This is a genomic window from Komagataeibacter europaeus (genome assembly GCF_002173515.1).
In the GTDB taxonomy this organism is placed as follows: Bacteria; Pseudomonadota; Alphaproteobacteria; order Acetobacterales; family Acetobacteraceae; genus Komagataeibacter; species Komagataeibacter europaeus.
Window position 1 is genome coordinate 699,387 of record NZ_CP021467.1, and the last position, 56,893, is coordinate 756,279.

Here is a 56,893-nt window from a genome sequence, read left to right on the forward strand (position 1 = left end):
GTGGACTGCCTGGTGCCCGTGCGCCTGCGCCATGAACATGACCGTTATATCGACCGCAACCGTGAAAGCGGGCACAACCGCATTGTCGGCACGTCGCGCGAAGTCGAATTCACGCGTGCGGACGGCGAATACATCTGTGGTGAACTGTCACTGTCGAAGGTGCAGATCACCAAGGACGGGCGGAAGCTGACCTACTACATGGGCGTGATGAAAAACGTCACGGAGGAAAGCCAGCGCCGCAAGATCCTGATCCTGCAGAACGACGTGCTGCAGGCCCTGGCCAGCGACATGCTGATACAGGATATCGGTGAACTGATCTGCCGCAAGGTCGAGGCCTTCGTGCCCAATTCCGTCGCCGCCCTGCTGGTGCTGGATGATGCGCAGCCGTGGCGGGTGATCTGCACGTCCGCCCTGCCGCCGCGTATCCGCAACGCGCTGGAAACCACCGTGCCATCGCCGTCCGACGTGGAGAAGCTGAAGGCCAACCCGTCCTATACCGGGCGGCTGGTATGGGACAATTACCAGTCCATGTGCCGATCGCTCGGGTTGCAGTCGTGCTATGCCGCCCCCGTCATGGCGGGCGACGGGCGGGTGACGGGCATCTTCGCGCTGTACCTGCGCGAACCCAACCAGCTGGGCGCATGGCCGCAGCGCCTGGTCGGGTCGTGCCTGCCGTTCTGCGCGCTGGCGCTGGAACAGCACGCCACCAAGACGCACCTGACCCAGCTTGCGCGTTATGATTCCCTGACCGGCCTGCTGAACCGTGGCGCGCTGCACCGGGTAATGGAAGACATCATTGCCCAGCCGGGCAACCGGACGCTGGCGATCTTCATGCTGGACATCGACCGCTTCCGCGATATCAACGACGCGCTGGGCCATGTCTATGCCGACCAGTTCCTGGTCGAGATCGCAGGGCGCATCCGTTCAATTTCCAGGGACGACTATGTCCTCAGCCGTTCGGGCGGGGATGAATTCGTGGTGGTCGTGCCTGACTGCGAGGGCAAGCGGATCGAGGAAATCGCCCGGCAGCTTCTGGACACCATCGGCCGCCCGCTGCAGATCGGGCAGAACACGCTGTCCATTTCATGCTCGATCGGCATAAGCACGTTCCCCGCCAACGGGCCGGACAGTGAATCGCTGCTCAGCCATGCCGACACGGCCATGCGCCAGGCCAAGGAAGACGGGCGCGGCATCTTCCGCTTCGCCAACCTGGAAAAGAACCAGGTGGCGCAGGACCGGCTGGTGCTGGGTTCCGCGCTGCGGGATTCACTGGCGCAGGGCATGCTGCAGCTGCATTACCAGCCGCAGGTGCGCACGCATACGCTCGAACTCAGCGGGGTGGAAGCCCTGTCGCGTTGGCATCATCCGCATCTGGGCAACATCTTCCCCTCCCGCTTCATCGCGGTGGCGGAGGAAACCGGCCAGATCGAGGCCATCGGCCGGTGGTCGCTGCAGGAAGCATGCCGCCAGATCGTGAAATGGGATCGCGACGGCATCCATGTCCCCACCGTGGCCGTGAACCTGTCGGCGGTGCATTTCCGCAACCGCGCGCTGCCCGAACACATCGCGACCCTGCTGAAGGACCATGACCTCAAGCCCGCGCGCCTGACGGTGGAAATCACCGAAAGCGTAATGATGGACAACAGCCGCGATACCGAGGAAGTGCTGCAGTCCATCCGCAACCTTGGCTGTGGCCTGTCGATGGATGATTTCGGCACGGGGTATTCATCGCTGTCGCGTCTGACGCGCCTGCCGCTGACGGAAATCAAGATCGACCGCAGCTTCATCAACGATTTCGAATACGACACCAACGCGCAGGCGGTGACCATGGCGGTGATCGGCATCGGGTCGCGCCTGGGCATGACCGTCGTGACCGAAGGGGTCGAGACGGAACAGCAGCGCGAACTGCTGGAAAAACTGAACTGTGACGTCATGCAGGGCTACCTGTTCGCCAAGCCACTGGCCCCGCAGGACCTGGAACAGTGGGTCCGCAAGGGGGGCGCGCCTGCCGTCATTCGTGAAATCGAAGCCGCCCGCGCCGGGGCGGCCGATGCCGCGACGCCACCCGCGCAGCCCGTGGACAATACGGAAAAACAGCCGGCCCCCACCGCAAAGGCGACGACCACCACGCTGTTCCCCACAGCAAAAGCCAAGTCCTGATCCATTCAAGACGAAAGATGGAGCAACGCCATGTCACTCAAACACGATGATCGCCTGCGCGCGCTAACCCACAAGGATTCCGATTTCTGGGCCGACGTGGTGGACAATGTCCTGATCGTCGCCATTACGGATGTGCGTGGCGTGATTACCTACGTCAACGACCGCTTTTGCGAGATCAGCCGATACCCGCGTGAGGAACTGCTTGGCTCCACGCACCGGATCGTCAATTCGGGGTATCATGACGCCAGCTTCTTCAGGCAGATGTACCGCACCATCCGGTCGGGGGAAATCTGGCGTGGCAATATCTGCAACCGCGCCAAGGACGGGACGCTGTACTGGGTGGCGACGACCATAATGCCCAAGCACAACTCGCTTGGCGCGGTGGAGGGATATGTTGCGACCCGCTTCGAGATCACGGAACTTATGAACACCCGTGACCGGCTGAAGTCGCTGGCGGCGACCGACCCGCTGACGGGCCTGTTCAACCGTGGCGGCTTCAACACCGTGCTGCAGGCGTCGGTGGAGGAAAAAGCCCGCAATATCACCCGTGAAATCATGCTGGTCATGTTCGACCTTGATGGTTTCAAGCAGATCAACGACATCCACGGCCACCATGCCGGTGACGTGGTGCTGAAGACGATTTCGCACCGGCTGCTTGAACTGGTCAGCCCGCAGGACGCGGTGTGTCGGCTGGGTGGGGATGAATTCGCGCTTGTCCTCAACCACACGCTGCTGACCACGCCGCTGAACACCATGCTGGAACGGCTGCTGGCGGCACTTGAAGCCCCGATCGAGGTCGGCAATACCATGGTCAACGTGTCGGGCAGCATTGGCGTAAGCCCGGTCGCCAGCCAGGAAAGTGCCGAATCCCTGCAGAAGAACGCGGATATCGCGCTGTATGCGGCCAAGCGCGCGGGCGGGCACCAGGCACGGATGTTCGATATCACCCTGCACCAGCACGCACTTGAACGCGCGCAGATCCTGACTGATGCGCGCGATGGCGTGGAAAAGGACCAGTTCGAGCTGTATTACCAGCCGATCCTGAATGTTGCGACCGGCAGGTGCGACCAGATCGAGGCCCTGCTGCGCTGGCACCATCCGCTGCGCGGGCTGCTGGCGGCGGACAGCTTCCGTGACGTGTTCCTTGACGCCACGCTGGCGCAGGCCATGAGCCCGCGACTGGTGAAGTCGTTTCAGAACGACATGCGGCTGTGGAACAGCAGCCTGACGACCTATCCCAACCTGACCATCAACCTGTCGCGGCTCGACCTGCTCAATGTCGGGTTCCAGAATGACCTCGAAGCCGAGATCAGGCGGCAGGGCGGCAATGCCAGCGACTATGTGCTGGAAATATCCGAAAGCGTGCTGGCGGGCCGCCGGTCGGACCGGGTGCTGATGCGGTTGCAGGAACTGGCCAGCCTGGGTTTCCAGCTGACGCTGGATGATTTCGGGCAGGCGACCCTGCCGATCGCGGTCCTGCGTGACATCCGCTTCACGCAGGCCAAGATTTCCCGCCGCCTGGTGACCGATATCGCACACAACCCGGCCGCGCGTGACGTGATTGCCCACCTGACGGGACTTGCCCATGCCTTTGGCCTGAGCGTGACCGTGGGCGGGGTGGAAACCAGGGAGCAGATGGATATCCTGATCGAACTGAAAGTCGACCGGATTCAGGGTTTTTACATTTCCCCGCCCATTTCGGCCGCAAATCTGGTTCTTGCGGAGCACATCCTTGCGCCAGATCATTCCGAAGTCGCATTACAGGCGTCATGAGGTGCCATGCGCCTGACACTTTATACGGATTATTCCATTCGCGCCCTCGTCTACCTTGGACAGAATCCGGGCAGACGGGTTGCGATCCAGGAAATTGCCGACACCCATGGAATTTCACAAAGCCATCTGGTCAAGGTGGTCAACCGCCTGTCCAACAATGGCATCATCCTTGCGCGGCGGGGCCGTAGCGGGGGGGTGGAACTTGCGGTCACGGCGCATGAAATCTTCGTTGGCGACATTGTCCGGCTGATGGAAACCGACCTGCATGCGATCGTGGCCTGCGTGCCCGCCAGGGGGCAGCCATGCGTGCTGGCGGATGCCTGTCGGCTGCGTGGCCTGTTTTCCAAATCGCTGAACGCCTTCATGGCCGTGCTGGACCGTGTGACGCTGCATGACCTGATACTGGACCATAAAAAATATTAGTCGGTGGCAGATGGATCATTCTGGCTTTTTATTTATGGGGCGTATAAGCATCCACCCAAGGAACGATACAGAATTGGCAGTTTTCCGCCGGTTTAATTATAAGTTTTGTTTATGATTTGATAAAAATATATTATGCGAAACGCAACGGGATACTTCCCTATTGCAGTGCGGACCGATACAGTCTTTTTTCATAATATATTAACGTCGTCACCCTATCTGACCACAGGATACCGATGCCGCGCATGCTACAGTACCGGGTCATACCCGCCACCCGGGCCGGGAACCGCCACCCTGCCGTGTCAGGTCCATGCGACAGCCGGGGTGGGGAGGCCGTGAACACCATACCATGCGCCTGACCCTTCATACCGACTACGCCATTCGCGTGCTCGTTTATCTGGCGTGCAATGCGGACAGGCGGGTTTCCGTGCACGAGATTTCCAGCCACCACAGCATTTCCCACAATCATCTGGTCAAGGTGGTCAACCGCCTGTCCAACGAGGGGATCGTGCTGACGCGTCGTGGCCGGTCGGGTGGGCTTGTGCTGCCCTGCCAGCCGCAGGAAATCATCATCGGCGATATCGTACGCCTGATGGAAGCGGACATGCAGCCTGTCGTGGCGTGCCAGCCGCAGAACGGGCAGCCCTGCGTGCTGGCTGACATGTGCCGCCTGCGGCGCCTGCTGTCGCAATCGCTGGATGCCTTCCTGCAGGTGCTCGACCGCACCACGCTGCGAGATATCATGTCAGACCGGGTATAATCCGGCCGGGATGGCCCGATGGATATTGCCGCCACTGTCTATATATGATGACATATAATCAATGCGGCCCATAGGGTTGCGCCCGTTGATAGACGGGGCTTATCAACAGATAAATCTCTGTTATACGTGGTAAAATCTGCCTTTGCGCAGTTGCAATAATGCCAGACCGGCGGTTTCCTGCGTGCGAACACGGGAGAGCGCCATGTCAGAAAAACCGGAATTCAAGCCCTATACCCATCCCGCCGGTGGGTGGGGGGCGGCCAACGCCACCGCGCGCGTGCTGATGGAACAGAGCGTACTGGCCAAGGGATCACGCGCGCTTCTGGCCATGAACCATCCCGATGGCTTCAAGTGCCCAAGCTGCGCATGGCCGGATCCCGACCGTGAAAAGACATTGGAATTCTGTGAAAACGGGGCCAAGGCGCTGGCGTTCGAGGCCACGAAGCGCAGGATCGGCGCGGATTTCTTTGCCGCCCACACCGTAACCGAACTCATGTCCCGCAGCGACCACTGGCTGGAGGAACAGGGCCGCCTGACCCGGCCCATGCGCTATGACGCGGCCAGTGACCACTACGTGCCATGCACGTGGGATGAAGCCTATGACATGATCGGCCGGCACCTGCGCGCGCTCGATCATCCCGACCAGGCCGAGTTCTATACATCGGGCCGCACGTCAAACGAGGCCGCGTTCCTGTATTCCGTGTTCGTGCGCGCGTTCGGCACCAACAACTTCCCCGACTGTTCCAACATGTGCCACGAACCGACCAGCCGTGGGCTGCCCATGTCCATCGGCATTGGCAAGGGCACGGTGCGGATGACGGATTTCGCCCATGCGGAGGCCATTTTCATCATCGGCCAGAACACCGGCACCAACAGCCCGCGCATGATGACCGAACTGGTGCATGCGCGTAAGCGCGGCGCGCCGATCGTGGCCGTCAACCCCATGCCCGAACGCGCGCTGATCCGCTTTACCGAACCGCAGGACCCCATCAAGATGGCGACCTTCGGTTCCACGCCCATCGCCAGCGAATTCTGTCACGTGCGCATTGGCGGTGATGTCGCGTTCCTCAAGGGGGTGATGAAGGCCCTGTTCCAGATGGATGCGGACGCTGCGGCCAGGGGGGAGCCGGCGGTCCTGGACCATGCCTTCATTACCGAGCACACCGACGGGTTCGATGCCCTGAAGGCCGATATCGAGGCGACGCGGTGGCCTGATATCGTCGCCACCTCCGGCCTGAGCGAGGAACAGATCCGCCGGGTGGCCGGGATCTATGCCGCGTCCAACGCCACCATCATCTGCTTCGGCATGGGGGTGACGCAGCACCAGCAGGGATCGCGCGTGATCCACCAGATCGCCAACCTGCTGATGCTGCGTGGCAATTTTGGCAAGGAAGGGGCGGGGATCTGCCCCGTGCGCGGCCATTCCAACGTGCAGGGCGACCGCACGGTGGGCATTGATGAAAAGCCGACCACCCTTTACCTCGACCGGCTTCAGGCGGCATTCGGCTTCAGCCCGCCGCGCGAACACGGCCACCATGTGATTGAATCCGTGCAGGCCATGATTGACGGCACGGCGAAGGTGTTCATCGGCATGGGGGGCAACTTCATCCATGCCATTCCCGACACGCCGGTGGCGTATGAGGCGATGTCGCGGCTGGACCTGACCGTGGGCATTGCCACCAAGCTCAATCGCGGGCATCTGGTGCATGGGCGTGACGCGCTGATCCTGCCGGTCATTGCGCGGTCCGAAATCGACATGCAGAAAACCGGGCCGCAGTTCATCACCATCGAGGATGCGATGTCCGGCGTCACGCGGTCCCACGGCGTGCTGCACCCCGCCAGCGCCGACCTGCGTTCGGAAATCGAGATCGTGTGCCGCATGGCGCGCGCCACCCTGCCGGACAGCACGATTGAATGGGAAGCCTTCATTGACGATTACGACCTGATCCGCGACAGGATCGCGCAGGTCTATCCCGACCTGTATGCCGGTTTCAACACGCGCATCCGCCAGGGCAAGGGCTTTTCGCTGCCGGTGCCCCCGCGCCAGCGGATATGGAACACGCCCACGGGCAAGGCCAATTTCCTGCTTTTCGACGGGCTGGACGAGGACACGCCCATTGGCGGCCCGGACATGCTGCGCCTGTCCACCATCCGCTCGCACGATCAGTACAATACGACCGTCTATACCAATAACGACCGTTACCGGGGCGTGTACAACACCCGCATGGTGGTGTTCATGAACCGGGATGACATGGCGGCGCGGGGACTGGCGGATGGCGCGATGGCGGACCTGGAAACCATCAGCACCGACGGCACGCAGCGCCGGGTGGACGGGTTGATGGTGGTGCCATACCCCATGCCGCGCGGGTCGATTGCCGGATATTACCCCGAACTCAACCCGCTGCTGCCGCTTACGCATTTCGACCAGATCGCGGGCACCCCCGCCGCCAAGTCGATACCGGTGCGCGTCACGGCGGCAAACCCCGCAAGCCAGCCCGAACCGGCCTGAAACCCGGTCCTGTCATGAACAGCAACGCTTTCACGCGGCTGGTGGATTATCCCACCGCCCTGCGGCTGGTGCTGGCATGCGCGGCGGGCAGCGCGCGGCCCATGACCCGCGTGCCGCTGGCGCAGGCGACGGGGCGGGTGGCGGCGGCTGACATCCTTGCCACGACCTGCCGCCCGCCTGCCGATATTTCCGCCATGGACGGGTATGCCTTCGCCCATGACGCCATGGCGGCCCATGCGCCGCTGCCGGTCGCGGGCCGCACGGTAGCGGGCGACCGGCCCGAACCGCTGGCGCCGGGGCATGCGCGCGCCATCCTGACCGGGGCGCGCATCCCGGCGGGCGCCGACTGTGTCATGGCGGCCGAACGCATGGCGGTTGTGGGTCATGCCGTGGCCCCGGCCACGCCGCTTGCGGCACGGGGGGCGAATATCCGCAGGCAGGGGGAGGAATTCGCCACCGGCACGCGGCTTGTCGCGCGCGGGCAGGTGCTGGACTGGCGGCATGTGGCCCTGCTGGCGGCACAGGGGCTGCGCGATGTGCCGGTTACCCGCAGGCCGCGCGTATCCGTCCTGTCCAACGGCGCGGAACTGGCGGCGGGGGCGGCCAGCGCGTGCCCGGATTCAAACGCCCCGATGCTGGCGTCCATGCTGGGGGCCATCGGCGCGCGCGTCAGCACGCATGCCGCCCCGACCGATGACGTGGCCGCGCAGGCCGCCCACCTGCGCGCGGCCATCGGGGGTGCGGATATCGTGGTCACGACGGGCGGCATATCGGTGGGCGGCACGGACCATATGCTGGATATCCTGCGCGACATGGGGGCGGATGTGGTGTTCCGGGGCGTCGCGATCCGCCCCGGCCGGCCGCTGACGGTGCTGGAACTGGGGGGACGGACGATATTCTGCCTGCCCGGCAACCCGGGTGCCGCGGCCATCTGCGCGCTGATGTTCGTGCGGCCCTACCTGTGCGCGGTCATGGGCGCGGATACGCCACAGCCCGCCATTCCCGCCACGGCCGGTTTCACGGCGGATGCCCCCGCCGGTGTGACGCAGTTCATCCCCGTCACCCTGCACCACGGCCCCGATGGCGCGTGCTGCCGCCGCGTGCCCACGGTTGGCGCATCCGACATCATCGCCTTTTCCCGCGCGGATACGCTGCTGGCGGTCACGGCGGAAAACCCCATCCGGGTGGGGCAGGTGGTGTGGGGCATGCCGCTGTCTTAAAAAGCGGCGCCCAAACGTTTTTCTGGTCTGCATGATGGGTTGGTCAAGACAATGCGTCTTTCATTCAATGACAACACGACAGGCATGCCGCAGGGCGAAATCGGCAATTGCGTCCGTATCGTTCACATCCAGCACCGGCAGGTGCGCGGGCAGGGTGGGGTCATGGGGCGTGTCGGTTGCGATGGCGATGATGTTGTCCTGATGCCTGAACAGCGGGTCCTTGCCGATGCCGGGGCGATAGACCTCGATACTGGCGGGAACGGTGGCGTGGAAGCCTTCGACCACCACCAGGTCGGTGCGCCGCATGCGCGACAGCAGATCCCGCAGGGTCGGTGGCGCGTCGGGGCATTCGTGCTGCAGCACCCACCGGCCGGGGGCCGCCAGCATGACCTCGGTGGCACCCGCATTGCGATGGACCCAGGAATCCTTGCCCGGCCGGTCGATGTCGATATCATGATGCGTATGCTTGATGGTGGAAACCGCCTGCCCCCGCGCGCGCAATGCCGGCAGCAGGCGCGACAGCAGGTGCGTCTTGCCCGACCCGCTGCGCCCGGTCAGGCCGATCACCGCCTGTCGTGGTGGATGGGACATGGAACGCACCCCCTGAACACTACGTCATCCCGCCCGCCCATGCGGGGGATGGCGCAGGGTACGGCCTTGTCCCGCCGCGTGCAATGCGGGCGCTGATGGCGGGGGCGCGCGTGGCCGGACTGGTCATGGCCGGGGGCATGGCGCGGCGCATGGGGGGCGGTGACAAGCCGTTGCTGCGGTTGGGGGACATGACGTGCCTTGACCGCATCCTGACCCGGCTGCGTCCCTGCTGTGCCGCCCTTGCCATCAGCGCCAATGGCGACCCGGCGCGGTTCGCGGCCCACGGCCTGCCGGTGCTGGCCGACAGGGTTGCGGGCGTCGGGCCGCTGGCTGGCGTGCTGGCCGGTCTGGAATGGGCGGCGGGGCAGGGGTGCGACGTGCTGGTGACGGTGCCGGGCGATACGCCGTTCATTCCCGCTGGCCTTGTGCCCCGCCTGCTGCCCGCGCCGTCCTTTGCCATCAGTGGCGGGCAGCGCCACAGCCTGGTCGCGGCATGGCCGGTGGGCTGCCGCACCCTTCTGGGCCGCCAGCTGGGCAGCATCACGCCCGATACCCGGCGCGAGATGACCCGCGTGCGCACGCTGGCCGATGCATTGGCCGCGCGCGGGGTGGATTTTGCCGTGCCGCCCGATGGCCCGGACCCGTTCATGAACATCAACACCCCCGCCGATTACGCCTTGGCCCGGCGTCATGCGCGGGGCTGAATGACCGCAAAGCCGTGCCCGGTATCGCCCTTTCAACGGCCTGCCGCCCTTGCGCCCGGCACGGCCTCGGCCATTACGCCATGCCGCCGATGGGATTGGCATGTTCATGAACATGACCGGCCACGCCCTGTCCCGCACCCGAAGGACCGCATCATGACCCGATCCCTGCCGCCCGCCATCGTTCCCTGCGCCATGACGGTTCATGCGCCCGGCGCCACCGCCCACGCGCGCACGCTGGACATTGCGGAGGAAACGCCCGTCACCCTGTCGTTCAACGGCATGGCGCACGGGGTGATGATGGCGACGCCGCTGGACCTGCATGACTTCGCCGCCGGCTTTGCCCTGACCGAAGGGATCATCCCCGACCTTGCGGCGCTGAAGGATGTCGCGGTCCGGGCGGAAGCCGACCATGCCCGGGTGGACATGCGCATTGACGGTCCGTCCTTCCACCGCCTGCTGGCGCGCGGGCGACGGGCGATGGCGGGACGCACCAGTTGTGGCGTGTGCGGCACGGACGCGCGTGACGTGCTGGACCGCCCGCGCCGCCATGTGCCCGATGCGCCGCCCGACCTTGCGGCGGTGGGGCGGGCGCTGGCGGCGCTGCCGGGGCGGCAGGTGCTCAATGCCCGCGCGCGCATGCTGCATGCCGCCGCATGGTGCGCGCCGGATGGCACGATCATGCAGGTGCGCGAGGACGTGGGCCGCCACAACGCGCTGGACAAGCTGGTGGGGGCGGGGCTGCGGGACGGGCTGGATTTCGGGCGCGGGTTCTGCGTGATCACCAGCCGGTGTTCGTATGAAATGGCGCATAAGGCGATCATGGCGGGCATGCCGGGGCTGGTGGCGGTGTCAGCCCCCACGGCACGCGCGCTGCGGGTGGCGGGGCAGGCGGGGCTTTACCTGGTCGCACCGGCGCGCGCGACATCCGTAATGGTTCCCGATCTGGTTGTGGGTAAGTAAAAAAAACATTTCGTGTGCAGCCACAGCAGGTCTGGATTCTAAATACGTCATGATGAGAGCTGTTTTGTGGCGGAATACTTACAGCTCTGAAACAATCATAATAAAGTCGTGACCAACCTCGCGATTTCGTTTTTTCGCGTTTAACAGGCGCGGGACTAGCCTCCGCTTCATGATACTGGAGGAACATCCATTATGTCTGCTTTCATGAAACCACACAGCGCCGCGGGATGGGCGACGCTTTTACTTGCAGTCATCATTATCCTTCTGGGCCTGCCCCTTTTATACATGGGCGCGGAACTCGCGTTCCTTGGTGGCTCGCTTTACTACGTCGTCTGCGGCCTGGTGGTCACCGCCGCGGGCGTGCTGATGGCCATGGGCCGCCCGCTGGGTGGCCTGCTTTACCTTGGGGCCTGCGCCTTTACATGGCTGTGGGCGTTCTGGGAGGTCGGGCTTGACGGCTGGGGACTGCTGCCGCGCGTCTTTGGTCCCACCATCCTGGCCATTGGCGTGGCGCTGTGCCTGCCGGTGCTGCGCCGTGCGGAACACGCACGCACAACCAACGTGCGGGAGGTCGCATGATGTCCAATACAACAATGCTGCGCACCCTGCTGCTGGGTGCTACCATCATCGCCGGGACGGCCGGCGTCACCGCGCTGGCGCAGGTGCCGCCCGCCGACCAGCCGCCGGGCAACGGCAACGCCACCGTATCCCCCGGCACGCCCACCCCGCCGACGGATGCGTTTTCCCCGCCGTCGCCCAACGCGCCGCAGGCGCCGGGCGTGAACGCCGCCAACATTCCCGACGGGCCGCCCGCCGAACCCAGCGAGGCCACGCCAATGGTCGAGCAGGTCACGGCCAACCCCGCGCATGATGACTGGCCCGGCTATGGCCGTGATGACAAAGCGACCCGCTTCTCGCCGCTGGACCAGATCACGCCGTCCAATGTCAGCCACCTGAAGCGTGCGTTCATCTACCATACCGGCAGCAAGCCCGCGCCGGGGCAGGTGAACAAGTGGGCCGCCGAAACCACGCCGATCAAGGTGGGGGACGGGCTGTACATGTGTTCGGCCATGAACGACATGATGCGCATCGACCCGGCCACGGGCAAGGAAGTCTGGCACTTCCACGCCAATGAGAAATACGACAGCATTCCGTACACGGCGGCGTGCAAGGCGGTGGTGTACTACACGTCCTCCACCGTGCCCGAAGGCGAGCACTGCCACCACCGCATCCTTGAAGCCACGCTGGATGAACGCCTGATCGAGGTGGACAGCGAGGACGGCAAGGTGTGCGAAGGCTTTGGCTGGCACGGCATGGTCAACCTGATGAAGGGGATGGGTGAATCCGTGCCCGGCTTCGTGGCCGAAACCGCGCCGCCGCCGATCGTCAATGGCGCGATCATCACCAACCAGGAAATCCTGGACGGCCAGCGCCGCTGGGCGCCGTCGGGCGTGATCCGTGGCTACGACGCCGAAACCGGGCGCTTCCTGTGGGCATGGGACGTCAACCGCCCGCATGAACATGGCGAGCCGAAGGAAGGCGAGCACTACAGCCGTGGCACCCCCAATTCCTGGGCCGCGATGATTGGCGACAACGCGCTGGGGCTGGTTTACGTGCCGACCGGCAACTCCGCTGCCGATTACTACAGCGCCATGCGGTCGCCGGAAGAAAACAAGGTGTCCTCCGCCGTGGTCGCCATCGACGTGAAAACGGGCGAGCCGCGCTGGGTGTTCCAGACCGTGCACAAGGACGTGTGGGATTACGACATCGGGTCGCAGCCGACGCTCATGGATTTCACCAAGCCTGATGGCAGCAGCGTTCCCGCGCTGATCATGCCGACCAAGCGTGGCCAGACCTTCGTGCTGGACCGCCGCACGGGTGAGCCGGTGCTGCCGGTGGAAGAACGGCCCGCGCCATCGCCGGGCATGGTGCCGGGGGATACGCGCGCCCCGACGCAGCCCTGGTCGGTCGGCATGCCGCGCCTGGGCTTCGCCCCGCTGAAGGAAGCCGACATGTGGGGCATGTCCCCCATCGACCAGCTGTACTGCCGCCTGAAATACCGCCGCGCGCATTATGTGGGTGAGTTCACGCCGCCCAGCATTGACAAGCCGTGGCTGGAATATCCCGGCTATAACGGCGGGTCCGACTGGGGCAGCGTTGCCTATGATGAAAAGACCGGCATCCTGATCGCCAACTGGAACAACACGCCCATGTATGACCAGCTGGTCAGCCGCAAGAAGGCCGACAAGCTGGGGCTGATGCCGGTGGATGACCCCAACTACAAGCCCGGCGGCGGCGGCGCCGAAGGGGCGGGGGCCATGGCGGAAACGCCGTACGGTATCGTGGTCTCGCCGTTCTGGGATGAATACACGGGCATGATGTGCAACCGTCCGCCCTATGGCATGATCACCGCCATCGACATGCACACGCAGAAGGTGCTGTGGCAGCACCCGCTGGGCAGTGCGCGCGCCAACGGTCCGTTCGGCCTGCCGACCCACCTGCCGCTGACCATCGGCACGCCCAACAATGGCGGCCCGGTCATTACCGCCGGTGGCCTGATCTTTGTCGCGGCGACGACGGACAACATGATCCATGCCTTCGACATCCATACCGGCAGGGAAGTGTGGAACGATGTCCTGCCCGGTGGCGGACAGGCAACGCCCATGACGTATGAATACAAGGGCAAGCAGTACGTCGCCATCATGGCCGGTGGCCACCACTTCATGATGACGCCGGTTACCGATGACCTGGTAGTCTATGCCCTGGATAATGTGAACTGAGGGTCGCGATCATACCCTGACTGACCCGACCGGGGCCGTATCATGCGGCCCCGGTTTTTTTATGCGTGGCCGGGACAGGGCGGCAAACCATGGATTCAGTCCTTTCGGGACTGTCGGGATTATGGCGGATATTGCCACGGGCAGGCGCGTGGCGGACATCATCGCCCGCGCGGGACGAACGCACGCAGCGTTCAGGCAGGAACCCGCCCCGATGGACAGCCCCGCGCCCCATGCGCACGGGCGTGCCCTATGATAAACGGATGGACAGGACGACGGAGTACCACCATGCCATCCATGCCCGATCCACACAGGGGCGATGGGCCGCCAGACACGGCTGCCATGTCACCTGACCCCGGCCGCCCACGGTGCCGCTGGGCGCAGGCCGATGCCATGATGATGGCGTATCACGACGCGGAGTGGGGCCAGCCGGTGCATGACAGCCGGCAGTTATGGGAAATGCTGGTGCTGGAAAGTTTTCAGGCCGGGCTGTCATGGCGCACGATCCTGAAACGGCGCGCGGGGTTCCGCCGGGCCTTTGCCGGGTTTGACCCCGACCGCGTGGCCCGGTTCGGGGATGCCGACATCACGCGCCTGCTGGCCGATCCGGGCATCATCCGCGCACGCGCCAAGATTGTCGCCACCATTGGCAACGCCCGCGCCTATGTCGCCATGCGTGAACGCGGCGAGGACCTTGCCACCTTCGCATGGGGCATGGTGGGCCACGCACCGGTGCATAATCACGGGCCGGTGCAGGCGTCATCGCCCCTGTCGCACGCCATGTCCGCCGCGCTGCGCGCACGCGGCTTCCGCTTTGTCGGGCCGGTCACGGCCTATGCCTGGATGCAGGCGGCGGGGATGATCCATGACCATGAACCCGGCTGTTTCCGGCATGCGGGGGCAGGGGTTTCGTTGTTAAACAAAAATGAATTATAGGCGGTAGCAGCCGGTCGGGGCATGCCTTCCCGACTGCCCACACGGATGCTGAAAGGTTGTATGGACATGCCTGCACACACAAACACCGGCATGCCGGGTTTTCGTTCCCGGCCACCCATGCGCGGCAGTTGCGCGCGGGGTGGTGGCGTGATGCGGCCATCCGTCATGTTTTCGGCGCTGCTGCTTGCCTGCACGGCCCTGTTGCCGGGGCACGGCCATGCAGCATCTGTGACGCAGGCGAAGCAGGCTGCCGTGCCGTTCAATCCCCTGCGTGGGGACCGGGGCTATGGCTGGACGGGGCAGACACGGTCCGAAGTGCTGGGCACGCACGGCATGGTGGCGACCAGCCAGCCGCTGGCGGCGGATGTGGGGCTGGATATCCTTAAACGCGGGGGCAATGCCTTTGACGCCGTGATTGCAACCGCCGCCGCCATCAACGTGGTCGAACCGGAATCCGCCGGGATCGGGGGCGACCTGTTCATGATTGCATGGGTGGCAAAGGAACACCGGCTTGTCGCGCTGGATTCCGCCGGGCGCGCGCCATCCGGCGCCACGCCGGGGCGTTTTAGCGCCCGGGGGCTGAAGACGGTTCCGTACACGGGCATTGATTCGGCCGTCGTGCCCGGCACCGTGGCCGGGTGGGACGCCATTCGCGCCCGTTATGGCACCATGTCGTTCAAGGATACGCTGGAACCTGCCGCCCGCCTGGCGGAAGATGGCTTTGGCGTGAGCGAACGCGTGGAAGCCGAGTGGGAGGAATATGCCAGCCTGCTGGCCAAAGACCACGACACGGCCGCCACCTATCTGCCCCATGGCAGGCCGCCGGGCCTGTATGGCGTGTTCCGCAATCCCGATCTGGCCAGGGCATTCCGCCTGCTGGAAAACGGCGGTGCGGATGCTTTCTACAAGGGGCCGATCGCGGATGCCATCGTAAAGAAATCGCAGGCGCTGGGCGGGACAATCACGCCCGCGGATTTTGGCACGGTCAGGCCACAATGGGTCAGGCCGCTGACCACGTCCTATCGCGGCTACGACATTTATGAAATGCCACCCAGCACGCAGGGCGTCGCCGTGCTGGAGGCCCTGAATATCGTTGAACAGTGCGGGCCGAAACTGGGCATCAACCCGCGTGGGGAGGGGCCACGTTCCCCACTGTTCTGGCACCTGCTGATCGAGGCGAAGAAAGTCGCCTATGCCGACCTGCGGCAGTATGTGGGCGACCCGGACTTCGTTGCCGTGCCGACCGCGAAACTGACCGGCAAGGCCTATGCAAGGTCGCAGTGCCACCGCATCGACCCACGCCACGCCGCCGCCATTACGGCGGATCGCGACCCGGTGGGGGGCACCGTGTACCTGACCACGGCTGACCGCGAGGGGAATGTCGTCTCGCTGATATTCAGCGTGTATGACGAATTCGGTTCGGGCATAACCGTGCCCGGCTACGGCTTTTTGCTGAACAATCGCGGCGCGCAGTTCAGCCTTGATGAAAAAAGCCCCAACGTCATCGCGCCGGGCAAGCGGCCATTCTATACCATCATTCCCGGCTTCGTGCTGAAGGGGGGCAGGCCGTTCCTAAGCCTTGGCGTGATGTATGGCGACCAGCAGGCACAGGGACAGTTGCAGGTGCTGGAAAACATGCTCGACCTTGGGGCCAACCCGCAGGCCGCATCCGACGCGGCACGGTTTTCCCATTCACAGCAGAACAATCATGTCGTGCTGGAATCTGAACTGTATCAGGCCGTTGGCCCCGCGCTGCAGGCCATGGGGCATGATGTCAGCACGGGCAACGGGCTGGGTATGGGCGGTTACCAGGCAATCATGATCGACCCGCATTCGGGCGTGTATCGCGGCGCATCCGACCACCGCAAGGATGGCGCGGCCGTCGGTTATTAGGCGGCCCCGCACGCCCTGCCGCGTCCTGTCCCCTGCATGTCGGCAGGGGAGCATGGTGTCTGTCTGTGTGTCATGAATGGCCAGGACGGCGGCGGCTGGAAACAGTCATTCAACACACTGGTACCATTCACCCATTGACCGGTATGGTCAGCACGGCGCCCGGGTTCTTGGTGGTTTTTGAAAGCTCCATCAATATCTGCAACATTGTAAACCCGAGCTTGCTGGGAAAATCGGTATCCGAGATATAGTAGAATCTATTGTTGTATTTTATTGATACAAAAGAAAGGCGTGGTCGTTCATTACTGACGTGAACAAAAACCGTTGGCTTTGTATTGCGCCCGATCAGAATGATCTTGGGCAGGGTGCGCCCTGAATCAATATCTTCCTGCGGGACATCGATCTGGTAGGCAATCTGCCCCAATACGCCAAGCATCGTGCGGGTAAGCAGCCTGATCTGGCCATGTTGTGGCCTTCCGGCCCCATATATGACTTCCACGCGTTCATCCTTCGGGCCCATTTCAAAAAAACGTCGTGTTGACTTCACCACGTCGGCCAGAAGGGGGTCGGTCGTCGATGACACCGTAAGGAACACCCGGTCAAAAGCCGGGGTCTTGCCCGGTATTTCCTCGCTATGTTCAAGTTGTATGCCCAGAAGTCCTGCAATCTGCAACCGGCGCAGATCATAGATCAGTTCGAAGAATTCAGGCGACCCGCGCCCGACATCGCCCCCTATGGCGCCCGCATTATTGATAAGGTTGACCGACTGGACCGACAGGCGGAACAGGATATCAATGGGCAGTCCCCCCATGGCCAGCGGAAGCAGGCTGCCCGGGGGAAGCGGGCGCAGGAAACTTTGCGCATAGGCATCCCCCGTAACGGGCTGGAAGGTGAAGGTCGGGCTTTCCTGTATCTGCGCCCCGATCGCCCCGGCAGGCCGGACCGGAGTGGAATCCGAGCCAACGCCGATGGAAATATTGCGCTGCAACTGGTAGCCGGAAATCAGCTGGGTCGTGTCCAGAAAGCCCGGTGTGTCGGCATATCGCAGACGGACCACGTTAAGGAGTGTCTGTTGTTTGGAAGAGCCGATCAGCGCCTGGGAGTAGTCAAGTTGATCATGGTCCAGTCTTTGAGAGCCAACGCCATAACATCCGCCCAGCAGGAACATGAGCGGCACAACCGTAAATTTTTTCATAACAATAGAACTCTGCATTTCTTAATATGACGTATTATCTTGTATTCTTGACTACTTTCCGATGGTGGTCGGGCACATGACGTCATAAACTGACCTGATGGTATCGTGCCATGATAACATGCGGTTTTCTTAAATTGTAACGACACCGATTTTTATCTGGCAATGACGATCATCGTTATTTAATGTATGTTTCTCAGTGATATAGGGCGGATCGTGTAGCACAGCGCGCCGGTTGACGGCATGTGCGGCATTATTAAAATAACGTAAGTTATACCGGATCCGCATGCCGTCATGGCAGGCGGTCATGAACCCGTGGTCCCATGCCCGTCCTGTGCAGGGGCATGAATTTGGGGTATTGGACAGGATTGCAAGGTTTGCCTGAATTTCCCGTTAAGGTGTCTCGTACCATGAGTAAAAGCTTTTTTGTCCTTGTTCCGGCGCTCCTGCTGGCTGGACATGCGTATGCGGCAGACGTGAAGCTGCCGGATGGCACCCCGGCAAGCGTGACCGTCCAGACACCCTGCACGAGCGAAAGCTACAGGGAATACGAAACCTGCATTTCCGCCATCCTCAGCCTGCCCTCCAACCGTGGCGGCGACATCGATGTCAGGGCGATCGAGACGCTGCTGCCCAAGGACATTCAGAAAGCAGCCATCATAAGCGGAATCACGGCAGCGCCGGTCGTGCCGATGACCGTGTCGTTAAAACATTATGATGACAGGAATATCGTCTGGCCATCAACGGATACCCCGCTTGACCATATTATAATTCCCAATAACGGAACCTATCAGGTCGTGCTGACAACGGCTGATGGTGGGAAAACATGGGGCATGCGGATCATTATCGAACAGCCGGGATCGGCTGACCAATAAGGGGAAAACGATTTCCGATGAGCGATCATCTGATATTGTATTTATGATCAATACAGATGATGCGTCCTGTTTCCTGGCGCGCAGGATATGAACGGATCCGGTCCCCGCGGCGGGGCCTGCCCGGATGGTCGCGGGCACGGCGATTGCAGCCGGTCCGGCGACATTTTCATGCTATGCGATCAGGTGGGAGTTTCCGGGTCAGGCTGTAAAAAAACCCGCCGCGCCGGGGGGATGGACCCCATGGCGGGCGGGCAGTCTGGCGGGCGGCGCATGGGCCGCCGCCGTTATCGTGGTTTGCTTGTTATTCGCCAGCCACCTGCTGTCCGGTGGTGGCATCCGTGCGGGCCATCTGCTGCTGCTGCCAGCCCGCACGGGCATTGATGGCGCGGTGGCGGATGGCCGAAGGCAGGAGATCACGCAGGATATTCATCGCCGCGCGTTCCGACAGGCCGGTCTGGCTGGAAAAGCGTTGCAGTTCCGCCGGCTTGAACAGGGCATGGATGGTGCTTTCATCCGCGACCGACGTGTTGTCACGTTCCTGCCATGTGCGGATCAGCGGCAGCATGCCCTGTTCCTGCGCGCGATGTTCCAGCATGCTTGGCTCATCCGGGGCGGGCAGGGGACCAAGGATGTCATTCAGTACCGACAGCGCCCCCGAACGGTCGCCCTGCGCGCCGGTCAGGAAATCACCGATGGCGGTGGTCATGTCGGAAATGTTTCCGGTAAGGTTTCGTGCGATTTTCATGTGAGCCTCCGAACGTCGGCGGGGCGGCCGGGCCTGTGCCACGGCATGCCCCCGGAGTTTGCGGGACGGCGTCATTTACCCTGCACGGTGTCCCGGCATGCAGGTGAAAGATCGGCAATCCGGCGTTGCATGCAGGCTTCGACCAGTCTTGTATCCGGTATGTCCAGCGGACACAGCCGCAGGGCATCGACCTTGCACGCCGCGACCTGTTGCGGTGTGCCGGGATCGGCGGAATATGCATTCGCCGGTAGTGCCATTCCCAACCCTGTCACGATCGGGAGGGCGCAGAAAACGGATTGCCGCATTGTCTGTCCTCCTGTCTGTTTTCCAATGGGGTGGTATGGGGCAAACGTGGTCCGGCGATATGGGTTTGCCGCCGTCATGGTCGCCACGGACACATTGCCGTGACCCCGGCGGGCCGCCCCCCTGTGGGGAAGTGGACCATCCGCCCCACGCCATTACATGTGCGACGTGCCCGTGGCCGCCGGTCCCTGGCTGCGCGCCGCCTGCGCGGATGTGCCGGGGCCGCCCTTCCGGCCGCCTGTCGTATCCGTGGCGGGGGCGCCTGCGTCGGCATGGGCTTCACCCGCGCATGAAATGCAGAAATCTTCCCCGAATTTGCCATGGGTGCAGGCCGCCAGGGGCAGCGCAAGCCCCAGCATGAGGGGCAGCAGGCGGCAGGCAGCCCTGATACGGGGCAGGCGGGTCATGGGCACGGCTGGCACGTTATCCTCCATCTGTTCCGGGGGGAAAAACGGCGTACCCCCCGTGGAAGTTGCATCCTACCACATGGGTGGCGGCGGCATCATGGGGGGTGGGGGCGGCGGTGGCGGCCCGTAAAACCGGCCCATCCGCATGGGCGGGGGCGGTGGTGGCGGCGGCGGGGGTGGTGGATAACGGCGCATGTAGTGCCGGTGATGGGGCGGCCCCCATGCCGGTCCCCATGGCCGCGCCGACGCCACGGCGGGCAGGGTGACGGTCGCCACCACGCCTGCGATGATTGTCCCCTGCCGCAGCGCAATGCGCAGGACGGAAAGGACGGAGGAAAGATCAGACTGTCTCATAACGGCATGCAACGCGGCCAGTAGGGCATCAGTTTGGAAAGATCAGGGCACAAGATGACGGTTTAATGGCCGCGCGGCACAATCGTCCACCCCGCAACCTTCCCGCCGGGCGGCAGGCGGCACAGGCCGGCATGCCGGTCATCATTCACCTGCCATGTCCCGCCCCGGCGCGCGCAGTCCGTGGGCGGGGGCGTGCGCCGGGCCATGAGCGCATCGTCACACGCACAAAGACCCAGCAGCGCCGCCAGCACCATGTGGCGCAGGGCCGTCGTCCCGGTCATGCATGCGGGCCGCATGTCACGGCGCGGCGGTGGCATGGTCCCGGCGGAACAGCGCCCATTCCTCCATCACCGTGCCATCGGGCAGGTGGCACCAGCCGGTCACGCCCTGTGGCGAAGGGCGCATTTCCAGCGTCCCGCCGCGCTGCTGGCAGTAGACCGAGGCGGGATTGGCCATGCCGGCGCGCGATGCATGCGCCGGGGCATGATGACCCGCCGCGCACGCGCCCTGCAGCATGATGCCGCCAAGGACCACGCCCCGTGCCAGATGCCGCATGAAGGGGAAGCGATATGTCATGGAACCTGTCCGTCCTGCCTGCCGTGTTGCATGGGTAGCCATCGCCATCAGGTATCAGCAAACGCGCGCCGGGGCCAGCGCGGGCACGCCCGGCACGGGTCAGGACGCAGGCGGCGGGGGCAGGGCGTGCCCGTGGCCCAGCGCGCGCAGCATGATGCACAGGTTGGGATGATCCATCACCGCGCTGTATGTCACGCGCGGGCGGCCCGTGGCGTCGTACCACATCAGCCAGTACACCGTGCCCGGTCCGCCCGCCACGTATTCCAGCCACAGCGTATCGCCCGTATCATGCCGCGTCACCAGCGGCGCGGGCAGTACGCTGCCCCGTGCCTGCCCCGCGCCATGGGGGCAGCCCTGCCGGGTGTCGGTGCGGTAACGGTCATTGGCACAGGTGAAGGGCGTATCCACGCGCCCACGCTAACATGACCGCCATGGGGAGGCCATTGCCCGCCGTACAGCCGGGGTATTTCAGCGCAAGGCCGCGCAGGCCAGTTCATCCGGCGACACGCCCCCCGTCACGCCGGGGCGACGGCAGAAGCAGCCCGCTGATGCATGCCTGTCCGGCCAGAAGCCATGATTTTCTTATGTTTTGTCCTGGACTATCGTGAACGGTGACAGGGCCGTTTCAGGCTGCGATGCCTTCCCGGGGCGGCAACGTCGGGGGGTAGTGGATCATCAATAGCTGGCAGGGATAACGTGATGCGGTATGAGGTGCATGGCCCGTTCTGGTCGCCGCGGGTTCAGAGCGAGGCGAGTGCCGAGGCCCTGCGGGCGTTCTGGGACGAAATGCAGGACATGGTCCCGGGCCTTCCCCGCGCCATTGGCATATACGTGTTCTCCACCTGTCATGGTAACACGTTCACGCCTTGGTATGTCGGAAAGACAAATGCAAAAGCCGGTTTCCGGGGCGAGATCTTCCAGGACCACAAGCTTGGCCATTATGTCGATGCAAGCGCGCTCAAGCGCGGGCATCCGGCAATCCACCTGATCGCAAAGGTTGAACCCGTCAGGGGCAACTTTTGCAAGGCGTCCCAGCAGTCCGGCCGGGAGATCGACGAACTTGAGACCGTGATGATCGACATGGCGCTGCGGGCCAACCCTGATGTCCGTAATTCGAAAAAGACATGGTTCAACCGCACCTGCCAGGTTCCCGGCATAATCGGCGACACCCTGACCGGTCGCCCGTCGGAAGCGGTGGCGACGTTGCGGAACACGTTGAAACTGTAGGCGTAGAACCGCTGTCCCTGATCCTGTCACGGCATGGGGCGGTCAGGGATGATAGCAGGTCGCCTTTTCCAGATTTCCTGGGAGGCTGTTTGAAAACCAGTCATTGATAAAAAATAATAAAAGTTTTTGGGTGCCGCCTTTTTTCAAAAAGGTGGCGTTCTTTGAAGCTTTTTGAAAAAAGCTTCACCAAAAACTTTTATTATTTCAATCGGTTATAGGGGTTGCCTTTTCAGGCAATCTCTGCGGCTTTCCAAAAACAGGCTTCACCCGAAATCTTTCATGATCCTTGCGATGTCATCCTGTCCAGGGCGGCCGTGATGACCGACCCGTTCCCATTCCGCGCGACAGCGGCGACATAGCCATCGGGCCGCACCAGCCAGATGCCGTTTTCATCCGGCGGCGGGCATGCCGTGGCAGCAAGCAATGACGGATGATGCGCGATGATGGCCCGCGCTTCGGCGCTGTCCCGCGCCGCAAGGACAAGGCGGGGCGGGCCGCCCGCTGCGCGGCCCTGTCGTAAAACCAGTCTCTGCCCCGGTGCCGGGCCATGCAGCCCGCCGGCCGAACCAACATTGAGCGGGCTGTCAGGATAGCCGATCCTGATTCCCGACAGCCTGCCGGCCACGGCGCGGCGGATGGCCGGAATGCGGAAACCCTGCTGTACGACAAGGTTACGCGCCCGCTGCGCCAGATGGTTTTCCAGCAGGACAATCCGCGTCATGTGGCCGGAATCCGACAATATCCGCCGCGCCACGCCACTGCGTTCGATACCATAGCTGTCAGGCAGGGACGGCGCGGCTTCCCCCCGCATGACAAGGGCCAGTTTCCACGCCAGGTTGAAGGCATCCTGCATGCCGGTATTCATGCCCTGGCCACCGGCGGGACTATGGACATGCGCCGCATCACCGGCCAGGAACACGTGGCCCGTGCGGTAATGCCGGACCATGCGTTCATTCACCCCGAAATCCGACAGCCACGCCGGATCGGACAGGGTGACGCCGCCCGGTCCGCGCCGGTCGACAATCCGCTGCATTTCCCCCAGATCCGGCATATGCAACGGAACCGGACCCAGATCGGCTATGATGCGATGGCGGTCGCGCGATATCGGAAAGAACATGACAGCCCCGTCGGGGTGCCAGAAAATCGCCGGTTCATCGGGCGGGACGGGCAGGCCCGCCACATGCGCGTCGGCAATGACGAAACCCATGGGAAGCGTGTCCCCGGCAAAAACCTGGCCCAGCCTGCGGCGGACAAAGGAATGCGCGCCATCGCAACCGATCAGCCATGCCGCCTCCACCCGCTCTTTCCCGCCCCCGGCATGGGTCAGCGTGCAGGAAACGCCATCCGGGCCGTCAACAAAATCCGTCAGTTCCGTCCCGCGTTCGACAGTGCCGCCAGACGTGCCAAGATGCTCTTCCAGCAACCGCTCGGTTTCCGATTGCGGGATCATCAGCAGGTAATTGAAGGTGGAGGCGATCGTCCCGAACGGGATCCGGGCCAGCGTCCTGCGGCCTGCATGGATACTGACGGCCTGCGCATGCAGCCCGGTGGCCACGAACGCCCCCGCGCAACCCGCCGCGTCAAGCAGTTCAAGCGTCCGGGGCCAGATGGCCAGGGCGCGGGAGCGGGTGTTACGTGCCGGCAGCCTGTCAACAACCCTGACGGGCGCGCCATACCGGGCCAGTTCGGCGGCCATGGTCAGGCCGACAGGTCCCGCACCGACAACAAGAACGGGCTTCGACATGGTTTTCGTCCACACAAAAGCCAGTGCCCGGACCTATGGACAGCAGCCGCCACGTTAACGCCAGAGATGCGCGGAGTGTTCCAGACCGTTCCGTTTCTGTCAGGCCGGGAGGTGACTTTGTGGGGAGAGCGAACGGTCCGCTATCGAATTTTGATGCGAGCAAAGCGGACCAACGCTAAATATTCAATTAAGATAAAGTTATACCTGATAAATAATAAAATTTACGGACGAACCGTCTTTTCTTCCGGTTTCACGTTCTCCTTGATGACATTGCAGGCAGACTGAGGACGATGAGGATTTTCATATCCTCCAATGCATAGACTAAACGCGTAATCACGATCATCTGGTCTGCTGGCAAAAAAGGGCGTGATCTGCTGCGCGCAATGCCCCCCATCGCGAATATCCATATCGACCGCACTCAAGGCGATCTGTGCAGGAACAAAGCTGGCATATGCAGTCTCATTCGATCCTGTCTGCTTATTTATACCAGAAAGATAATTCACAATAAAAGCGCAAAAAGGGGCATAGAGTTCACGATGGTTGAGTAGTTTATTCTGAAGCCGCATATCCGCACGAATGGTACGTCCATGCGGTACCAGAACGCTGGCGGCACCGTTTGCATCATTGGATAGATAAAGTCCAACGTTCTGAACGAGATAGTCTAGAAGAATCATGGCTTTGCAGTCATCCGTCCTACACCATGTCGCTTTGGCCCGTACAGCAGATTCCCTGAGCGCCTCGAATGTCGATGGAATGGGAACACTTGCTGGTATCTGTGAAGGCGTGCCTGCATAAGCGGCAGAGAGCGTCATTAGGAACGTCAGAAGAAAGAACAGATACCGCATGGGCTTTACTCTCGATAAAACTTGAATTCACGCTCGGGCACACTAAATATCCGCACATATTGCCCTGGTCGTGCCCAACTCGGAACATAATTTTTAATGGGTCTTCCGCTTCTGTCCCGTACACCATCCACAGTTTCAAGTCCTCCCTGAATGTCATACCCGGAAAGTCCGGTATCTCCTTCCTTTGGCATACTGATCGGCGAATAGAAAAGGGTCGCTCCTTGACTGATATCGCGCGCTTGACCGGATAACAGACTTTCTGCGATCCGTCGGCTTATTGTCGTTGCAGGATGGTTGTGTGCGTAATTGTTATGCTGCCAGACTACGGACACCGATCTGAGATGACGGCCTACGCATGCAGCCCGTTGGCCACGAACGCCCCGCGCAACCCGCCGCGTCAAGCAGTTCAGGCGTCCGGGGCCAGATGGCCAGCGCACGGGAGCGGGTGTTACGTGCCGACAGCCTGTCAACAACCCTGACGGGCGCGCCATACCGGGCCAGTCCAGCGGCCATGGTCAGGCCGACAGGTCCCGCACCGACAACAAGAACGGGCTTCGACATGGTTTCCATCCGAAGGCAAAGGCATTATCCGGACCTGCGGACAACGGCCATCGCGTGAACGCCAGAAGGATGCGGAGTGTTCCAGCACGTTCCGTTTCTGTCAGGGTGACAGGCAGTTCTGGGGAGGAGGAGCGGAAGGTCGGCTCAGTGTACAAAGAGAAAAAGCAGACCAGTCATCGAGTACCAGGCAGGAAGTGTCCCCCGATATCTCGCTTTACTGTTGGTCTCCCGTGTCGGACGGAACCTTGTCATCCGCGATAAGGTTGCAGGCGGCCACCGGGCGGGGATGATTTTCATACCCGTTGATACAGAATTCAAACGTATCGTGGCGGACCTGCTGGCCCGCTTTCGTATTGAGGAAAAATGGTGCGAGTTGTTCTGCGCAATGCCCACCATCGCGAAAATCCATATCCACCGCATCAAGAAAAATCTGCATGGGTACGAAACCGGCATAAAGCGGATCGCCGAACTTCTGGGGGGCCTTGATATTCTGCAGATACCGGATGCTGAACGCACACATCGGCCCGTAAAGTTCGCGATGGCTCAGGAAATGGTAATCGAGCCGCCTGCCTGCGATGTCACGACGAACGGTTCCCCTGATACTCGCCACGCCGTTCGCTTCTCCCGCTTCATAGACCACGACCTTGCGGACAAGATAATCCAGCAGGATCATGGATTTGCAATCATCCGTGCCGCAATGCACGGCCTTCGCTTTCGCCGCGGCAGATTCAAGTGCTGCAAAAGTCGGGGGAACGGGCACGTTTGCAGCCGGGAGTGACGGCGAATGCGCATGGGCCGGGCCTAACGTGAGAAAGAACGCCAGCGTGAGGGCACATGATCGCACAGGTTTACTCCCGATAGAACTTGAACTCCTTTTCCGGAACATTAAAGACACGCACGCGCCTCCCGTCTTGTGCCCAACCTGGGACATAATTTCTGATCGGTTTTCCACTTCGGTCCCGAACCCCATCGACTGATTCCAGTCCGCTACCAATATCGAATCCATGCAGATTCGTATCTCCCTCTTTTGGCATGCTGAGCGGGGAATAAAAAAGGGTAGCACCTTGACTGATATCACGCGCCTGACCGGACAGCAGGCTTTCCGCGATCCGTCGGCTTATTGTCGTTGCAGGATGGTTGTGTGCGTAATTGTTATGCTGCCAGACTACGGACACCGACCTGAGATGACGGCGCTTCATCCTGTTGATGACAGTCCATCCGACCATGAGTTGTGCCGTCTCGTTCGAGCCACGTGCCTCTGATGCAATAATACGACCGAGATCTTCAATATTCTGCCTGGTGAGCCTTTCGTCCTGAGAATAGGCCAAAGAAGACGAACGACCAGAATCAGATTGTAATGACAGCATGCTGTCTGTCTTTCCCGAATGTTATCGTAGCTTCAAACGTTTCTAATTTGTTCCTGTGCAGGCATCGAGCATCATTACGTATGCGCCTCTGGGTGCGCCATGCTCCCTGATATTTGCTTCTGGCAATGCAGCAATGTGGCAGAATGTCTGCAATGAGGCGACTGCCGACATGACGCCGGTTTTCCATATCAGCCCCCGCCATGCCCACGGGGTTTCCGCCCGGCGTGCCGGGGCAGGGGGGCGATCATCCGTCATGGCCCGTTCACCCTGTCCCTGAACGTCGCCAGCGCATTGCGTGGGGGGCGAACTGGTGCTTAACCTGCGGCATGATACGCATTTTCACCGCTGCCCGCCGCGCGTCGGCACGCAGCATACGCCGTCCTGTCCGCATGGGCCATGCCGCGCGCGGCGGGGGCGTGCTGGCGCTTGTGCTGCTGGCGGGGTGCGCGGGGCCGGTTACGGTGCGGCATGTGTCGCTGGTCCACAGCTACCGTGACACCACGCGCACGGCGCTGCAGGGCGGCAGGCCGGCTGACGAAACGATGATCGTGCTGCGTCGCCACGGGCTGCTGGCCGCATGGCGCGCCGATCCCGACCGCGCCATCGCCACCCTGCGCACGCAGGCGGCCGGTCGCGATGACGAGGGCGACGTGCTGTTCGCGCTGGCGGAACTCAGTTACCGGCAGGGCCTGCGCCACCACCATGCGCAGGATTTCCTGGCCGCCGCGGTCTATGCCTATGCCTTCCTGCAGCCGGGACAGGCGGGTGGCCCCAGCCCGTATGACGGGCGTTTCCGGCAGGCGTGCGACCTGTACAACCTTGGTCTGGCCGCGGCCTTTCCCGCCCCGGTCAACGTCACGGCGCAGACCCGTGCGCTGCCCTTTGGCGATATTGTCTTGAGCGCCGACCCCGCGCAGCTGCGCTGGCACGGACGCCTGCTGGAACGCCTGCAGCCCACGGCCACGCTGGGGGTTGGCGGCATACCGAACGTCTATCGCACCCCCGGACTGGGCGAAGCCCTGACCGCGCTGGCCCGTCCCGACCCCGCGTTCACCCCGCCACAGCCCGCGCCACAGGCCGCGCATGAAGCAAAACATCTGGTCCAGCCTTCCGCCGTGGCGGACCTGACCGGTCCGGCGCATGATGACGCCCTGCGCGCCGTGCCCACGCCGCCCGCCCCGCATGGTGGCAACGACCTGGCCAGTGGCGACCCCACCGGCAGCGGCGACGGGGCCGCGAATGACGGCAGCTTCAGCGTGTCGGACAAGCTGCGCGTGCCCGCCAGCCTGCTGCTGGAAATCGACAACCCGCGCGCGCAGGTGCTGGGCGCGCACCTGACCGGGCGGCTGGTGCTGCGGGTGATGGATGAAAGCCCGGACACCCCCATCGGCCATGCCCGCGTGCCCGCCGAATATGACCAGACCGCCGCCCGTGCGCTCAGCCTGGTGGACGCGGCGCTGTGGACCAAGGAATATCGCGGTTTCTTTGACGGCACGACCTATGACGGCACGCGCCCGCGCCTGATCGCCATGACGCCGCACCGGCGCGGCAACATGCCGGTGGTGTTCATACACGGCACCGCGTCCAGCCCGTACCGCTGGGCCGTGATGGTCAATGACCTGCTGGAAGACCGGCGCATCCGCGATCATTTCGATTTCTGGTTCTTCTCCTACGCCACGTCCAACCCCATCCCGTATTCGGCATGGCAGCTGCGGCACGCGATCACGCAGGCGGTGGACAGCCTGGGCGGGGTGAAGGCGGACCCGGCGCTGGGGCATATCACGCTGGTGGGGCACAGCCAGGGCGGGCTGCTGGCGCGCATGCTGGTCATCAACCCCGGCGACCGGCTGTGGGACGGCACGGCGGGGCGGCCGCTGTCTTCCTTCCACCTAAGCGACAGCACGCGCGAACTGGTGCATGAGACGATGTTCCCCACCGCCATGCCCGAAATCCAGCGCGTGGTGTTCATTTCCACCCCGCAGCACGGCAGCTATCTTGCGGCCATGTCTATTGCGCGCCTTGTCGGCAGCATGGTCAGCCTGCCGGTGCGCGTGACCGAAACCGCGCGCGACATCGTGACCGGGGCGGGAGACAGCACGCACCTGAACAACCGCGTGCTGCGTCTGGGCAGCGTGTACGCCATGTCGCCGCACAGCGCGTTCATGCGCACGCTGCCCACCATTCCCATGGCCCCCGACGTGCAGGCCCATTCCATCATTCCCGTCTGTGGTAACCCGCGCGACCTGACCCATGCCGATGACGGGGTGGTGTCGTATGAAAGCGCCCACATCCCCGATGTGCAGTCAGAACTGGTGGTGCGCAATTCCGAACATTCGACCCAGTCCAACCCCGCCACCATTGCCGAGGTCCAGCGCATCCTGCTGCTGCAACTGGCCCAGAACCCGCCGCAGGCCATGACGCCGGCGGCGCCCCGCCACGCGCGGCGGGCCGTGGTGGCGCGGGCAGGGCGGCCATGACGCCCCCGCGCGGGCACGACGCGGCCCCCGGCGGGACGGGCGGCCACATGCCGCGCGGGACACCGGACGGGACGCCCGGCCACGGCAGCGGGCCGCGCGGGTGGCGGCGGACGCTGCACTGGGGCGGCCGCGCGGTACAGGGGGCGGGCCTGGCGCTGGGTGCGGGGGCGGTGTATTATTCCACCATCCTGCCCGATGCGCTGCGGCTGGGGCTGTCGGTGGCGTTTCCCGCCATCATGGTCGGCGCGCGCTGGCTGCGCCCGGCGGGGCTGGTGTTCCCGGCGCGGGTGGTGACGGTGACGGCGCTGGCGACCTGGTATGTCACCGACCCGCCGCGCAATGACCGGGTCTGGGCCGGTGAATACGCCGTACCGGTCGATGCATGGCGGATGGGGGACGTGGTGCATGTCCATAACGTGCGCAATTTCCGCTACCGCACCGAAACCGACTACATCCCGGCATGGTATGACGCGACGTATGACCTGCGGCGGCTGGACCGGGTGGACCTCGTGACCTCCTACTGGGCGGGGGAGTCGATCGCGCATGTGTTCCTCAGCTTCGGGTTTTCCGATGGCCAGCACCTTGCCATCTCCATCGAGACCCGGCGGCAGGCCCGGTTTCCCTATTCCACCATTGCCGGGTTCTTCCACCATTACGAACTGTTCTATGTCACCGCCGATGAACGCGACCTGATCGGCGTGCGCACCGACATCCGGCGCGAACGGGTCTACATGTACCGGCTGGATATCGCGCCCGCGGTGCGCGAACACCTGTTCCTCAGCTATGTCGGCGCGATCCATGACATCGTTTCCCGCCCCGTGTGGTACAACACCCTGACCGACAACTGCACCACCGGCATACTGGCGCGCGCGGGGGCGCGGCTGCGGTACCGGTTCGACTGGCGCGTGATCCTCAGCGGGCATACCGCCGACATGGCGTATGACATGGACCTGCTGGGACCGTATGACCCGAAACGCTATCCCGATTATGACGCGCTGCATGACGCAAGCCGCATCCACCGCGCGCCCGGCGCCGTGATCGGCCCCGATTATTCCACCGCCATCCGCGCGACCCTGCCGCCGCCAGAGGGGCCGCAGCCCTGACCATAAGGACAGGGTCGACGCGCGGCATGGACCGTGTGCCCCGTGGCTGCGCATGCCGCATCCCGGCCCGTTACTGACGGGCACGCCCCCCGTTCCCGGCGCAGAAGCATAAGCTGTCCCGGCTTTTCCCGTTACGGAACCATAAAACGCCCGCGCGCCCGGGGCCTGCATCCCGCCGGGCACCGGCATGCCGTGACAGGTGGGCAGGGATGCGTACGCGGCATTTTGGACACACCTGTTCAAATTAATGCCGCAAAATGGGGAAAACCCTTCCGCCGCTTATGGACTACATGGTCATAAAAATGCCAAACGGATTTGTTCGTTACGGTTCATAATTCGGAGCGCCCTGTGGATTTCCTGATCAAGGTGAAAAATTGCTATCGTGAACTTGGCCATATGTTGGGCCCGGACTTCGTGGGAAAAAGCTTTGCCATAGCGTTCGTGCTCGAAGGCCTGATGATTACCCTCCTCACACAGCCAGGCCGGCCGTCGCATCCATTCACGACGGTCATGACCATTGCGGTGTACACGGTCTCCTCCCTGCTTTTCCCGTTTACCAGGGCGGGATGGGAAGCGTTCAAGGACCTGTTCGCAAGCGACACCGTCCTGTTCATACCCTCGATTGTCGGGTTGGTACTGTCGTTCATTGTCAATGGCATGCTGTGGCAGGCGTCCATATTCCTGGGGCCGATTGCGATATGGTACCTGTTTGGCAGGCGCCAGCATTGAAATCCGAATGATATTTTAAATAGACATACCCGGAGACAAATAATGATCCACGCCAAACTGGACGGTGATATCGCATACCGTACCAGGTCAAAACTCATGATCATGGTCATTACGTTTCATTACCTGGTTGCCTGGCCCATACTGTCCATAATCATGATGATAACGCGGGTGCAGCAGCCTGTCGCCCATGCCTTCATGGTGGTCTCGGCGTCCTATATCGCCTTTGGCCTGCTGCGGAGCCTGATTATCCGCAGGCCCGTCATCAACGCCCGGATACAGGCCGCACGCCAGGACAGGTACTTCAGGACCCTGATTGACGAACGCCTGCAGCCGCTGATGAAACACCCGGTCATCACCGCTGACTGCACCCTGACCGACAATTATCCCAATGTGCTGATGTTTGACGGCCAAGAAGTCATGATCATGCAAAAGGGGGATTATGTCATCGCGCGGCCTGATGAAATTGCAGGCGTGCTGTTCGATGTTCCCGAAAGTGAACAGAAACAGAGGTATGAATTATGGGATGGCGGGATAGTCGGCACGATAACCGTGCGCGAAACCGCATTGTCCAGCATCCGCAACCGGCGCAAGAGCCGCGAGGCGGGCATCACGTTTGAAATGAACGATCCCGCCCATACGCAGATATTCTATCGCACCGGGCTGGGTGAGGGGGCGGTGGAAACCTGCAGGAAATGGGACGAACTGCTGAAAAAGGCGGGCGCATGCCCGTAATGCGGCCGGGATTGCGCGTACGGGTTGCAGGCAGGCGGTGACAGGCCCATCATCCACGCCAAAATGAACCTGTGGAGACGTGTCATGCCAACCCTGTTCACCCCGCTGAAGGTCGGTGCGCTGACCCTGCCCAACCGCGTCGTCATGGCGCCGCTGACGCGCCTGCGCGCCGGGCCGGGACATGTGCCCAACGACATGATGGCCGAATACTATGCCCAGCGCGCGCTGGCGGGACTGATCCTGTCGGAAGCAACGCCGGTCACGCCGCAGGGCATCGGGTATGAAGGCGTGCCCGGCATCTGGACGGATGCGCAGGCGGAAGGGTGGAAAAAGGTGACATCCGCCGTGCATGCGGTGGGCGGGCGCATTTTCATGCAGTTGTGGCATGTGGGCCGGATTTCGGACCCGTATTTCCTGAATGGCGAAGCCCCGGTCGCACCCAGCGCGATCGCGGCGAAGGGGCATGTCAGCCTGCTGCGCCCCATGCGTGACTACGTCACCCCGCGCGCCCTGCGCACGGAGGAGGTACCGGGCATTGTCGACGCCTTCCGCCGTGGCGCGGAACTGGCGAAGGTGGCCGGGTTTGACGGCGTGGAAATCCACGGCGCGAACGGCTACCTGCTGGACCAGTTCCTGCAGGATTCCACCAACCACCGCACCGACCAATATGGCGGGTCGATCGAAAACCGCGCGCGGCTGATGCTGGAGGTCACGGATGCCGCCATCGCCGTATGGGGCAAGGACAGGGTGGGGATGCACCTCTCGCCACGGTGCGACCTGCATGACATGGGGGATTCCGACCCCGCCGCGACATTTGGCCATGTCGCAACCGAACTGGGCCGGCGCGGCATTGCCTTCATCTGCGCGCGGGAGGCCGAGGGGCCGGACAGCCTTGGCCCGCAACTGAAAAAGCAGTTCGGCGGCGTGTATATCGCCAATGAAAAGTTCACCGGGGCCAGCGCCGAAAAAGCCATCGAGGACGGGCGCGCCGACGCCGTGGCCTTTGGCCAGGCCTTCATTTCCAACCCCGACCTGCCCGAACGCCTGCGCGCGGGTGTGGAACTGACGCCGCCCGACCCGTCCACCTTCTACACCCACGGGCCGGAAGGCTATATCGACTATCCCACCATGGGGGCGGCGGGGGACTGATACTGCCGGCCTGATGGATAAGAACAGAAGTTTTCACATGCCATCCCGGCAGCCAACACCATCGTGTGAAACCCCGCTTTTGCGATTGCGTGCCGTTCCGCCGGTTCTGCATCATGCCCCTGTCCGCAGCAGGGAAATGGCGCGCGTCATGAATATGAACCGGTTCACGCAGTCTGCCCTTGTCGCGGGGGGCCTGTTTACAAGCATCGCGGCCCATGCGCAGGGGCATGTGGTCATGACGCCCAAGCTGGATTGGATGACCGCGACCCGTCTGGCGACCGAGGCCGTGGATGCATGCGCGAAGCAGGGATATTCCGTAACCGCGACCGTGGTGGACACGACGGGCCACCAGCAGGCTGTCATCAAGGGCGACAGCGTGCCGCTGCAATCGCTGTCGGTGTCCTATCGCAAGGCCTATACGGCCTATTCCTATGGCATGGCGTTCAACATGGACACCACCAGCGCGCTGATCGCGGCCAAGGTGACGGGACCGGCGAACGGGGCGCTGAATACCATTCCCGAAGTCCTGTTCGTGCCCGGCGGGGTCACGTTGCGCCGGGTATCGGACCATGCCGTGCTGGGCGGGATTGGCGTATCCGGCGCGCCGGGCGGGGAAAAGGACGAAGCCTGCGCGCAGGCGGCGGTTACGAAATACCGCGCGGATTTCCGGTAACGCACCCGACAGCCCGGCAGCCATGCCACGGTAAAACATCCGTTGCGCCTGCCCAGATGGCCTGTCTGCCTGAAGAACCCGCACGGACAGGTCACGCTGCGTCCGGGACAAAAAGACACCCCGGCATTCTTTCTTGAAAGCGGACAGGATAACTGACAATGGAATGATGGCGTCGGGTCCGGCCTGTCGTGTCACAACGACATGACAGCGTACGGCCCGGCCTGAAATTTCAGCGAAAGCAGGGTAATGGGGAACGGGCAGGCGCTTTCCGTAAAAGAAAAGATGGCCTATGGCTGTGGTGATGCCGCCTCCAACATGATGTGGGGCATGACGTCATCCTACCTGATGTATTATTACACGGATATCTACGGCCTGCCGCTGGTGGCCGTATCGTGGATACTGCTGGTGGCGCGTGTGGTGGATGCCTTCTGCGATCCGGCCATCGGCTATGGCGTTGACCGGATTGGCGGGCTGGTCGTGCCGCGCCTGATCCGCTTCCTTGCCATTCCCTTTGGCCTGACGGGTTTCGCGTGCTTTCTGGCCCTGCCGCTTTCGCCCACGGGAAAAGTCGTGTGGGCGGGCGCGACCTATATCGTGTTTGGCGCGATCTATTCGTGCATCAATACGCCCTATGGCGCGCTGGCCGTCATGATCAGCCGCACCGCGACGGGGCGGGTTGGCCTGAATGCCTTCCGCATGATGGGGTGCCAGGCCGGGTCGCTGCTTGTGGCGCTGCTGACCATTCCCGCCATCACATGGCTGGGTGGGGGCGACAGCGCGGCGCAGCACCGGTATGGCATGGCGGTCTATGTGCTGGCCCTGTCGGTTCTGGGCAGTATCCTGTGGCTGTGCGTGGCGCGTGGCTGCACCGTGCGGCATCCCCCGGCACCCGTGCGGCAGGATCTTAAGGTCACGCTGCGCCATCTGCTGGGAAACCGGCACTGGGTGCTGAGCAACCTGCTGGCGTTCTTCTATTTCGTGGGGCAGGCGGCCCTGTTCGGGTTTGCGCTGTATTATGCGCGGGTCATTCTGGGTGGCACGGAGCAGTTGGGCGCCAATATCATTACCTTCATCACCGTCCTGCTGTTCGCGGGCGTGCCCGCGTGCCTTCCGCTTGCCCGGTGGGTGGGAACCGTCCGCACCGGGATCATATGCCTGATCGCGCAGGGGGCGGCCTATCTGGCGATGGCCGTGGCGGGGGCGTCCATGACCGGGTTCTTCCTGTCCGCAGCCCTTCTGGCGCTGGCGCAGGGCGTGATGTCGCCGCTATATTACACCTTGCTGGCGGATGCCGTGGATGATGGTGATCCACGGACCTCGACCGGGTCGGCGGGCCTTGCGTATTCGATCAATACATGGGTCACGAAGCTGGCGATGGGGCTGACCGGCTTTGTCCTGGCGCAGTTCCTGTCACAGGGCCATTATGTCGAGGGCGGGGTTACGCAGCCACCGGGTCTGTCATTCTGGATCATGGCCGGATTTGTCTGGCTGCCGCTGGGGGCGGTGTGCATGCAGGCGCTGTGCCTTCTGGCATGGCGCGACAGAAAACGCGTGCGGAATGATGCCTGATGCCTGCACTGGAAACCGTGGACGGGATCGTTGCCAGATCGCCATGCCGCCTGTCACGCAATGCGGGCGGGCGCTTATGCTTCCGTGTCGTTCCTGTCATCATGTGGCGGCGTCAGGCGGGCGGGAATGGGCTGCGTGATGAACTGCCGGATGGCGGCGCGGCCAATGCGGTTGGTTTTCAGGCCGTCAAACGTGCCGCCAATCACGCCGCCCAGCACGGGCACGGCCGCCGCCGCGCCACCGGCCAGACCCCGCGCCGCGACCGCGTGCAGGGCATGGCGGGCGAGGTGCTTCTTGGTCTCGACCACGACGCGGTTGCCGATATTGTTCACGGCGGCGGACCCGGCAATGGACAGGCCGATATTCTTGGCCACTTCCTCCAGCCCCACTTCGGTCAGGCAGGACAGGCACGCGGCCTTGACGTCCGCATCACGGATGTCATGCCCGCCCATGACGGCGATGGCCGTAATCATGCGCACCTGCACATACAGCACGCCCGCGACATTGGCGGGCAGGGCAAGCGGCAGCGTGGCCAGGCCGCCCAGGCCGCTTATGAATCCCGCCGTCGCGGCCTTGGCATTCTGCCGGCGGATCAGCGCGCGCGCCGCCCGCAGCGTATCGCCGCCATTGCGGGCCAGGCAGGCGCGGGCCACGTCTTCCGCCGATCCGGCCCTGCCCACGCCCGCGACGGACGCCTGATACGCCCAGTCAATGAAACGGGTAAGGGAGGGATCAGGACTGTCGTGCGAACCGGCCATCATGCTTCCATATGGAAACACGGCCGGAAAATAAATGGTTTTATGCAACATGCCCGCATGCGATGCCGGCCGGCGGGGTCATAAGGCCGTTTCGTATGGCATGGATAAAAAACAGAAGCTTCCGGGCATCGCCTTTTTCCAGCAAAGCCGACGTTTCCTGAAGCTTTTTGAAAAAAGCTTCACCAGAAACTTCTGTCATTTCCAGACGGTCCCGCCGGTCACATGGCCTTTGCATCGGGCCGGGTATTGATTTCGCCCACGCCATCGGGCTCGGATGTCTGTTCGGGCAGGCGGTCGGACAGCAGCGCGCGGGGGCGGCCGATCCACATGCTGTCGCGCATGTGGTCGCGGCGCGGGTTGGTGGTGCCGGGATGGATCAGGATGCTCAGGCCCTGATGGTTCAGCATGAGCCACGGCACCAGCGCCGCGAACAGGTCGGTGCCAAACGCCACCTGGTACATGGGCGCGACGTGCGGGCCAACCGCGACTTCGTGCCAGCGGCCCAGCCTGACGGCGAAACGGTCGGCGATCTGTTCCCGCAGGCGGGCTGCCGTGTCACGCGTGGCCGTGTCGTCAAAATAGACATGGGCGTGATAGCAGGCGATTTCATCCAGCGTGCGGGGGGCGGTCGTCTGGTCGGTCATGGGGGGCGCGCTTTCTGTGCGATTGAGCCGTGGGGCGATTGAGTCGTGGGGCGATCTAGCCGCGGGCGGCAGGGGTGGCGGGCAGGGTGATGCGCGTTTCGGTGCGCATGCGGGGCCTGACGGTGTGCAGCATGGTGGACATGCCCCACTGGCGGCCGTCGAACGTGCCGGTGCTGTCCAGCATGGTCAGGGTGTTGCCGGTAAAGACCATCTGCGTATCAAATGTCATGGGGTGGGTCTGCCCGCGCATGGTCAGGCGGCCAACCATGCGCGACCGGACCTGTCCCTTCACCACGCGGGGGCTGCAGTCGCCCACGTAACGGGTGGTGGGGAAGCGGTCACTGTCCAGCATGTTGCCCGATTTCGCGGCCTTGCGTTCCACCACGGTGTCCATGTGTACGCTGGTCGCGTCCATGGTCAGGTCGACATGGCAGGTCTGGCGCGACAGGTCGTAATCCAGCGTGCCCGACACGCGGGCGAACCGCCCCTCCATCGCGCCCACCACGCTGTCGGCATGCAGCAGCACGGTGGTGTTGGCGGGGACCAGGGCCAGGTGCTGGCTTTCTGCCCGGGCGGGATGGGCCGGAAGCGTGGCCATGCACAGCACGGCCATCGCGGGCAGGTGGAAACGGGCGGGAATGGATGTCGTATCGGTCATGACAGGCATAACGCCGGTCATGGCATGGGGTTGTAATACAGGGGATATGCGGGCAGCAGGCATGAAGCATCCGGGCAGCGGTGGCGGGCGCAGGATGTGTGCCTAGGGGGTGAATGCGGCGTCAGTAGGGCAGGGGGCAGGCCAGTCCGCCGGACCCTGCCCCGCCATGCGGTGTGCGTACGCCGCGCAACGGGACAGGGTGCCGGGCCATTACGGCAGGTGATGCCGGATGGGTCTTACTTCGTGCAGTTCTTGTCGAACTCGTTGTGCAGGTCCTGTTCGTTGATCTTGATTTCGCCGCGATAGACCGTCTGTGGTTTCAGGTCCACGCGGGCGCCACCAATCATGACGGTGGTGTCCGTGTTGATTTTCCATTCACCGCTGGGCTGTTTGCTTACGGCCTTGCAGAAGTCATTTGCGCCCTGCGCCATGGCCGGGGTGGCAACGGCCAGCGCCGCCAGCGTCGCGAGTACTGAGGCAGACTTGAACATGTCTTGCTTTCCTTCCTTTTTCCCCGGCGTCATGCGCCGGGCGGGAAAACAGGACGCCCTGAATACGGCAACCATTTGGCAACATAAAGTTACAATTGAGCAGTTTCGGCCCTGCCTGCCCTGCCTGACACGCCCGCCGGGACGCGCCTATTTCCACACCCACTTGCCCACCACCCGGCCGTTTATCACCAGGTCGGATGCATCGACCTCATCGACAGGGTAGGTGGGATTGACGCTGATGATGCGGATGCGCGGGGGGCGGGAATTGGGGACCAGCATCAACTGCTTTATCACCACGCCCATGCCGTTCCACAATACGTACACCCCGTCGGGCGAAGGGACGCGGTGGCCGGTATCAACCAGCACGCGGTCGCCGGCGGCGAATTCCGGTTCCATCGAATTGCCCGCCACCCGGATGATCGCAAGCCCGCCGGTGTCCGGCAGGTAGTTGCGGATGAAGTCGCGCGGGATGCGCCATGAATCCAGCGTCGGGTGCCCCTCCCCATCGCCACAGGCGGTATGGTCCACGATCGCGCCGGCGCCGGCCTGCGGGGATATGTCGTATTCATGCACCGTTATCGCCCCGTCATCGGCCTGCGTGGGCATGGTGGCGCGTTCGGCGCGGCTTATGCTTTCGTTCAGGTCGGTGGCGCCGGGCACGATGCCGGACAGGGCCCAGACCTCGCTCGCGGCGATGGGGGGATCGCCCCGGTCGGTCAGCAGCGGCACCAGCTTGCGCACAAGTTCGACAGGAATATACTCTTTTTTCAGCTTGTTTTCATAAAAGGCATAGCTGGAAAACCTGTCCCCCAGCCCCACGTCACGCGCCAGCGCGCGCACGGTATAGCCCGCGCGTTCACGCAGCGCCTTCAGCCGCGCGGCCGCTGGCCCCGGATTGCCGGCCGCCCCCCCGCGCAGCAGGTCGCTGGCGGTGCAGCCCAGCACGGCGGCGACCTTTTCCAGCCGGTCGCCGCCGGGATTGCGCGACTTTCCGCGCAGAATGTCATGGACATAGGTTTCGTTCAGGCCCGCCAGCTCGGCAAGGCGCTTTTTGTTGAGGTTCAGCAGCGCCATGCGGCGCTCGATCTCGGTGGCGGCGGGGGAGCGTGTATCCATAATGGGAACTGTCCCATAATCCGCCCGCCCTGTGTAGAGGGGATATATCCCATTATTCCTTGACGGAGTGGGATATGTCCCATAAAACCCGCCCATGACCGACACGATCCCGCCCGACCTGTACCGCGTGGCCCGCATGGGGTGGCATGTGCTGCCCGTGCATGCGGCCTCACGCGCCGCGTGTTTCCGTGGCGCGGTGGACCATGCCACCTGTGACCCCGACATAATCGCCCGCTGGGCCGCGCGCTGGCCCGGATGCGGGTGGCGGGTGGTGTGCGGGCCATCGCGCCTGTTCGCGCTGGATGTGGACCGCCCCGGCACCCATGCCGCCGACGGGGTGGCCGCCCTTGCCGCGCTGGTCCGCCGCCACGGCCCGCTGCCGCCACGCCCCATGACACGCACCGGCGGGTCGGGCGGCGCGGTGCTGTTCTTCCGCCATGACGGGCAGGCCCTGCGCGGGCAGGCGGGCTGTCCGGCCCCCGGCCTGGACCCGCACCGGGGGCGGCAGGCGGTCACCATTCCGCCGGGCGCGCACCCGGCCACGGGCGGGGCGTATACATGGCGCGTGCCGCCGTGGGATGTGCCGCCGCCACCCATCCCGCACTGGCTGGCGGCCCTGCTGGCCCCCGCGCCACAGCCCATGCCCCCGCGCCGCATGGCGGCCGACCGCGCGCCGGGCGTGCTGCTGCGCGCGCTGCATGCCGTGTGTGACGCGCCGGCGGGCATGGCCAACACCACGCTCAACGCCCGCGCCTATGCGCTGGGGCGGTGGTGCGGGGCGGGCATGATGGACATGGCGCAGGCGCGTGATACATTGCTGCATGCGGCGCAGCGCCGCCGGATTCCGCTGAACGAAGCCCGCGCCACCATCCGTTCGGGCCTGAATGCGGGGCTGCGCAACCCGCGTCCCGTGCGCGGGGGACGACCCTGACATGGCAGGGGTCACACCTGCCGGGGCGGATGCGCCCGCCAGTCCCGCATGGATGGACCTGCTGGCCCGTGGGGCGGGGGGACGGATCGTGCCATCGCTCAGCAACTGCCTTGTGCTGCTGGGGCATGACGCGCGGCTGCGCGGCATGCTGGCATGGGACGAATTCAGCTGCCGCCATATCATCACCCGCGCCGCACCACCGCCCTATGACAGTGCGCAGCCAGCGCCCGGGCCCTATCCCCGCCCGATGGAGGACATGGACGCCGCCCTGATCCAGGCGTACCTGCAACGCGCCTATGACCTGCCGGTCAGCCGCACGGTGGGCGAGCAGGCCTGCCGCACCGCCGCCATGATGCGCCGCACGCACCCCGTGCGCGAATGGCTGGACGGTTTGCGGTGGGATGGCACGCCGCGCCTTGGCGCATGGCTGCACCATGCGCTGGGCTGTGCGGATGATGCGTACCATGCCGCCGTGGGCGCGCGTTTCCTGTGCGCCGCCGTGCGCCGGGTGCGCAGCCCGGGGTGCAAGTTCGATTACGTGCCGGTGCTGGAGGGACGGCAGGGCATGGGCAAGAGCCGCCTGCTGGCCACGCTGTTCGGCACGGCGTGGTTCAAGGACGACCTGCCGCGCGACCTGGGGGAAAAGGACGCGGCCCAGGGCCTGCTGGGGGTATGGGGCGTGGAAATGGCCGAACTGCAGGCGCTGGGCCGCAGCAGCGCGCGCGACGCCAAGGCATTTTTCAGCCGCCAGCATGACCGCTACCGCCCCACCTATGGCGCGTTCGAGGTCACCCGCCCGCGCCAGTGCGTCTTTGCCGGCACCACCAACGAGGAGGAATACCTGACCGACCCCACCGGCAACCGCCGGTACTGGCCCATCACCTGCGCGCATGCCGACGTGGCATGGGTCGAAAAATGGCGCGCGCAGCTATGGGCCGAAGCTGACCATGTCGAGGCCACGTCCCCCATGCCGCTGTGGCTGGAGAACGGGCATGTCGGCGCCATCGCCCGGCAGGCGCAGGACAGCCGCATGCATGAAGATGTCTGGCGCGACCCCGTCACCGCATGGCTGCGCATGGGGGGACAGGCGCAGGTGCGCATGGCGGATGTGCTGCACCTTGCCCTCGGCCTGCCGCGCGACCGCCAGGACCGCATGGCGCAGAAGCGCGTGGCCACCATCCTGCGCGGCCTTGGCTGGACCCGCCGCAGGCTGCGCTGCGCCACGTCCGGGCCGCAATGGGTGTGGGTCGCGCCGGCGGGGGATGGGAAGACGCCGCCTTCGTGAAAAAAGGCGGCGCCCGGAAACGCCTGTCAGTCGGGGCCGGTTACCGCGCCGGGCCGGTCGTGGCGTTCAGGGCGATGGACCCGTCGCGGTTATAGACGACCTTGCCCCCCACCATGGTCAGCAGCACTTTCGTATTGGCGATGTCCGCCGCCGGGATCTGCATCACGTTGCGGTCCAGCACGATCAGGTCCGCCAGCTTGCCGCGTTCCAGCGATCCCGTCAGCGTGTCCGAACGCAGTTCCCATGACGAATTCATGGTGATCGCGCGCACCACCGCGGGGCGGGGCAGGCCGGGGGCGTCACCCAGCGGGTGTGAATATTTCTCGCCCGCTTCGGGGGCGTTGGTGCGGGTGACGCCCACCTTCAGCGCGAACCATTCGTTCAGGCGGTCCACCGGCCAGTCGGAACCATAGGCGATCCGCGCCCCGGCCTTGTACAGCGGCCATGCGGGCTCCATCGCCTTCGCGCGTTCGGGGCCGAGGAAGTCGCGGCCGGCATCCACCGTATCCGGTCCTTCCTTTTCCCACTGGAACGACAGCACCGCCACGGCGTCCAGCGGCCTGTAGCGCGGCACGTCGGCGGGGGAGACCAGTTCGTCATGCGCGATGGCGGGGCGGAAATCGGCATGCGGCAGGTGTTCGCGCACGTACTGCACGCCATCCAGCGCGATATGCACCGCGCCATCGCCATCGGCATGCATGTGCGGGTCAAACCCGGCCTGCACCACGCCCTGCAGCAGCGGGCCAAGGACCGCGGGCGGGAAATACGGCGCGGGCCCCAGCGACGTGCCGGGCACCCAGTTGGGCGCGTCCTTCGTGCCGGCATTGACATAATAGGGCTGCAGCACGCGGCCGGTCAGTTCGGGGGCTGCGATCACCCCGTCCATGAAAAACTTGACATTGCGCACGGTAATGCCGGGGTCCACGCCAATCGGCCCCTGATCGTATTTTGCCGCGATGGCTTTCAGCCGCTGCACGTTGCCCGCCACATCGGTGCCCGTGGCGGGTTCAACCAGCGGGGCGAAATGGGCGCGGGCCGTCAGTTCGCCGCTTTTCTGCAGCGCGGTATAGCTGGACAGGTCATCATCCAGCGCCCATGCGTCCAGGAACCCGGTAATGCCCTGTTCACGCATGGCCGCCAGCGACGCGCGGGCCGCCTGCACGTTTTCATCCGCGCTCAGCGGGGGATCGACACGTTCGACCAGGTCCTGCGCCACGTCCTCCAGCACGCCGGTGGGCTGGCCCTTCGCATCATGCACGATCTCGCCCCCTGCGGGGGCCTTTGTCGCCGCCGTGATGCCCGCCATGCGCAACGCCGCCGAATTGACCAGCGTGGTATGGCCAAAGGTGGACCGCACCACGATGGGGCGGCGGGGGTCGATGCGGTCCAGGTCTTCCTTCGTCAGGCGCACGCCCGCGGGCTTCATGGCCTCCTGAAACCAGCCGTGGACCACCAGCGTGCCATTGGCGCGACGCAGGGCGGGATTGGCGGTGCAGGCGCGCACGCGCTGGCTGAATTCGTCATGCGTCAGGGCCAGGTAGTCCAGCGAGCAGCCCATCAGGCTCTTGCCCCCGTCCAGCGGGTGCATGTGCCCGTCCACCAGCCCCGGCATCATCATCCGTCCACCCAGGTCCACGCGCTGCGTGGCGGGGCCGACATAACGCCCGGCCTTCGCGTTGCTGCCGACATAGGCGATGTGCCCGTCCTTTACCGCCAGGGCCTGGTACACATGGTCCTTTTTATCAACGCTGTAGATATAGCCATTGGTAAAGACGACATCGGCCGGCACGGTCCGGGCCATGGCGGGCGACGCGCATGACAGCAGGGCGGCCATGCATACGGCATGACGAAACGACAGTCCCATGGAACATGATCCCCATAAACATTACGGAACGACAATAGACGGCGCTTCCGGCCCACTGTCAAACGGGGGTTAAGCAAACACTCAAGCATGGTTTTACATTGCCTTATGTAATTCCGGCACCGGCCCGGCAAGGCGGTCGGGCGTACCCCTGTTCCCTCCGTACCCCTTGCAACCGCAAACTTTCCATGGCGGTCCCTTATCCATGCTCCGTGACTGAAATTGTTTTCCAAGGGGTACGGAGGGAACAGGGGTACACCCCGACCAGAAAGCGCGGAAAACCGGGGGGTGTGGCGTGGCGTGCCTGTACCCCTTGGCCTCGGCTGCAAGGGGTACGCCCGGGCGTGCCGCCTGCATTGCGGGCGGTTAGTATGAAAATATCATACAGATTGCACAGGAAACGCCATGTCCGTACCCCTTGCCCGTACCCCTGACGCCCCCGAAGGGGAACGCCGCCGCGTGGCCGCCATCCTGCGCGCCGACCGCCGCGCGCGCCTGGCCGCCCGTGACATTGCCATGGGGCTGAAGCCCGACATGGGGGCCGATGGCCCCGCCGCCCGCGCCCGCATGGTGGTGCGGGACTGCGTGGAACTGGCCCCGCGCACCCCGCGACAGGCCGTGCGCCGGGTGCGTGACGCGTGCATGCTGGACCGCCTGTTCCACCGCGCCAACGCCGCCCTGACCGCCGACCAGCACGCGGCGGGCCTGCGGTTCCGCGCATGCTGGCTGCGGGCCATGCGCGGCGGGCGGCTGGTGCAGCGCTACACGCCCCATACCGGCACGGGCGGCGGCACGATGGAGGAGACCGAGGCCAGCATGCACGCCCGCCGCGCCATTGACCGCGCCCTGTCGCTGCTGACCCCGGCGTGCGGCCGCGTGGTGTGCGCGGTGTGTGGCATGGACGAAACCCCCGGCACGCGCATCCGCACGCTGCATGCGGCGCTGGATATCCTGCATGAACGGTGGTGAGGGAAGATCAGAAAAATATTTTCAGATAGGAGGCCGAGCTTTCATTTCTGGTCGAAGGAAAAGTTTTATTATAACAGAAATAATAGAAATAAGTAATTATTTCATAATTATGTTTTTTATTTCAGAAACACTGTATGGACGATCTTTGCGGCTATGCGCGATACGATGACAGTTTGGACAGAGGCAGACCAGATCATCAAGGTTTGTAATCGTCGCCTCCGTTAAATTTCCTAGCGGCATTATATGGTGCACATCAATAATATATTTATCTCCATCTACTTTCTCGCGATAAGCGCAGGCCTGGCAGGTAAAATCATCTTTCTTTTTCCTCTTCTGAACCAGTCGTGGATCACGCGATCGACGTAAATACTTTTTTTCTTCTAAAATACCTTCCAGACCTTCATGATACGTTAGTTGATCGGTTTCAGGTTTTGCCTGCGTGGGGGACAGGTATTCCGGCAACAGCGCCCAGACGCCTTTTCCATGACCTTGAACACTATAAAATATTGCTTTTCTTTTGGAAGGGTCCTGTCTTTGAAAATTCAATGAACTTTCTGCATGATCTTCTACGGTTCTGCGGATGCTGGCCTTGGCATGTGTCGTCCAGTTCGCGCCGCGTGAAGTTCTACGTGCTTTGGCAAGTGGATATATCTCGTCATATCTACCTTTGCCACCCAGTGTATTCAAAACATGTATCAGATCATCCAGCCATGAACCTTTTTTTATATGTTTCATCTCCGCGTCCCGAATATTTATTAGAAAATTACCATATATTCAATGTTTATACTAGCATATAACAACCTGAATGATAAGCCAATGAGCTCTTGTGCATGGCCACGGCGCTTAGATGTGACTACAGAAAAAATAATAATTGGAAATGATGGGCTGAACAGCTGACACGTTATTCCATCATATCCCCATATCTCCATGGCCCCCGCCGGATGCCGTATGGTATGAGTGGGGGATGAACAGAACCGGTCTTGTCCTTGCCCTGCTGTCCGCCGTGCTGTTTGGCGCCAGCACGCCATTTGCCAAGCTGCTGCTGGGTGGCATGTCGCCCCAGATGGCGGCGGGGCTGCTGTACCTTGGCTCCGGCCTCGGGCTGGCGCTGATGCTGGGGGCGCGCGCGGCGCTGCGGCTGCCCAGCCATGACGAGGCCGCATTGACGCGTGCCGACCTGCCGTGCCTGCTGGGGGTGATCGCCACCGGCGGCGTGGCCGGGCCGCTGCTGCTTATGATCGGGCTGGCGCGCAGTGACGCGGCCAGCGCGTCGCTGCTGCTGAATATGGAAAGCATCGCGACCCTGCTGATCGCGTGGGTGGTGTTTCGTGAAAACGTGGACCGCAGGCTGCTGTTTGGCGCCGCGTGCATCGTGGCGGGGGCGGGCGTGCTGTCATGGCAGGGGCACGCGGCGGTGGCGCCCGGGGCGCTGTACATCATCGCCGCGTGCGTGTGCTGGGGCATTGACAACAACCTCAGCGGCCGGCTTTCGGCGGCCGACCCGGTGCGCATCGCCATGATAAAGGGGGTCGTGGCGGGGGGCGTCAACCTGTGCGTGGCGCTGGTGGCGCAGCATGCCAGCGTGCCGGGCGCGGGGGTCGTGGCGGCGGCGGGGGTTGTGGGCTTCCTGGGCTACGGGCTCAGCCTGGTGGCGTTCATGCTGGGGCTGCGCCACCTGGGGGCGGCGCGCACGGGGGCGTATTTCGCGATGGCCCCGTTTATCGGGGCGGTGGTGTCGGTGGCCCTGTTCCATGCGCATGACATCGGGCGGCTGGCCATTGCGGGGGCGTTCATGGCGGTGGGGCTGTGGCTGCACCTGAGCGAACGCCACGATCACGAACATGTGCATGAGGAAATGGAACACACCCACCGCCACGTGCATGACGAACACCACCAGCACGAACACGGCCCCGATGACCCGGTGGGCGAACCCCACACCCACCGCCATGTGCATACCAGGCTGGTGCACAGCCACCCGCATTACCCCGACCTGCACCACCGCCATGACCACGACCACGATCCCGGCCACACCCACGCGGCCTGAGTGCCGGTTGCCAGGGGTCTGTGGCGAAGCGTTTTGCAAAAAGCGTCGGAAGACACCCGCCATGACGCAGGCGGCAAGATTTGTGTTGCGTCGGGCGGCGGGCATGATACCCATTGCGAATCAGCAATAAATCAGGACCTTACATCATGCGCGTGGCCGGCCTACAGACAGCGGGAACCCCGGGGGATATTGACGCCAACCTGCGTGAACTCGACGCCACGCTGGCGCGCGCGGCGGGGCAGGGGGTGGACCTGCTGGTAACACCCGAACTGTTCGTGACCGGCTACGACATTGGCGACAGCCTGCATGACCTGGCGCGCTTCGACGCGGTGGGGGCGGTGCGCAACATCGCGATGGCGCGCGGGGTGGCGGTCATGGTGGGGTATGCCGAACACACGCCCGACGGGCTGTACAACAGCGCCATGCTGCTGGACCGCAATGGCGCGCAGGTGCTGCATGTGCGCAAGCTGCACCTGTTTGGCGACATGGAACGCGCGTTCTTCCTGCCCGGCGCGCAGCCTTCCGCCGTCGTGCCCTTTGGCGGGGTGCGCGTGGCGGGCATGATCTGTTATGACGTGGAGTTTCCCGAATATGTCCGCCACGTGGCGCAGGCGGGGTGCGAGGCGCTGCTGGTGCCCACCGCGCTGATGGAGCCATACCTGTTTTCCGCCCGCGAACTGGTGCGCACGCGGGCGTGGGAAAACCAGATCTACCTGGCCTATATCAACCATACCGGGCGCGAGCGCGACACGGTTTACGTGGGCAACAGCCGCATCATCGCGCCCGACGCCACGGTGCTGGCGCAGGCGGGGATGGAGGAGGCGCTGCTGGTGGCCGATATCGAACCCGGCCTGGTCGCGCGCGCGCAGCGTGAAAACCCCTTCCTGGCCGACCGCAGGATGGACCTGTACCGTGACATGGGCCTGACGGCATGACCGCGCGGGCAGACGCCGCCACCACGACCACCGCCACGACCAGCGCCGCATGCGGCACCGCCAGCACGGGGCGGCTTTCGGGCAACCTGGGCGTGGCGGAAATCATCTTCATGGTCATTGCGGCCGCCGCCCCCCTTACGGTCATAAGCGGCAACGTGCCGCTGGCGATCACGCAGGGCAACGGGCCGCTTGCATGGACCGGGTTTGTCGCGGCGGCGGTTGTGCTGCTGCTGTTTTCGGTCGGGTTCGTCGCCATGACGCAATACATGACCGAAGCGGGCGCGTTCTTCAGCTATATCCGCGCGGGGCTGGGCGCGCGGTGCGGGCGGGCGGGGGCGTTCCTGGCGCTGCTGACCTATACCGCCATACAGCTTGGGGTTTACGGGTTTTTCGGCTGGTCCATGGATGACGCGGTGCGCCAGTGGGGCGGCCCGGCCCTGCCGTGGTGGCTGTACGCGGCGGGCGTGCTGGCGGCGGTGGCGTTGATGGGCTACCGGCATATCGACCTGAGTTCGCGCGTGCTGGGCGTGGCGCTGGTGCTGGAAATCGGGGTGGTGGTGGTCATGAATGCCGCCATCATGTGGCACCCCATGCCCGTCGCCCCCGTGCCCGACGCGGGGCAGGCGGCGGGGCCGTTCGCGGTGGCGCTGCTGTTCGCCATTACCGGGTTCATCGGGTTCGAGGCCACGGCCATTTTCCGTGACGAAGCCCGCGACCCGCAGCGTACCATTCCACGCGCGACCTATGGCGCGGTGGTGATCATCGGCCTGTTCTACGCCATATCGTGCTGGTGCGTGATCCATGCATGGGGGGCGGACAGCATTACCGGGGTCACGCGCGGGTTTCTGGACCACGGGCAGAACATCGTGCTGGAAACGGCGGGGCGGTACGCGGGCCGGGTGATGCAGCAGGCCATGCAGGTGCTGCTGCTGACCAGCCTGTTCGCGTGCCTGCTGTCGTTCCACAACATCATTGCCCGTTACCAGCTTGCGCTGGGGCGCGAGGGGATCATGCCCGCCTTCCTGGCCCGCACGCATGACCGCCATGCCTCGCCCCACGTGGCGTCCGTGGTGCAGACGGGCACGGCCAGCGTGCTGCTGGTGGCCGCCGCACTGTCGGGGGTGGACCCGCTGGTGGATATCTTCGGGTCGATGGCCGGGATTTCGACCATCGGCATTGTCGTGCTGATGATCCTGACATCAACGGCGGTGGTGGCGTTCTTTGCCCGCCGGCGTGACCTGTCGCGCGGGCGGCCGTTCAGCGCGACGGTCATTCCGTGCGTTGCGGCGGTGGCGTTGTGCGCGGTGCTGTATGTGATCATGGTCAATTTCACCCGCATTACCGGCCTGGCCGACCGGACCAGCCTGATGCTGGCGGTGCTGCCGTTCGCGGTGACGGGGCTTGGGTTCTGCGTGGGCCGGACGGCGACGGCAGATTAAGGTTTTCAAACCGGCGGGTACGGACGATCGCGCCCGCTGCCTGGACCCTTGCCCCGCCGGATTGACACGGCCATCCCCCACCACCCATCATGACCCCGAACCGGCACGGGGAGACAGGGATGGACGTGTACACGGGCTGGGCCGAGGCTGACCTGCCGGACTGGCTGGCCACGCCGCGGCGGGATTTTGACCGCCTTGCCGCCCATCTGCGCCCCGAAGTGGAGCGGCTTCTGTCACGGCAGGGCGTCTTTGCCCCGTTTGGCGCGGTCATGGCCCCGGGTCGCTATCTGGGCGTGATCGAGACGGTGGCCGGCCCCGGCGGGCAGGCCGACAGCGCCATACAGCTTGATCGCGCGCGCGACGCGGTGCAGGACGCGGCAATGCGGACAGGCGCGCGGGCGGCGGCGGTGGTCGCCAACTGCACCGTGCTGCTGCCCGGTGGCGACGGTCCGGTGCAGGCCGCCGTCATCATGTGCGCCCACCGCGACGGCACGGCGGAAAACATCGTCTATCCCTACCGCGTGGGGGAGGCGGGCGTGACCTTCGCCCCGGCCCAGGTGAGCGAGGGCACGCAGGATATCTTCCCCCCCATCCGGCTGCGTTTCCACATACGCGAAACCTGTCCGCCCCGACCGGCGGGGCATGCGGTCACTTCGTTCGCGTTCCACGGCATCGACCGCGCCACGGTTCTGGCCCGCATGGGCCTGACGGATACCGGCACGCCACAGGACGACACCCGCCCGGCCCCCATGTCCATCGCCAGCCTGCCCGACGGGTGGACGGTGGTGGTGTGCAACGACCCGGCCACGGCGCGGGCGCATGAGGCCAGACTGGCGGCATATTCCGCTGGCGCCACGGTCGTGACCTGCACGGTGGATGAACACCGGTACGAAAGTGCCGCAGGCGGGTACCATGACGGCGCGCAGGTCTGGTCCGTAACCCACCATGGACAGGCCGTAGGCCCGCACGACCTGACCCTGACCGGCACGCCCCCCGCAGCGTTACACGAAACCATCGCCGCAATGGAGCGCGAGGAAACCGAAAGCGGTTACCCGCCGGGGATGCTGGATTTCTATTTTGATATCCCGGTGGAGGCGGTGTTTGCGGTTACGGGGTTTCGGTATTGTGCGGGGCTATCTGGGGATAGACTAAGTTGTTTATGTATCGCAAAATAATATTATTACATTTTCATGCAAAATTTCATATAATTAAAATAAATTATCTTTTTCTTAATATACGTGTGATAATTGTTTTCAAATCTTCAGCAATCCCTACTCCTTCAGGAACTAATGAACCAAGTATTCCTTTAAGTTTTCTTTGTTGGCAAATTTTCCTTATTTCTGACATAAGATCTTTTCCGACGAAAACGTATGTTTCATTTTGGGCAGAAATTTCTTTGTAAGCTTGATCTGATCCCAATAAACATTCTCGACCATTCTTATATTCACTGATAACATTTGTTATTTCATTACGCTTTCTATTAAATGTCGTTCGTGCACTTCCATCATTCAGATTACGCATAGCAATGTTGATTATATCCTCGGCATCTTGATACGAGATTCCATATGTTTTTGCGACAACAATTGGATTAATATAATAAGACTCTATATCTGACCCTTGCGTAAACCATACATGCAAATTTCTAGATGAATAAGATTCCCTATATAAAGATTTATCTTTTTCCAAGAAAAAGTCCGAATCTCGATGTATAATAAAGTCCATTTTTTTTCCAAATAATTTCCTTAAAGAATTAATCATTTCTGGTTGTGGTAATTTAGAACTACCCATAGAGGGCCATACTACACATTTATTCTGGATATCAGGCCATTGAGAAATAATATTATTAAGCATATTTGTTTTTTTATCTTCTGTAATCAATATTATTTTTTTATCTAGAAGGCCCCAACCCATACTTTCACGAATATCACCATGCTCATCCATCGATGATTTGCCATTTTTCATCCATATTATAGAAGATTCAAGTGGGAGAGATCTTATTACATTTGGACTATGTGTAGTCATTATAACTTGACAATCAAAAACTGCAGATGCCTCAAACAAAACAGACACTAATTTTTCTTGCGCATCGGGATGCAAATGTGAATCCGGCTCATCAATCAATATCACTCTTGGATTAAAATATACTATATAAGAAAATATTTGTATTACTTGTAAAAATCCGATTCCGGCTAATTCCAGAGGCTTATATAATTTAGAATCTCTGTCTTTCATCGATTTTGTTTGGAAGTTTGCTTTTATTTTATAATCATCATTTTCCGAAAATGAAACATCCAAATTAATTTCCCCAAATATTTTTGATATAAAATACTCAATTTCAACAAGAGAATTTTCATGTGTTTTAGATTTTTTCTCTTTTAGTAATAGTAAAATATTTCTTAAAACGGTATTTGCATCCCCAGATGCAGCATGTCTTTGTACTATTCTTTTTGATCTTTTTTCTTCAAAAGCAGGTATGCCAGCCAATCCTGGTATATATGCCGAAGCTTCTCGAGAAGGAGATCTAATTGTTAATATAAAGCTATCCTTTGATGGTGCGTGTACGCTTATACCTTCATTCCTGGCTGATTTTATATACGTTTTTGTAAAACAAAAATATTTATTATCCATTTCGCTTTCAAAATATACATTCATTTGTGGTGAGTTTTGTGTATTGCCATATTCTGTTGTGTGAGACGAATTTTTATAGTCTGGAGAAGGCATGTAAGTTGCATCAAGTTCGGAAAGAGTCGAAGCTTTTTCTCTATTTGGCTCAATTTTTTTATTCCGGCAGCTTTGTAAAATCCAGTGTATCGCTTGAAGAACAGAACTCTTTCCGCTTCCGTTTGTACCAACTAAAACAACAAAATCACTTAGATAAAATTCTGATGAATTAATTGCTTTGAAATTTTCAATTTTTATTTTTTTCATTCTTAGATATGTTGAACTAGATGCAGCAGTAGGTGGGGAAAGAAGTTTAACATTTTTATTACCGGGCATTTAAATGACTATCCTTTTATTTATATTCATAATATATCATGCAATTTTGAGCGATTGTTACGTCTAATTTAGGGACATTCTGTCATTAAGACAAGCACACAACCCGTGCGATTCTTAGCGAACACCAATGACATGATTGCCACCTGCACGGTTTTTCCGCATAACAACCCTATCATGACACAACCGCGCCCGGACCGCCCCACACGGCAGCCCGGGCGTTTTCATGTCCGCCGGATAACAGGGAAGGATGACCATGCCCGAACCCGCCACACCGGGCGCGCGGCGCGGGGCGTACAGCCGCAGACTGGCGGAGGAAATCTGCACCCGGCTGGCTGACGGGCACAGCCTGCGCGCGATCTGTGCCGATCCGGCCATGCCGCACCGGGCCACGGTGTTCCGCTGGCTGCGCGACAATGCGGGGTTTCGCGCCCTGTATGCCACCGCGCGGGAGGCGGCTGCCGATACGCTGGCCGAGGAAATCATAACCATAGCCGACCGCGCCACCGGCCGTGACGACGTGCCCGCCATCAAACTGCGCATGGAGGCACGGATGTGGGTCGCGACCCGCCTGCGCCCGCCGGCTGACCGGCGCGAAGGGGGGAATACCATTGCCATCACGATCACGACCGATGATGCGGAACTGTAAAAACAGAATAGAAGTTTCTGGGTGCCGCCTTTTTGAAAAAAGGCGGTGTTCTTCAAAGCTTTTTGAAAAAAGCTTCCCCAAAAACTTTTTCTACTTTCAGGGAACAGGCTTTTGAAACACGCCTTCAGCCTGACACCGGACCAGCGCACCGCCAACCAGCTGCTGGGCGGTCCCGCAACCCATATCCTGCTGCGCGGCGGCGCGCGGTCGGGCAAGACGTTCGTGCTGGTGCGCGCGGTGGTGATCCGGGCGCTGAAGGCGGCGGGCACGCGGCACGGCATATTCCGCCACCGGCTGAACGCCCTGCGGGCCACCGTGCTGGCCGATACGTTTCCCACCGTCATGCGGCGGTGCTTTCCCACCGTGCCCTGGGCGCTGTCGCGCACCGACTGGACGGTGGAAATGCCCAACGGGTCGGTCATCCTGTTTGGCGGGCTGGATGATGACGACCGGACGGAAAAGATACTGGGGCTGGAATTCGCCACCGTCTACCTGAACGAAGCCAGCCAGATCACCTATGGCGCGCGCAACATGCTGCTGACGCGGCTGGCGCAGAAATCGCCCCTGGCGCTGAAGGAATATATCGACGCCAATCCCCCCACCACCGCGCACTGGCTGTACCGCGTGTTCGAGGACGGGGTGGACCCCACATCCGCAGCACCGCTGGACCGCGCGCGCTACGCCACCATGCGCCTGAACCCCGATGGCAACCGCGCGAACCTGTCACCCGAATACATGGCGCAGCTTGAGGCCCTGCCGGAACGCGAGCGCAGGCGCTTCATGCTGGGCGAATATCAACAGGCGGTGGATGGCGCGTTGTGGCGGATGGAGGATTTCCGCCGTGCGGCCGCCGTCACCCCCGCAACCCGTGGCCGCGTGGCCGCGACGATGCGCCGCATTGTCGTGGCGGTGGACCCGTCGGGCTGTTCAGGGCCGGAGGATACGCGATCGGACGAAATCGGCATTGTCGCGTGTGGCGTGGATGCGGGCGGGAATGGCCATGTCCTGACCGACCTGTCGCGGCGGGACAGCCCGGCGGGGTGGGCGCGCGCGGCCCTGCAGGCGCAAGTGGACTGGGGGGCGGAACGCATCGTGGCTGAACATAACTTTGGCGGTGCATTGGTCGAGGCCACGTTGCGCGGCATCAACCCCAACGCCGCCCTGCGCATGGTCACGGCCAGCCGGGGCAAGGCCGCGCGTGCCGAACCCGTGGCGGCGCTGTATGAACAGGGGCGCGTGACCCATCACGGCACCTTCGCCATGCTGGAGGAACAGTTGTGCCAGTTTTCCGCCAGCGGCTATCACGGCCCGCATTCCCCCGACCGGGCGGATGCGCTGGTCTGGGCATTAAGCGACCTCATGCTGTCCACGCCGCCCGCCGCCCCCGCGCGATGGGTGCCGACGCGCTTTACGCTGGGGCGGTAAAGGGGCGGATCATGCCGGGGCCGCGCGGAAATACCCGTTGATGTCCACCCGCGCGCCGGGCGGAAAACGCAGCAGGGCAATGCCGGTCCGGGCAAAGGCGGCATCAACCAGCCCGTCACGATACTGGCGTTCGGGGTGGGCGTGGGTGCTGTCATCCAGTTCGATCCCCAGCACAACGGTGCCGCTTTGCACATGCACCACCACGAAATCGATGGATTTGGAGGCGATCTTGAAAAACGCCTGCCGGTTGGCGTCACGGTCCGGCCCGCGCGGGGCCATGAAATCCGCCAGCCTGACCTGCGGGCAGACGTAATAGCCACGCGGCACCTGCGCCACCAGTAGCGACAGCACGCGCCGTTCCCATTCCGACAGCAGCGCAGTGGGCTGGTACAGCCGCACCGCCCAGTCGTAATCGGTCATGGAAACGGGCACGCTGAACCCCGCATCCACCACCGGCGCGGGCGGGACCGGCGGCGTGGCGGGCGGGCGTGGCGCGGGGCGGGGTGGCGCGGGCTGGAACGGGAGGGTCGCGGGCGGGTGGCCATGCCGCCTGCGCCATGCGCCCGCCACCACCGCGATCGCAACGCCCACCACGCCAATTTCCACCGCCAGGCGAACCGGGGCCAGAAGCAGGTGAGTGATATCCATTTTCTTTTTTTCTCCTCCACACGGTCGAATGCCCCACGGCGGCCTGTCTATCGCGGTTTCGCCGCCGCATCACCACCAAATCCGCACCCCGTCGCCAATCATACCGGAGAGACAGCATGGACTGGCAGGAACTGAGGAAAACATACCCCCGCGACCCGGACCTGCCCGCGCGCGCCCACCGGCTTGCTGCCCTGGGCCGCGTGCTGGGGGGCACGCAGTACGACGCCATCCCCAACCCCTTCGGCACCGAATATAACGGGGCGGGGGAATACATTCCCCTGTCACAACGCCGGCCGTCGGTGCGCACCAATATGTGCCGCGCGGTGGTGGATGACGCGGTGTCGCTGCTGTTTGGCGCCTCGCACTGGCCCACCACGGCGGCCACCGACCCCACATTGCCCGGCATACTGGCGCAGGTGGCGGCGGGCACGGCGCTGCCCGCGCTGATGATGGATGCGGCCACGCGCGGGTCGGTCGGTTCCGTCGCGGTGCTGGTGGAGGCAGTGGACCGCCGCCTGCGCTTTGCGGTGCATGACACGCTGTACCTGACCCCGCGACGGGATGGCGCGGGGGAACTGTCCGCCATGACCGAATGCTACAAGGTCACGGGCGCGACGCTGGCGGGGCAGGGGTGGCCGGTCGGCCCCGATGACGCGGCAGCCATATTCTGGTGGCAGCGCATATGGGACCGCGCGGACTGCCACGTCTACGTGCCCCGGCGGGTCGATGCGGGCCTGCCGACGCAGGTGGACCCCACGCGCAGCACGCACCATGGGCTGGGCTTCGTGCCATGGGTATGGATGGCCAACCTGGCCGCCCCCGGGGTAGTGGACGGACCCTGCACGTTCGAAGCCGCCATCGATACGGTGATCGAATGCGATTACCTGCTGTCGCAATCCGGGCGCGGCCTGAAATACAGCGCCGACCCAAGGCTGGTGATCCGCGCGGGGCCGGACCCGTATGCCGATGGCACGCCCGCGTCATCTGGTGGGGCGGCATCCGCCCTGACGCTGCCGCTGGACGGGGATGCCAAGCTGCTGGAAATCAACGGCGATGCGGCGGGCGCCATGCGCGACCATTACCGCGAACTGCGCGCCAGCGTGATGGAGCAGATCCACGGCAACCGCGCGCAGGCCGACCGGCTGAGCGCCCCCGCGTCGGGCCGCGCGATGGAGATGCTGTACCAGCCCCTACTGTGGCTGGCGGACCGGATGCGCCTGTCATACGGCGAATACGGGCTGCTGGCGCTGTACCGCATGGTGTGCGCGTTTTCCCACGCCATTGCCGGTGGCCTACGCATTAACGGACGCGATTACGCCGGGCTGGACGCCGATGGGCTGGCACTGCAGTGGCCGCCCTATTTCGCGGGGACGGAAGCCGACCTGGCGCAACTGGCGCAGGGGCTGGATACGGCGGTGCGCGGCGGCTTCCTGTCGCGGCAGACGGCGTGCGTGATCCTGGCCGCCCGCGCGGGCACGCCCAGCCCCCACAGCGAGTGGGCGCGTATCGGCACCGAACGCCCGAACTGATTTTTCATTCCTGAACGGAGGCATGACATGACCCGATCAAGCGTTCCCGAAACCCCCGACATGGACACGATGCGCCGCGAACTGGCCGCCCTGCGCGCCGAACGTGACGAAGCCATGCAGGCCCGCACCACGCTGGAAGCCGACCTGGCCCGCGCCACCGAACAGGCCACCACCGCCCGCACCCGCGCCAGCCGCGCCGTGATCCGCGCCGAAGCCCGCGCCATGGCCGCCCGCATGGGCGCGGTCGAACCCGCCGATGTCGTGCGGCTGGTGGACCTGTCTGCCGTTACACTGGCCGATGACGGCACGCCGCAGGGGCTGGACGCGATCATGCAGGCCGCGCGTGACAACCGCGCCTATCTGTTCACCACGCCGCAGCCCGCATCGGGGGCCGCGATCGGCACCACCGCATCCGGCCCCGCGCCGCGCGCGGGCGATCCCGCCCCGTTCGACGCCCGCACGGCGGGCACGCGTGATGTGAAGGCGGCGGCGAATGCCGCGGGCCTGCGCTGGCCGGTGGCGACCTAGAACCATGACCGGAAGGGGCGGGGCGATGTCCTGTTTTCACTATTTAATAAGTCGATTGTCATTGTCGCCTGAATGGTAAACAGGATTGAGTTCCCGTCTGTCCGCAATAAGGGAGATGCCCGCTTATTCTGGAAATTGGCCCACTTATGCCAATAATTCGCGATATACAGGAATCAGGCGTGGCGTTTTCAATGTCGTCATTTTTATTTATTCTTTATGTGTGTCTTCTGTATTCCTTCTACTGCCGGGCATGAACAGAATACGCAGGCATGCACGCAACCGCCTTGCATGACGTTTATAAGAAACTGCTTGAAAAAATCTTTGTCAGAAACGTCCTTGATAACAGACACGGTAGGCCACGGCGCTGTCATGGGTGACGCACGGGCAGCCATATGTTACGGTTGCGATCTGTAATCCACCCGGTGCAAACGGGTAACCCCATACCGCCTGCAACAGGGTGAACACACCCGAAGGACCATACTGAATGACCCCGACCGACGTGACCGCACGCAGCTTTGTCGACCTGCGCGCCTTTGCCGATGCATCCATGCCCGCGCCGGGTGATTTCCTGCGCGCCCGCACGAAGCTTGCGGGGCAGGGGGACGGGCTGTCGGTCATGGCCTGCGCGCCGCAGGGCGCGGGGCTGGTCACGGGCATGCAG

At 63.0% G+C, this 56,893-nt stretch carries 57 protein-coding genes and 1 pseudogene (2 of these 58 only partly in view); 34 read left to right on the plus strand and 24 right to left on the minus strand.

Translation table 11 applies throughout. From position 1 onward, the window contains the following. The 6 genes from S101446_RS03025 to S101446_RS03050 form a co-directional block, all read left to right on the plus strand. Nucleotides 1–2,160 carry the 3' portion of an EAL domain-containing protein gene (locus tag S101446_RS03025; protein ID WP_087607566.1) on the plus strand. The gene continues 162 nt to the left of window position 1, outside the view, so 2,160 of the gene's 2,322 nt are visible here — the last part of the coding sequence; the start codon falls outside the window, past its left edge; its stop codon occupies nt 2,158–2,160. Nucleotides 2,161–2,190: 30 nt separating this feature from the next. After that, nucleotides 2,191–3,933 (plus strand): putative bifunctional diguanylate cyclase/phosphodiesterase, encoded by a 1,743-nt coding sequence (locus S101446_RS03030; protein WP_010508312.1) that lies wholly within the window; start codon nt 2,191–2,193, stop codon nt 3,931–3,933. 6 nt (nt 3,934–3,939) lie between these two features. After that, a complete protein-coding gene (locus S101446_RS03035) occupies nt 3,940–4,356 on the plus strand; it encodes an RrF2 family transcriptional regulator (RefSeq protein WP_010508313.1) in 417 nt (138 codons plus the stop codon). A 346-nt stretch (nt 4,357–4,702) separates the two neighbouring features. Beyond that, a complete protein-coding gene (locus S101446_RS03040; protein WP_010508314.1) occupies nt 4,703–5,113 on the plus strand; it encodes an RrF2 family transcriptional regulator in 411 nt (136 codons plus the stop codon). A 202-nt stretch (nt 5,114–5,315) separates the two neighbouring features. Next, entirely contained in the window at nt 5,316–7,622 is a 2,307-nt protein-coding gene (locus S101446_RS03045) for an FdhF/YdeP family oxidoreductase (protein WP_087607567.1), read from the plus strand. A gap of 14 nt (nt 7,623–7,636) precedes the next feature. Next, complete coding sequence (locus S101446_RS03050; protein WP_087607568.1) at nt 7,637–8,842, plus strand: molybdopterin molybdotransferase MoeA; 1,206 nt, start codon at nt 7,637–7,639, stop codon at nt 8,840–8,842. 60 nt (nt 8,843–8,902) lie between these two features. Here S101446_RS03050 and mobB read toward each other — a convergent pair whose 3' ends face one another. Then, complete coding sequence (gene mobB / locus S101446_RS03055; protein ID WP_208620546.1) at nt 8,903–9,433, minus strand: molybdopterin-guanine dinucleotide biosynthesis protein B; 531 nt, start codon at nt 9,431–9,433, stop codon at nt 8,903–8,905. Here mobB and mobA point away from each other — a divergent pair. The 7 genes from mobA (at nt 9,418) to ggt (ending at nt 16,703) form a co-directional block, all read left to right on the plus strand. Next, nucleotides 9,418–10,137, plus strand: a complete 720-nt coding sequence (mobA, locus tag S101446_RS03060; protein ID WP_087607570.1) for a molybdenum cofactor guanylyltransferase — start codon at nt 9,418–9,420, stop codon at nt 10,135–10,137. The two genes, mobB and mobA, sit on opposite strands and share 16 nt — an antisense overlap. Before the next feature lie 153 nt (nt 10,138–10,290). Then, on the plus strand, nt 10,291–11,097 hold the full coding sequence (gene fdhD / locus S101446_RS03065; protein WP_087608812.1) for a formate dehydrogenase accessory sulfurtransferase FdhD: 807 nt from the start codon (nt 10,291–10,293) through the stop codon (nt 11,095–11,097). A gap of 192 nt (nt 11,098–11,289) precedes the next feature. After that, nucleotides 11,290–11,676 carry a hypothetical protein gene (locus S101446_RS03070; RefSeq protein WP_010508321.1) on the plus strand — a complete coding sequence of 129 codons (387 nt, stop codon included), beginning with the start codon at nt 11,290–11,292 and terminating at the stop codon, nt 11,674–11,676. 14 nt (nt 11,677–11,690) lie between these two features. Beyond that, the gene (locus tag S101446_RS03075) at nt 11,691–13,877 is read left to right on the plus strand and encodes a pyrroloquinoline quinone-dependent dehydrogenase (RefSeq protein ID WP_087607571.1); all 2,187 of its coding nucleotides are present in this window, start codon (nt 11,691–11,693) and stop codon (nt 13,875–13,877) included. A gap of 121 nt (nt 13,878–13,998) precedes the next feature. Continuing rightward, nucleotides 13,999–14,130, plus strand: a complete 132-nt coding sequence (locus S101446_RS18590) for a hypothetical protein (RefSeq protein ID WP_279629051.1) — start codon at nt 13,999–14,001, stop codon at nt 14,128–14,130. 32 nt (nt 14,131–14,162) lie between these two features. Continuing rightward, on the plus strand, nt 14,163–14,810 hold the full coding sequence (locus S101446_RS03085; protein WP_087607573.1) for a DNA-3-methyladenine glycosylase I: 648 nt from the start codon (nt 14,163–14,165) through the stop codon (nt 14,808–14,810). 66 nt (nt 14,811–14,876) lie between these two features. Further along, the gene (ggt, locus tag S101446_RS03090; RefSeq protein ID WP_244184442.1) at nt 14,877–16,703 is read left to right on the plus strand and encodes a gamma-glutamyltransferase; all 1,827 of its coding nucleotides are present in this window, start codon (nt 14,877–14,879) and stop codon (nt 16,701–16,703) included. Between the two features lie 127 nt (nt 16,704–16,830). On the opposite strand, the gene S101446_RS03095 is transcribed toward ggt, so the two are convergent. After that, nucleotides 16,831–17,895: a hypothetical protein gene (locus tag S101446_RS03095; protein ID WP_010508326.1), complete on the minus strand. Its 1,065-nt coding sequence runs from the start codon at nt 17,893–17,895 to the stop codon at nt 16,831–16,833. Nucleotides 17,896–18,302: 407 nt separating this feature from the next. On the opposite strand from S101446_RS03095, the gene S101446_RS03100 reads away from it, so the two are divergent. Continuing rightward, a complete protein-coding gene (locus S101446_RS03100; RefSeq protein WP_010508327.1) occupies nt 18,303–18,767 on the plus strand; it encodes a hypothetical protein in 465 nt (154 codons plus the stop codon). A gap of 301 nt (nt 18,768–19,068) precedes the next feature. Here S101446_RS03100 and S101446_RS03105 read toward each other — a convergent pair whose 3' ends face one another. The 7 genes from S101446_RS03105 to S101446_RS03135 form a co-directional block, all read right to left on the minus strand. Next, a complete protein-coding gene (locus S101446_RS03105) occupies nt 19,069–19,473 on the minus strand; it encodes a hypothetical protein (protein ID WP_231289865.1) in 405 nt (134 codons plus the stop codon). Between the two features lie 110 nt (nt 19,474–19,583). Beyond that, nucleotides 19,584–19,769: a hypothetical protein gene (locus tag S101446_RS03110; protein ID WP_019085322.1), complete on the minus strand. Its 186-nt coding sequence runs from the start codon at nt 19,767–19,769 to the stop codon at nt 19,584–19,586. A gap of 201 nt (nt 19,770–19,970) precedes the next feature. Further along, nucleotides 19,971–20,237: a hypothetical protein gene (locus S101446_RS03115; RefSeq protein WP_244184445.1), complete on the minus strand. Its 267-nt coding sequence runs from the start codon at nt 20,235–20,237 to the stop codon at nt 19,971–19,973. A 57-nt stretch (nt 20,238–20,294) separates the two neighbouring features. Further along, entirely contained in the window at nt 20,295–20,576 is a 282-nt protein-coding gene (locus S101446_RS03120; RefSeq protein WP_081472590.1) for a hypothetical protein, read from the minus strand. 62 nt (nt 20,577–20,638) lie between these two features. Further along, nucleotides 20,639–20,857 (minus strand): hypothetical protein, encoded by a 219-nt coding sequence (locus tag S101446_RS03125; protein ID WP_244184447.1) that lies wholly within the window; start codon nt 20,855–20,857, stop codon nt 20,639–20,641. A gap of 16 nt (nt 20,858–20,873) precedes the next feature. Further along, on the minus strand, nt 20,874–21,152 hold the full coding sequence (locus S101446_RS03130) for a putative hemolysin (protein WP_019085319.1): 279 nt from the start codon (nt 21,150–21,152) through the stop codon (nt 20,874–20,876). Between the two features lie 99 nt (nt 21,153–21,251). Beyond that, nucleotides 21,252–21,560 (minus strand): hypothetical protein, encoded by a 309-nt coding sequence (locus tag S101446_RS03135; RefSeq protein WP_087607576.1) that lies wholly within the window; start codon nt 21,558–21,560, stop codon nt 21,252–21,254. Between the two features lie 291 nt (nt 21,561–21,851). Between S101446_RS03135 and S101446_RS03140 the strand changes: the two genes are divergently transcribed. Then, nucleotides 21,852–22,379, plus strand: a complete 528-nt coding sequence (locus S101446_RS03140) for a hypothetical protein (RefSeq protein WP_087607577.1) — start codon at nt 21,852–21,854, stop codon at nt 22,377–22,379. Nucleotides 22,380–22,656: 277 nt separating this feature from the next. Here the strand turns inward: S101446_RS03140 and S101446_RS03145 are convergent, their stop codons facing one another. The 5 genes and pseudogenes from S101446_RS03145 to S101446_RS03165 form a co-directional block, all read right to left on the minus strand. Continuing rightward, nucleotides 22,657–24,123, minus strand: coding sequence for an FAD-dependent monooxygenase (locus tag S101446_RS03145; RefSeq protein ID WP_087607578.1), 1,467 nt, complete (start codon nt 24,121–24,123; stop codon nt 22,657–22,659). Nucleotides 24,124–24,344: 221 nt separating this feature from the next. Continuing rightward, nucleotides 24,345–24,797 (minus strand): hypothetical protein, encoded by a 453-nt coding sequence (locus tag S101446_RS03150; RefSeq protein ID WP_087607579.1) that lies wholly within the window; start codon nt 24,795–24,797, stop codon nt 24,345–24,347. Nucleotides 24,798–25,320: 523 nt separating this feature from the next. Then, nucleotides 25,321–25,529: pseudogene (locus S101446_RS03155) on the minus strand (FAD-dependent monooxygenase); the annotation flags it as partial. A gap of 214 nt (nt 25,530–25,743) precedes the next feature. Next, entirely contained in the window at nt 25,744–26,202 is a 459-nt protein-coding gene (locus S101446_RS03160) for a hypothetical protein (protein ID WP_010508339.1), read from the minus strand. Between the two features lie 175 nt (nt 26,203–26,377). Beyond that, nucleotides 26,378–26,896: a cell wall hydrolase gene (locus S101446_RS03165; RefSeq protein ID WP_087607580.1), complete on the minus strand. Its 519-nt coding sequence runs from the start codon at nt 26,894–26,896 to the stop codon at nt 26,378–26,380. A gap of 326 nt (nt 26,897–27,222) precedes the next feature. Here S101446_RS03165 and S101446_RS03170 point away from each other — a divergent pair, with 326 nt between their 5' ends. The 7 genes from S101446_RS03170 to S101446_RS03200 all read left to right on the plus strand — a co-directional run bounded on the left by S101446_RS03170 (nt 27,223) and on the right by S101446_RS03200 (nt 35,328). Beyond that, entirely contained in the window at nt 27,223–29,373 is a 2,151-nt protein-coding gene (locus S101446_RS03170; protein ID WP_087608814.1) for an esterase/lipase family protein, read from the plus strand. Continuing rightward, entirely contained in the window at nt 29,370–30,476 is a 1,107-nt protein-coding gene (locus tag S101446_RS03175) for an Lnb N-terminal periplasmic domain-containing protein (protein ID WP_087607581.1), read from the plus strand. Before S101446_RS03170 ends, S101446_RS03175 begins: the two co-directional genes overlap by 4 nt. A gap of 396 nt (nt 30,477–30,872) precedes the next feature. After that, a complete protein-coding gene (locus S101446_RS03180) occupies nt 30,873–31,205 on the plus strand; it encodes a hypothetical protein (protein WP_239648514.1) in 333 nt (110 codons plus the stop codon). 42 nt (nt 31,206–31,247) lie between these two features. After that, on the plus strand, nt 31,248–31,937 hold the full coding sequence (locus S101446_RS03185; protein WP_087607582.1) for a hypothetical protein: 690 nt from the start codon (nt 31,248–31,250) through the stop codon (nt 31,935–31,937). 84 nt (nt 31,938–32,021) lie between these two features. Next, entirely contained in the window at nt 32,022–33,086 is a 1,065-nt protein-coding gene (locus S101446_RS03190) for an alkene reductase (protein WP_019085296.1), read from the plus strand. 148 nt (nt 33,087–33,234) lie between these two features. Continuing rightward, on the plus strand, nt 33,235–33,759 hold the full coding sequence (locus tag S101446_RS03195) for a GlcG/HbpS family heme-binding protein (RefSeq protein WP_039794171.1): 525 nt from the start codon (nt 33,235–33,237) through the stop codon (nt 33,757–33,759). 246 nt (nt 33,760–34,005) lie between these two features. Further along, complete coding sequence (locus tag S101446_RS03200) at nt 34,006–35,328, plus strand: MFS transporter (RefSeq protein WP_087607583.1); 1,323 nt, start codon at nt 34,006–34,008, stop codon at nt 35,326–35,328. A gap of 74 nt (nt 35,329–35,402) precedes the next feature. On the opposite strand, the gene S101446_RS03205 is transcribed toward S101446_RS03200, so the two are convergent. From S101446_RS03205 to S101446_RS03225, 6 genes are all read right to left on the minus strand, one after another. Continuing rightward, nucleotides 35,403–36,089: an EcsC family protein gene (locus S101446_RS03205; RefSeq protein ID WP_231289870.1), complete on the minus strand. Its 687-nt coding sequence runs from the start codon at nt 36,087–36,089 to the stop codon at nt 35,403–35,405. 37 nt (nt 36,090–36,126) lie between these two features. After that, a complete protein-coding gene (locus tag S101446_RS17605) occupies nt 36,127–36,285 on the minus strand; it encodes a hypothetical protein (RefSeq protein ID WP_167376401.1) in 159 nt (52 codons plus the stop codon). A gap of 19 nt (nt 36,286–36,304) precedes the next feature. Then, nucleotides 36,305–36,730: a DOPA 4,5-dioxygenase family protein gene (locus S101446_RS03210; protein ID WP_010508354.1), complete on the minus strand. Its 426-nt coding sequence runs from the start codon at nt 36,728–36,730 to the stop codon at nt 36,305–36,307. 55 nt (nt 36,731–36,785) lie between these two features. After that, nucleotides 36,786–37,397 carry a YceI family protein gene (locus S101446_RS03215; RefSeq protein WP_087607584.1) on the minus strand — a complete coding sequence of 204 codons (612 nt, stop codon included), beginning with the start codon at nt 37,395–37,397 and terminating at the stop codon, nt 36,786–36,788. A 227-nt stretch (nt 37,398–37,624) separates the two neighbouring features. Next, a complete protein-coding gene (locus tag S101446_RS03220; RefSeq protein ID WP_053323696.1) occupies nt 37,625–37,879 on the minus strand; it encodes a hypothetical protein in 255 nt (84 codons plus the stop codon). Nucleotides 37,880–38,026: 147 nt separating this feature from the next. Further along, a complete protein-coding gene (locus S101446_RS03225; protein ID WP_010508446.1) occupies nt 38,027–38,995 on the minus strand; it encodes a S24 family peptidase in 969 nt (322 codons plus the stop codon). Nucleotides 38,996–39,089: 94 nt separating this feature from the next. Here S101446_RS03225 and S101446_RS03230 point away from each other — a divergent pair, with 94 nt between their 5' ends. Together S101446_RS03230 and S101446_RS03235 are read left to right on the plus strand one after the other, a co-directional pair. Then, nucleotides 39,090–39,926: a bifunctional DNA primase/polymerase gene (locus S101446_RS03230; protein WP_053323672.1), complete on the plus strand. Its 837-nt coding sequence runs from the start codon at nt 39,090–39,092 to the stop codon at nt 39,924–39,926. 1 nt (nt 39,927) lies between these two features. After that, complete coding sequence (locus S101446_RS03235) at nt 39,928–41,211, plus strand: VapE domain-containing protein (protein WP_087608815.1); 1,284 nt, start codon at nt 39,928–39,930, stop codon at nt 41,209–41,211. A gap of 40 nt (nt 41,212–41,251) precedes the next feature. Here S101446_RS03235 and S101446_RS03240 read toward each other — a convergent pair whose 3' ends face one another. Then, nucleotides 41,252–43,075, minus strand: coding sequence for an amidohydrolase (locus tag S101446_RS03240; RefSeq protein ID WP_087607585.1), 1,824 nt, complete (start codon nt 43,073–43,075; stop codon nt 41,252–41,254). Between the two features lie 402 nt (nt 43,076–43,477). Here S101446_RS03240 and S101446_RS03245 point away from each other — a divergent pair, with 402 nt between their 5' ends. Further along, nucleotides 43,478–44,041, plus strand: coding sequence for a DUF6456 domain-containing protein (locus S101446_RS03245; protein WP_087607586.1), 564 nt, complete (start codon nt 43,478–43,480; stop codon nt 44,039–44,041). A gap of 96 nt (nt 44,042–44,137) precedes the next feature. Here S101446_RS03245 and S101446_RS03250 read toward each other — a convergent pair whose 3' ends face one another. Next, complete coding sequence (locus S101446_RS03250; protein WP_087607587.1) at nt 44,138–44,776, minus strand: HNH endonuclease; 639 nt, start codon at nt 44,774–44,776, stop codon at nt 44,138–44,140. A gap of 229 nt (nt 44,777–45,005) precedes the next feature. Between S101446_RS03250 and S101446_RS03255 the strand changes: the two genes are divergently transcribed. From S101446_RS03255 to S101446_RS03270, 4 genes are all read left to right on the plus strand, one after another. Then, nucleotides 45,006–46,085, plus strand: coding sequence for a DMT family transporter (locus tag S101446_RS03255; RefSeq protein WP_087607588.1), 1,080 nt, complete (start codon nt 45,006–45,008; stop codon nt 46,083–46,085). 146 nt (nt 46,086–46,231) lie between these two features. Continuing rightward, a complete protein-coding gene (locus S101446_RS03260) occupies nt 46,232–47,020 on the plus strand; it encodes a carbon-nitrogen hydrolase family protein (RefSeq protein WP_087607589.1) in 789 nt (262 codons plus the stop codon). Further along, nucleotides 47,017–48,459: an APC family permease gene (locus S101446_RS03265; RefSeq protein ID WP_087607590.1), complete on the plus strand. Its 1,443-nt coding sequence runs from the start codon at nt 47,017–47,019 to the stop codon at nt 48,457–48,459. Before S101446_RS03260 ends, S101446_RS03265 begins: the two co-directional genes overlap by 4 nt. A gap of 119 nt (nt 48,460–48,578) precedes the next feature. Continuing rightward, nucleotides 48,579–49,634, plus strand: coding sequence for a hypothetical protein (locus tag S101446_RS03270; protein ID WP_087607591.1), 1,056 nt, complete (start codon nt 48,579–48,581; stop codon nt 49,632–49,634). Nucleotides 49,635–49,677: 43 nt separating this feature from the next. Here S101446_RS03270 and S101446_RS03275 read toward each other — a convergent pair whose 3' ends face one another. Further along, entirely contained in the window at nt 49,678–51,456 is a 1,779-nt protein-coding gene (locus S101446_RS03275; protein ID WP_087607592.1) for an AAA family ATPase, read from the minus strand. Between the two features lie 253 nt (nt 51,457–51,709). On the opposite strand from S101446_RS03275, the gene S101446_RS03280 reads away from it, so the two are divergent. Both S101446_RS03280 and S101446_RS03285 read left to right on the plus strand, forming a co-directional pair. After that, nucleotides 51,710–52,102, plus strand: coding sequence for a terminase small subunit-like protein (locus tag S101446_RS03280; RefSeq protein ID WP_227672446.1), 393 nt, complete (start codon nt 51,710–51,712; stop codon nt 52,100–52,102). Nucleotides 52,103–52,213: 111 nt separating this feature from the next. Continuing rightward, nucleotides 52,214–53,527 carry a phage terminase large subunit gene (locus S101446_RS03285; RefSeq protein WP_208620547.1) on the plus strand — a complete coding sequence of 438 codons (1,314 nt, stop codon included), beginning with the start codon at nt 52,214–52,216 and terminating at the stop codon, nt 53,525–53,527. 9 nt (nt 53,528–53,536) lie between these two features. Here the strand turns inward: S101446_RS03285 and S101446_RS03290 are convergent, their stop codons facing one another. Next, entirely contained in the window at nt 53,537–54,175 is a 639-nt protein-coding gene (locus S101446_RS03290) for a DUF2726 domain-containing protein (RefSeq protein WP_087607594.1), read from the minus strand. A 116-nt stretch (nt 54,176–54,291) separates the two neighbouring features. Between S101446_RS03290 and S101446_RS03295 the strand changes: the two genes are divergently transcribed. The 3 genes from S101446_RS03295 to S101446_RS03305 all read left to right on the plus strand — a co-directional run. Next, nucleotides 54,292–55,704, plus strand: coding sequence for a portal protein (locus S101446_RS03295; RefSeq protein ID WP_087607595.1), 1,413 nt, complete (start codon nt 54,292–54,294; stop codon nt 55,702–55,704). A 27-nt stretch (nt 55,705–55,731) separates the two neighbouring features. Next, nucleotides 55,732–56,232 (plus strand): phage scaffolding protein, encoded by a 501-nt coding sequence (locus tag S101446_RS03300; protein ID WP_244184452.1) that lies wholly within the window; start codon nt 55,732–55,734, stop codon nt 56,230–56,232. A 484-nt stretch (nt 56,233–56,716) separates the two neighbouring features. Beyond that, nucleotides 56,717–56,893 carry the 5' end (the start) of a cupin domain-containing protein gene (locus S101446_RS03305; RefSeq protein ID WP_087607597.1) on the plus strand. 519 nt of this gene lie beyond the right edge of the window, so 177 of the gene's 696 nt are visible here — the first part of the coding sequence; the start codon lies at nt 56,717–56,719; its stop codon lies off the right edge, out of view.

Excerpts from the sequence above, each read along its gene's own strand:
- S101446_RS03030 (WP_010508312.1), top strand. The coding sequence starts at position 2,191 with ATGTCACTCAAACACGATGATCGCCTGCGCGCGCTAACCCACAAGGAT.
- S101446_RS03035 (WP_010508313.1), top strand. The coding sequence starts at position 3,940 with ATGCGCCTGACACTTTATACGGATTATTCCATTCGCGCCCTCGTCTAC.
- S101446_RS03040 (WP_010508314.1), top strand. The coding sequence starts at position 4,703 with ATGCGCCTGACCCTTCATACCGACTACGCCATTCGCGTGCTCGTTTAT.
- S101446_RS03045 (WP_087607567.1), top strand. The coding sequence starts at position 5,316 with ATGTCAGAAAAACCGGAATTCAAGCCCTATACCCATCCCGCCGGTGGG.
- S101446_RS03050 (WP_087607568.1), top strand. The coding sequence starts at position 7,637 with ATGAACAGCAACGCTTTCACGCGGCTGGTGGATTATCCCACCGCCCTG.
- mobB (WP_208620546.1), bottom strand. The coding sequence starts at position 9,433 with ATGTCCCATCCACCACGACAGGCGGTGATCGGCCTGACCGGGCGCAGC.
- fdhD (WP_087608812.1), top strand. The coding sequence starts at position 10,291 with ATGACCCGATCCCTGCCGCCCGCCATCGTTCCCTGCGCCATGACGGTT.
- S101446_RS03070 (WP_010508321.1), top strand. The coding sequence starts at position 11,290 with ATGTCTGCTTTCATGAAACCACACAGCGCCGCGGGATGGGCGACGCTT.
- S101446_RS03075 (WP_087607571.1), top strand. The coding sequence starts at position 11,691 with ATGCTGCGCACCCTGCTGCTGGGTGCTACCATCATCGCCGGGACGGCC.
- S101446_RS18590 (WP_279629051.1), top strand. The coding sequence starts at position 13,999 with ATGGCGGATATTGCCACGGGCAGGCGCGTGGCGGACATCATCGCCCGC.
- S101446_RS03085 (WP_087607573.1), top strand. The coding sequence starts at position 14,163 with ATGCCATCCATGCCCGATCCACACAGGGGCGATGGGCCGCCAGACACG.
- ggt (WP_244184442.1), top strand. The coding sequence starts at position 14,877 with ATGCCTGCACACACAAACACCGGCATGCCGGGTTTTCGTTCCCGGCCA.
- S101446_RS03095 (WP_010508326.1), bottom strand. The coding sequence starts at position 17,895 with ATGAAAAAATTTACGGTTGTGCCGCTCATGTTCCTGCTGGGCGGATGT.
- S101446_RS03100 (WP_010508327.1), top strand. The coding sequence starts at position 18,303 with ATGAGTAAAAGCTTTTTTGTCCTTGTTCCGGCGCTCCTGCTGGCTGGA.
- S101446_RS03105 (WP_231289865.1), bottom strand. The coding sequence starts at position 19,473 with ATGACCACCGCCATCGGTGATTTCCTGACCGGCGCGCAGGGCGACCGT.
- S101446_RS03110 (WP_019085322.1), bottom strand. The coding sequence starts at position 19,769 with ATGGCACTACCGGCGAATGCATATTCCGCCGATCCCGGCACACCGCAA.
- S101446_RS03120 (WP_081472590.1), bottom strand. The coding sequence starts at position 20,576 with ATGAGACAGTCTGATCTTTCCTCCGTCCTTTCCGTCCTGCGCATTGCG.
- S101446_RS03125 (WP_244184447.1), bottom strand. The coding sequence starts at position 20,857 with ATGACCGGGACGACGGCCCTGCGCCACATGGTGCTGGCGGCGCTGCTG.
- S101446_RS03130 (WP_019085319.1), bottom strand. The coding sequence starts at position 21,152 with ATGACATATCGCTTCCCCTTCATGCGGCATCTGGCACGGGGCGTGGTC.
- S101446_RS03140 (WP_087607577.1), top strand. The coding sequence starts at position 21,852 with ATGCGGTATGAGGTGCATGGCCCGTTCTGGTCGCCGCGGGTTCAGAGC.
- S101446_RS03145 (WP_087607578.1), bottom strand. The coding sequence starts at position 24,123 with ATGTCGAAGCCCGTTCTTGTTGTCGGTGCGGGACCTGTCGGCCTGACC.
- S101446_RS03150 (WP_087607579.1), bottom strand. The coding sequence starts at position 24,797 with ATGATTCTTCTAGACTATCTCGTTCAGAACGTTGGACTTTATCTATCC.
- S101446_RS03160 (WP_010508339.1), bottom strand. The coding sequence starts at position 26,202 with ATGATCCTGCTGGATTATCTTGTCCGCAAGGTCGTGGTCTATGAAGCG.
- S101446_RS03165 (WP_087607580.1), bottom strand. The coding sequence starts at position 26,896 with ATGCTGTCATTACAATCTGATTCTGGTCGTTCGTCTTCTTTGGCCTAT.
- S101446_RS03170 (WP_087608814.1), top strand. The coding sequence starts at position 27,223 with ATGATACGCATTTTCACCGCTGCCCGCCGCGCGTCGGCACGCAGCATA.
- S101446_RS03175 (WP_087607581.1), top strand. The coding sequence starts at position 29,370 with ATGACGCCCCCGCGCGGGCACGACGCGGCCCCCGGCGGGACGGGCGGC.
- S101446_RS03180 (WP_239648514.1), top strand. The coding sequence starts at position 30,873 with ATGTTGGGCCCGGACTTCGTGGGAAAAAGCTTTGCCATAGCGTTCGTG.
- S101446_RS03185 (WP_087607582.1), top strand. The coding sequence starts at position 31,248 with ATGATCCACGCCAAACTGGACGGTGATATCGCATACCGTACCAGGTCA.
- S101446_RS03190 (WP_019085296.1), top strand. The coding sequence starts at position 32,022 with ATGCCAACCCTGTTCACCCCGCTGAAGGTCGGTGCGCTGACCCTGCCC.
- S101446_RS03195 (WP_039794171.1), top strand. The coding sequence starts at position 33,235 with ATGAATATGAACCGGTTCACGCAGTCTGCCCTTGTCGCGGGGGGCCTG.
- S101446_RS03200 (WP_087607583.1), top strand. The coding sequence starts at position 34,006 with ATGGGGAACGGGCAGGCGCTTTCCGTAAAAGAAAAGATGGCCTATGGC.
- S101446_RS03205 (WP_231289870.1), bottom strand. The coding sequence starts at position 36,089 with ATGATGGCCGGTTCGCACGACAGTCCTGATCCCTCCCTTACCCGTTTC.
- S101446_RS17605 (WP_167376401.1), bottom strand. The coding sequence starts at position 36,285 with ATGACAGAAGTTTCTGGTGAAGCTTTTTTCAAAAAGCTTCAGGAAACG.
- S101446_RS03210 (WP_010508354.1), bottom strand. The coding sequence starts at position 36,730 with ATGACCGACCAGACGACCGCCCCCCGCACGCTGGATGAAATCGCCTGC.
- S101446_RS03215 (WP_087607584.1), bottom strand. The coding sequence starts at position 37,397 with ATGCCTGTCATGACCGATACGACATCCATTCCCGCCCGTTTCCACCTG.
- S101446_RS03220 (WP_053323696.1), bottom strand. The coding sequence starts at position 37,879 with ATGTTCAAGTCTGCCTCAGTACTCGCGACGCTGGCGGCGCTGGCCGTT.
- S101446_RS03225 (WP_010508446.1), bottom strand. The coding sequence starts at position 38,995 with ATGGATACACGCTCCCCCGCCGCCACCGAGATCGAGCGCCGCATGGCG.
- S101446_RS03230 (WP_053323672.1), top strand. The coding sequence starts at position 39,090 with ATGACCGACACGATCCCGCCCGACCTGTACCGCGTGGCCCGCATGGGG.
- S101446_RS03235 (WP_087608815.1), top strand. The coding sequence starts at position 39,928 with ATGGCAGGGGTCACACCTGCCGGGGCGGATGCGCCCGCCAGTCCCGCA.
- S101446_RS03240 (WP_087607585.1), bottom strand. The coding sequence starts at position 43,075 with ATGGGACTGTCGTTTCGTCATGCCGTATGCATGGCCGCCCTGCTGTCA.
- S101446_RS03245 (WP_087607586.1), top strand. The coding sequence starts at position 43,478 with ATGTCCGTACCCCTTGCCCGTACCCCTGACGCCCCCGAAGGGGAACGC.
- S101446_RS03250 (WP_087607587.1), bottom strand. The coding sequence starts at position 44,776 with ATGAAACATATAAAAAAAGGTTCATGGCTGGATGATCTGATACATGTT.
- S101446_RS03255 (WP_087607588.1), top strand. The coding sequence starts at position 45,006 with ATGAACAGAACCGGTCTTGTCCTTGCCCTGCTGTCCGCCGTGCTGTTT.
- S101446_RS03260 (WP_087607589.1), top strand. The coding sequence starts at position 46,232 with ATGCGCGTGGCCGGCCTACAGACAGCGGGAACCCCGGGGGATATTGAC.
- S101446_RS03265 (WP_087607590.1), top strand. The coding sequence starts at position 47,017 with ATGACCGCGCGGGCAGACGCCGCCACCACGACCACCGCCACGACCAGC.
- S101446_RS03270 (WP_087607591.1), top strand. The coding sequence starts at position 48,579 with ATGGACGTGTACACGGGCTGGGCCGAGGCTGACCTGCCGGACTGGCTG.
- S101446_RS03275 (WP_087607592.1), bottom strand. The coding sequence starts at position 51,456 with ATGCCCGGTAATAAAAATGTTAAACTTCTTTCCCCACCTACTGCTGCA.
- S101446_RS03280 (WP_227672446.1), top strand. The coding sequence starts at position 51,710 with ATGCCCGAACCCGCCACACCGGGCGCGCGGCGCGGGGCGTACAGCCGC.
- S101446_RS03290 (WP_087607594.1), bottom strand. The coding sequence starts at position 54,175 with ATGGATATCACTCACCTGCTTCTGGCCCCGGTTCGCCTGGCGGTGGAA.
- S101446_RS03295 (WP_087607595.1), top strand. The coding sequence starts at position 54,292 with ATGGACTGGCAGGAACTGAGGAAAACATACCCCCGCGACCCGGACCTG.
- S101446_RS03300 (WP_244184452.1), top strand. The coding sequence starts at position 55,732 with ATGACCCGATCAAGCGTTCCCGAAACCCCCGACATGGACACGATGCGC.